The sequence below is a fragment of the Streptomyces sp. NPDC054783 genome, from assembly GCF_053611725.1.
The window spans coordinates 226,160-282,598 of sequence record NZ_JBSHAY010000001.1 but is presented as its reverse complement, the minus strand read 5'-3'; the positions used below and the strand labels follow the sequence as shown (position 1 = coordinate 282,598).

At 72.2% G+C, this 56,439-nt stretch carries 48 protein-coding genes and 3 pseudogenes (1 of these 51 running past the window's edge); 31 read left to right on the top strand and 20 right to left on the bottom strand.

The genetic code is table 11. From position 1 onward, the window contains the following. Window positions 1–215 precede the first annotated feature (215 nt). Window positions 216–857 carry a PAS domain-containing protein gene (locus ACWGJ5_RS01300; protein WP_453307730.1) on the top strand — a complete coding sequence of 214 codons (642 nt, stop codon included), beginning with the start codon at window positions 216–218 and terminating at the stop codon, window positions 855–857. A 162-nt stretch (window positions 858–1,019) separates the two neighbouring features. On the opposite strand, the gene ACWGJ5_RS01295 is transcribed toward ACWGJ5_RS01300, so the two are convergent. Then, complete coding sequence (locus ACWGJ5_RS01295) at window positions 1,020–1,967, bottom strand: DUF3626 domain-containing protein (protein WP_453307729.1); 948 nt, start codon at window positions 1,965–1,967, stop codon at window positions 1,020–1,022. A gap of 102 nt (window positions 1,968–2,069) precedes the next feature. Between ACWGJ5_RS01295 and ACWGJ5_RS01290 the strand changes: the two genes are divergently transcribed. Further along, window positions 2,070–2,564 (top strand): FBP domain-containing protein, encoded by a 495-nt coding sequence (locus ACWGJ5_RS01290; RefSeq protein WP_453307728.1) that lies wholly within the window; start codon window positions 2,070–2,072, stop codon window positions 2,562–2,564. A gap of 454 nt (window positions 2,565–3,018) precedes the next feature. On the opposite strand, the gene ACWGJ5_RS01285 is transcribed toward ACWGJ5_RS01290, so the two are convergent. Continuing rightward, on the bottom strand, window positions 3,019–3,867 hold the full coding sequence (locus tag ACWGJ5_RS01285; protein ID WP_453307727.1) for a TIGR03086 family metal-binding protein: 849 nt from the start codon (window positions 3,865–3,867) through the stop codon (window positions 3,019–3,021). 77 nt (window positions 3,868–3,944) lie between these two features. Between ACWGJ5_RS01285 and ACWGJ5_RS01280 the strand changes: the two genes are divergently transcribed. The 3 genes from ACWGJ5_RS01280 to ACWGJ5_RS01270 all read left to right on the top strand — a co-directional run bounded on the left by ACWGJ5_RS01280 (window position 3,945) and on the right by ACWGJ5_RS01270 (window position 7,691). Further along, a complete protein-coding gene (locus tag ACWGJ5_RS01280) occupies window positions 3,945–5,198 on the top strand; it encodes an FUSC family protein (protein WP_453307726.1) in 1,254 nt (417 codons plus the stop codon). 137 nt (window positions 5,199–5,335) lie between these two features. Beyond that, a complete protein-coding gene (locus ACWGJ5_RS01275) occupies window positions 5,336–6,385 on the top strand; it encodes a hypothetical protein (protein WP_453307725.1) in 1,050 nt (349 codons plus the stop codon). A 106-nt stretch (window positions 6,386–6,491) separates the two neighbouring features. Then, a complete protein-coding gene (locus ACWGJ5_RS01270; RefSeq protein ID WP_453307724.1) occupies window positions 6,492–7,691 on the top strand; it encodes a lactonase family protein in 1,200 nt (399 codons plus the stop codon). An 82-nt stretch (window positions 7,692–7,773) separates the two neighbouring features. Here ACWGJ5_RS01270 and ACWGJ5_RS01265 read toward each other — a convergent pair whose 3' ends face one another. Beyond that, window positions 7,774–8,514: a DUF2470 domain-containing protein gene (locus ACWGJ5_RS01265; RefSeq protein ID WP_453307723.1), complete on the bottom strand. Its 741-nt coding sequence runs from the start codon at window positions 8,512–8,514 to the stop codon at window positions 7,774–7,776. A gap of 115 nt (window positions 8,515–8,629) precedes the next feature. After that, a complete protein-coding gene (locus ACWGJ5_RS01260; protein ID WP_453307722.1) occupies window positions 8,630–9,235 on the bottom strand; it encodes a TetR/AcrR family transcriptional regulator in 606 nt (201 codons plus the stop codon). Between the two features lie 135 nt (window positions 9,236–9,370). Between ACWGJ5_RS01260 and ACWGJ5_RS01255 the strand changes: the two genes are divergently transcribed. Next, on the top strand, window positions 9,371–10,984 hold the full coding sequence (locus ACWGJ5_RS01255) for a cytochrome P450 (protein ID WP_453307721.1): 1,614 nt from the start codon (window positions 9,371–9,373) through the stop codon (window positions 10,982–10,984). A 211-nt stretch (window positions 10,985–11,195) separates the two neighbouring features. Beyond that, window positions 11,196–11,582, top strand: coding sequence for a hypothetical protein (locus tag ACWGJ5_RS01250; protein WP_453307720.1), 387 nt, complete (start codon window positions 11,196–11,198; stop codon window positions 11,580–11,582). Window positions 11,583–11,585: 3 nt separating this feature from the next. Here the strand turns inward: ACWGJ5_RS01250 and ACWGJ5_RS01245 are convergent, their stop codons facing one another. The 9 genes from ACWGJ5_RS01245 to ACWGJ5_RS01205 all read right to left on the bottom strand — a co-directional run bounded on the left by ACWGJ5_RS01245 (window position 11,586) and on the right by ACWGJ5_RS01205 (window position 21,530). After that, window positions 11,586–12,329, bottom strand: a complete 744-nt coding sequence (locus ACWGJ5_RS01245) for a PIG-L deacetylase family protein (RefSeq protein WP_453307719.1) — start codon at window positions 12,327–12,329, stop codon at window positions 11,586–11,588. 50 nt (window positions 12,330–12,379) lie between these two features. Then, a complete protein-coding gene (locus ACWGJ5_RS01240) occupies window positions 12,380–13,681 on the bottom strand; it encodes an alpha/beta fold hydrolase (RefSeq protein ID WP_453307718.1) in 1,302 nt (433 codons plus the stop codon). A 140-nt stretch (window positions 13,682–13,821) separates the two neighbouring features. After that, complete coding sequence (locus ACWGJ5_RS01235; protein WP_453307717.1) at window positions 13,822–14,847, bottom strand: LacI family DNA-binding transcriptional regulator; 1,026 nt, start codon at window positions 14,845–14,847, stop codon at window positions 13,822–13,824. Window positions 14,848–14,927: 80 nt separating this feature from the next. After that, entirely contained in the window at window positions 14,928–16,340 is a 1,413-nt protein-coding gene (locus tag ACWGJ5_RS01230) for a BNR repeat-containing protein (RefSeq protein WP_453307716.1), read from the bottom strand. A 22-nt stretch (window positions 16,341–16,362) separates the two neighbouring features. Beyond that, a complete protein-coding gene (locus ACWGJ5_RS01225; RefSeq protein WP_453307715.1) occupies window positions 16,363–16,683 on the bottom strand; it encodes an L-rhamnose mutarotase in 321 nt (106 codons plus the stop codon). Between the two features lie 17 nt (window positions 16,684–16,700). Continuing rightward, window positions 16,701–17,780: a rhamnose ABC transporter substrate-binding protein gene (gene rhaS, locus ACWGJ5_RS01220; protein WP_453307714.1), complete on the bottom strand. Its 1,080-nt coding sequence runs from the start codon at window positions 17,778–17,780 to the stop codon at window positions 16,701–16,703. A gap of 37 nt (window positions 17,781–17,817) precedes the next feature. Beyond that, window positions 17,818–18,831 carry an ABC transporter permease gene (locus ACWGJ5_RS01215; protein WP_453307713.1) on the bottom strand — a complete coding sequence of 338 codons (1,014 nt, stop codon included), beginning with the start codon at window positions 18,829–18,831 and terminating at the stop codon, window positions 17,818–17,820. Further along, window positions 18,824–19,894 carry an ABC transporter permease gene (locus ACWGJ5_RS01210; protein WP_453307712.1) on the bottom strand — a complete coding sequence of 357 codons (1,071 nt, stop codon included), beginning with the start codon at window positions 19,892–19,894 and terminating at the stop codon, window positions 18,824–18,826. The genes ACWGJ5_RS01215 and ACWGJ5_RS01210 overlap by 8 nt, the downstream gene beginning before the upstream one ends. A 121-nt stretch (window positions 19,895–20,015) precedes the next feature. Next, window positions 20,016–21,530, bottom strand: coding sequence for a sugar ABC transporter ATP-binding protein (locus ACWGJ5_RS01205; RefSeq protein WP_453307711.1), 1,515 nt, complete (start codon window positions 21,528–21,530; stop codon window positions 20,016–20,018). A gap of 275 nt (window positions 21,531–21,805) precedes the next feature. On the opposite strand from ACWGJ5_RS01205, the gene rhaI reads away from it, so the two are divergent. The 7 genes from rhaI to ACWGJ5_RS01170 all read left to right on the top strand — a co-directional run bounded on the left by rhaI (window position 21,806) and on the right by ACWGJ5_RS01170 (window position 30,800). Beyond that, entirely contained in the window at window positions 21,806–22,966 is a 1,161-nt protein-coding gene (gene rhaI / locus ACWGJ5_RS01200) for an L-rhamnose isomerase (protein WP_453307710.1), read from the top strand. Between the two features lie 136 nt (window positions 22,967–23,102). Next, the gene (locus ACWGJ5_RS01195; RefSeq protein ID WP_453307709.1) at window positions 23,103–25,142 is read left to right on the top strand and encodes a bifunctional aldolase/short-chain dehydrogenase; all 2,040 of its coding nucleotides are present in this window, start codon (window positions 23,103–23,105) and stop codon (window positions 25,140–25,142) included. Beyond that, window positions 25,139–26,587 carry a rhamnulokinase gene (locus tag ACWGJ5_RS01190; RefSeq protein ID WP_453307708.1) on the top strand — a complete coding sequence of 483 codons (1,449 nt, stop codon included), beginning with the start codon at window positions 25,139–25,141 and terminating at the stop codon, window positions 26,585–26,587. Before ACWGJ5_RS01195 ends, ACWGJ5_RS01190 begins: the two co-directional genes overlap by 4 nt. Before the next feature lie 72 nt (window positions 26,588–26,659). After that, the gene (locus tag ACWGJ5_RS01185; RefSeq protein ID WP_453307707.1) at window positions 26,660–27,415 is read left to right on the top strand and encodes a (Fe-S)-binding protein; all 756 of its coding nucleotides are present in this window, start codon (window positions 26,660–26,662) and stop codon (window positions 27,413–27,415) included. Continuing rightward, a complete protein-coding gene (locus ACWGJ5_RS01180; protein ID WP_453307706.1) occupies window positions 27,412–28,890 on the top strand; it encodes a LutB/LldF family L-lactate oxidation iron-sulfur protein in 1,479 nt (492 codons plus the stop codon). Before ACWGJ5_RS01185 ends, ACWGJ5_RS01180 begins: the two co-directional genes overlap by 4 nt. Next, a complete protein-coding gene (locus tag ACWGJ5_RS01175; RefSeq protein ID WP_453307705.1) occupies window positions 28,887–29,528 on the top strand; it encodes a LutC/YkgG family protein in 642 nt (213 codons plus the stop codon). The genes ACWGJ5_RS01180 and ACWGJ5_RS01175 overlap by 4 nt, the downstream gene beginning before the upstream one ends. 117 nt (window positions 29,529–29,645) lie before the next feature. Next, entirely contained in the window at window positions 29,646–30,800 is a 1,155-nt protein-coding gene (locus ACWGJ5_RS01170) for a betaine/proline/choline family ABC transporter ATP-binding protein (RefSeq protein ID WP_453307704.1), read from the top strand. A 15-nt stretch (window positions 30,801–30,815) separates the two neighbouring features. On the opposite strand, the gene ACWGJ5_RS01165 is transcribed toward ACWGJ5_RS01170, so the two are convergent. The 3 genes from ACWGJ5_RS01165 to ACWGJ5_RS01155 are packed head-to-tail and all read right to left on the bottom strand — an operon-like array spanning window position 30,816 to window position 33,171. Further along, window positions 30,816–31,751: an ABC transporter substrate-binding protein gene (locus ACWGJ5_RS01165; RefSeq protein WP_453307703.1), complete on the bottom strand. Its 936-nt coding sequence runs from the start codon at window positions 31,749–31,751 to the stop codon at window positions 30,816–30,818. Then, complete coding sequence (locus ACWGJ5_RS01160; RefSeq protein WP_453307702.1) at window positions 31,748–32,419, bottom strand: ABC transporter permease; 672 nt, start codon at window positions 32,417–32,419, stop codon at window positions 31,748–31,750. The genes ACWGJ5_RS01165 and ACWGJ5_RS01160 overlap by 4 nt, the downstream gene beginning before the upstream one ends. Further along, complete coding sequence (locus ACWGJ5_RS01155; protein ID WP_453307701.1) at window positions 32,416–33,171, bottom strand: ABC transporter permease; 756 nt, start codon at window positions 33,169–33,171, stop codon at window positions 32,416–32,418. Before ACWGJ5_RS01155 ends, ACWGJ5_RS01160 begins: the two co-directional genes overlap by 4 nt. Window positions 33,172–33,353: 182 nt before the next feature. Between ACWGJ5_RS01155 and ACWGJ5_RS01150 the strand changes: the two genes are divergently transcribed. The 7 genes from ACWGJ5_RS01150 (at window position 33,354) to ACWGJ5_RS01120 (ending at window position 39,799) form a co-directional block, all read left to right on the top strand. Then, complete coding sequence (locus tag ACWGJ5_RS01150; RefSeq protein ID WP_453307700.1) at window positions 33,354–34,211, top strand: AAA family ATPase; 858 nt, start codon at window positions 33,354–33,356, stop codon at window positions 34,209–34,211. Further along, the gene (locus tag ACWGJ5_RS01145) at window positions 34,208–35,560 is read left to right on the top strand and encodes a vWA domain-containing protein (protein WP_453307699.1); all 1,353 of its coding nucleotides are present in this window, start codon (window positions 34,208–34,210) and stop codon (window positions 35,558–35,560) included. Before ACWGJ5_RS01150 ends, ACWGJ5_RS01145 begins: the two co-directional genes overlap by 4 nt. 46 nt (window positions 35,561–35,606) lie before the next feature. Then, a complete protein-coding gene (locus tag ACWGJ5_RS01140; RefSeq protein ID WP_453307698.1) occupies window positions 35,607–36,581 on the top strand; it encodes a pyridoxal-phosphate dependent enzyme in 975 nt (324 codons plus the stop codon). A gap of 211 nt (window positions 36,582–36,792) precedes the next feature. Next, on the top strand, window positions 36,793–37,377 hold the full coding sequence (locus ACWGJ5_RS01135) for an HD domain-containing protein (protein WP_453307697.1): 585 nt from the start codon (window positions 36,793–36,795) through the stop codon (window positions 37,375–37,377). A gap of 2 nt (window positions 37,378–37,379) precedes the next feature. Continuing rightward, the gene (locus tag ACWGJ5_RS01130; RefSeq protein ID WP_453307696.1) at window positions 37,380–37,946 is read left to right on the top strand and encodes a GNAT family N-acetyltransferase; all 567 of its coding nucleotides are present in this window, start codon (window positions 37,380–37,382) and stop codon (window positions 37,944–37,946) included. A gap of 798 nt (window positions 37,947–38,744) precedes the next feature. Continuing rightward, on the top strand, window positions 38,745–39,461 hold the full coding sequence (locus ACWGJ5_RS01125) for an RNA polymerase sigma factor (protein ID WP_453307695.1): 717 nt from the start codon (window positions 38,745–38,747) through the stop codon (window positions 39,459–39,461). Then, window positions 39,458–39,799 (top strand): hypothetical protein, encoded by a 342-nt coding sequence (locus tag ACWGJ5_RS01120; RefSeq protein WP_453308247.1) that lies wholly within the window; start codon window positions 39,458–39,460, stop codon window positions 39,797–39,799. The genes ACWGJ5_RS01125 and ACWGJ5_RS01120 overlap by 4 nt, the downstream gene beginning before the upstream one ends. Window positions 39,800–39,823: 24 nt before the next feature. Here ACWGJ5_RS01120 and ACWGJ5_RS01115 read toward each other — a convergent pair. Continuing rightward, a pseudogene (locus ACWGJ5_RS01115) lies at window positions 39,824–40,789 on the bottom strand (carboxypeptidase regulatory-like domain-containing protein); the annotation flags it as partial. 186 nt (window positions 40,790–40,975) lie between these two features. Between ACWGJ5_RS01115 and ACWGJ5_RS01110 the strand changes: the two are divergent. Further along, complete coding sequence (locus ACWGJ5_RS01110) at window positions 40,976–41,941, top strand: pirin family protein (protein WP_453307694.1); 966 nt, start codon at window positions 40,976–40,978, stop codon at window positions 41,939–41,941. A gap of 125 nt (window positions 41,942–42,066) precedes the next feature. On the opposite strand, the pseudogene ACWGJ5_RS01105 reads toward ACWGJ5_RS01110, so the two are convergent. Next, a pseudogene (locus ACWGJ5_RS01105) lies at window positions 42,067–42,314 on the bottom strand (arsenic transporter); the annotation flags it as partial. Between the two features lie 901 nt (window positions 42,315–43,215). Here ACWGJ5_RS01105 and ACWGJ5_RS01100 point away from each other — a divergent pair. The 5 genes from ACWGJ5_RS01100 to ACWGJ5_RS01080 all read left to right on the top strand — a co-directional run bounded on the left by ACWGJ5_RS01100 (window position 43,216) and on the right by ACWGJ5_RS01080 (window position 48,154). After that, on the top strand, window positions 43,216–43,323 hold the full coding sequence (locus tag ACWGJ5_RS01100) for a keywimysin-related RiPP (protein WP_116152784.1): 108 nt from the start codon (window positions 43,216–43,218) through the stop codon (window positions 43,321–43,323). 300 nt (window positions 43,324–43,623) lie between these two features. Then, entirely contained in the window at window positions 43,624–45,336 is a 1,713-nt protein-coding gene (locus ACWGJ5_RS01095) for an asparagine synthase-related protein (protein WP_453307693.1), read from the top strand. Window positions 45,337–45,466: 130 nt separating this feature from the next. Then, on the top strand, window positions 45,467–45,727 hold the full coding sequence (locus ACWGJ5_RS01090) for a lasso peptide biosynthesis PqqD family chaperone (RefSeq protein ID WP_453307692.1): 261 nt from the start codon (window positions 45,467–45,469) through the stop codon (window positions 45,725–45,727). 75 nt (window positions 45,728–45,802) lie between these two features. Continuing rightward, entirely contained in the window at window positions 45,803–46,219 is a 417-nt protein-coding gene (locus ACWGJ5_RS01085; protein WP_453307691.1) for a lasso peptide biosynthesis B2 protein, read from the top strand. Window positions 46,220–46,222: 3 nt separating this feature from the next. Beyond that, a complete protein-coding gene (locus ACWGJ5_RS01080) occupies window positions 46,223–48,154 on the top strand; it encodes an ABC transporter ATP-binding protein (RefSeq protein WP_453307690.1) in 1,932 nt (643 codons plus the stop codon). Window positions 48,155–48,394: 240 nt separating this feature from the next. Here the strand turns inward: ACWGJ5_RS01080 and ACWGJ5_RS01075 are convergent, their stop codons facing one another. Then, entirely contained in the window at window positions 48,395–48,955 is a 561-nt protein-coding gene (locus tag ACWGJ5_RS01075) for a hypothetical protein (protein WP_453307689.1), read from the bottom strand. A 143-nt stretch (window positions 48,956–49,098) separates the two neighbouring features. Beyond that, on the bottom strand, window positions 49,099–53,700 hold the full coding sequence (locus tag ACWGJ5_RS01070; protein WP_453307688.1) for an HAD-IC family P-type ATPase: 4,602 nt from the start codon (window positions 53,698–53,700) through the stop codon (window positions 49,099–49,101). Window positions 53,701–53,883: 183 nt separating this feature from the next. On the opposite strand from ACWGJ5_RS01070, the gene ACWGJ5_RS01065 reads away from it, so the two are divergent. From ACWGJ5_RS01065 to asnB, 4 genes and pseudogenes are all read left to right on the top strand, one after another. Next, a complete protein-coding gene (locus tag ACWGJ5_RS01065; protein ID WP_453307687.1) occupies window positions 53,884–54,279 on the top strand; it encodes a hypothetical protein in 396 nt (131 codons plus the stop codon). A gap of 254 nt (window positions 54,280–54,533) precedes the next feature. Beyond that, on the top strand, window positions 54,534–54,893 hold the full coding sequence (locus ACWGJ5_RS01060; RefSeq protein ID WP_453307686.1) for a hypothetical protein: 360 nt from the start codon (window positions 54,534–54,536) through the stop codon (window positions 54,891–54,893). Between the two features lie 30 nt (window positions 54,894–54,923). Beyond that, window positions 54,924–55,535, top strand: a pseudogene (locus ACWGJ5_RS01055) (PP2C family protein-serine/threonine phosphatase); the annotation flags it as partial. A gap of 624 nt (window positions 55,536–56,159) precedes the next feature. Next, window positions 56,160–56,439 carry the 5' portion of an asparagine synthase (glutamine-hydrolyzing) gene (asnB, locus tag ACWGJ5_RS01050; protein ID WP_453307685.1) on the top strand. It continues 1,541 nt past the right edge of the window, so only the first 280 of its 1,821 coding nucleotides appear in the window; its start codon is at window positions 56,160–56,162; its stop codon lies off the right edge, out of view.

Sequence of the window (56,439 nt, the reverse complement as noted above, 5' to 3'; positions counted from 1 at the left end):
ACTCGCGGTAACCGAGTACTGCGTTCCAGGGTGGGCGAGCGGCGGTGCGGGTCCGTTCCCCGGCACTACACGATCGCGCAGTCAAATCTCGGTCGCGGGCCTTGCGCCGACAGCGGCCCAAGGTCTTGGCAACGCGCACCGGGGCCGCACGGTTTGCCGCTGACCTGGATCTTCGTCTTGTATGAGGGGGTGGCTCGGCAGTTCGGGAGGTGGGCATGGACCTGGGGCGGGCCGACGGGGTCGTATGGCGCAACCGGGCCCTGACGCTCTTCGACCGGGTGTCGGTGCCGGTCGCCGTGTGCGATGTGTACGGCATGGTGGTGCTGGCCAATCCCGCGATGGCGGCGGAGTGCGGTACGACGCCGGGGCGGCTGCGCGGACGGGACGTGCTGGAGCTGTTCCGCCCGCAGGAGGCCACGCAGGTGGAGCGGATCGCCGAGGCGCTGCGGCTGCGGCACCGCTCGCGCTACCAGGTGTCGGTGCGCTGGCGGGCACCGGGCGGCGCCGAGCGGTTCGGGGAACTGACGGCGGACCCGGTGAGCGACAGCGTGGACGACACACCGGCCCTGCTGGTGATGCTGCGGGTGCGGGGCGAGAGCGCGGCGCCCGAGCCGGAGCCGGCACGGGTCACTCCGGTGGAGGGCCGCGTGCTGGCCCTGCTGGCGGGCGGCGCCACCACGGCCGGCGCCGCCCGCGAACTGGGCCTCAGCAAGGATGGCGTCACCTATCACCTACGACGCCTGTCGGCCCGCTGGAACGCCGCCAACCGAACCGAACTGATCGCCCGCGCCTATGCGTTGGGCGTCCTGGCGCCGGGGGTGTGGCCGCCGGCGGCAGGGACGTCGGCGGCGGGGTAGGGCGAGCGACAGGCTCGGAGGAGACCGGGCGGGGAGAGGCGCACGCGGAGGGCCGATGCCGGAGTGCGAGGAGCCGCCGCAAGCCGCTCCGGAGTCGGCGGGCCGGAAGAGGAACTACCGGGAACGCCCACGCCGGAACCGGCCGGCCGTCCGTTGGGCCGGCTACGCCGTCCCGGAAGACGCCGCAGCCGACGGCGCCGCGCCCGGCGCGGCCGTACCGCGGCCGGTGCCCTCGGAAGGGGCCACAGCCCGGTACGCCGTACCCGCGCCCTCCGGGGCGCCGAAGCGGGCCAGGGTGTGCCAGACCATCTTCAGATCCTGGAGCTCGTGCTGGCCGGTGCGGGCCGCGTCGCCGATGATGCGCGGCGTCAGCAGGCCGCGCTCGGCGATCAGCGCGCCGAGGTCGGCGTACTCCGGGCCCCGGTAGCCGGCGTGGCGGCGCAGTGCGGTGACGGTGAGCCGGTAGCCGGGGTGCCACTCCAGCGGGAAGGCCAGGTCCCGGGCCGCCGCCTCCACCGGGGTGCCGCGGTGGCTCGCGTCGAGCACGAGGGCCTCCACGTCCCGGGCGAGCAGCACACCGCCGTGCACATGGCTCTCGATGTAGTCGTTGAGGGGGTCCTGCTCGTCCGCGTCCGCGAGCACGATCAGCGGCATCGCCGGGGCCACGCCGAAGTCGCTGGGCTCGGCCGCGCTGTCGGGGTAGCAGAAGGTGGCCCGGTCCAGGACTGCTCCGGCCAGCCTGAGATGCGAGGAGCCGAAGCGCGGGGCCGCGCCGACGACCTGGTGCCGGAAGTTCAGGGCGCCGTACGACGGGCGCTCGAACGGGGGCGCGTCGTCGTAGGCGCCGCCGAAGATCCGGCTCTCCCAGCGTGTCCGGTCGCCTCCCGGGCGGGCGGTGAGACCGCCGTTGCTGGTGCCGGTGACGAACTGCGAGTGGTACGCGCCGTCCCGGGCCAGCGCCTCGAGGATGGGCAGTCCTCCGGAGACCCGGTCGGGGTGAAAATTGAGGGTGATGCGCAGACCGGGGTCGAGCGGTGGGCCGTTCACCCCGGCGGCGACATGGTCCAGCGCCCGTCGGGCGCGCGGCGGCAACCCCTGCCGGAAATCCATTGGCCCACCCTCCCCTTGGCTACTTAGGCTAGCTGTGAACCTAGACCTATTAGGTTTTATGGACCACCAGGTTCACGGCAACGAATCCGGAAGGACTCCCCCATGAGATCTCTCACCGAGCAGGACATCCGCAACTCCTTTGTCAACTGCTCCAAGGGGGAGGCCAAGCGGCTGACGGTGCCGCGGGACCTCGGTGAACGCCCGTGGGACGACCTGGACTTCCTCGGCTGGCGGGATCCGGGGGCGCCCGACCGCAGCTATCTTGTCACCGAACGGGACGACCGGCTGGTCGCCGTCGCCCTCCGCTTCCAGGCCTCGCAGCGCGGGTTTCTGCACCGCAGCATGTGTTCGGTGTGTCTGACCACGCATCCCGGCGGCGGGGTGACGCTGATGGCGGCGCGCAAGGCGGGGGCCGCGGGCCGCGAGGGCAACTCGGTCGGCCTGTACATGTGCACCGACCTGGCGTGTTCGCTGTATGTGCGGGGCAAGAAGGTGCCGGAGTCGGGCACGCGGTTCGAGGAGAGCCTGACGATGGAGGAGCAGATCGCCCGTACGACGGGCAATCTGCGCGCGTTCATCGACAAGCTGTATGCCTGACGGCGCCGTATGCCTGACGGCGCCGTATGCGTGACGGCGCCGTGGGCTGCGGCACTCTCGCGTAGGTCGCAACCACCGGTCGCGCGGCCGGGCGGCCGCCACCCGGTGAGGGCCGCGGTCGTGCGCGGACAGCAGCATCTTGTTGCCGGTGCGCCGCCACCACTCCAGCACGCTCGCGGCCATCGTCTCGTCGCGGTGGCGCATGCTCGCGGCCGACTGGGCCGGGTCGTCGAAGCCGTAGGCGTACTGGGCGGGCCACCCGGTCCACAGCGGTGGCGTGGCAGCGGGTGGGCTGCCTGGTCGAGGGCCCTGACGACCGGGTCTTCGGCGGCCGCCCGGACGGTCGCCGACGGCGCGGCGGGCATGGGCTGCGCGGCGGCGGCCGCCACCGACGCCGGGACGGTGGCGCACAGGCGGCCGGTGAGCAGGGCCAGGACGGTGATCGGATGTCGTGTCACGCGCTCCGGGCTCCTGTCGCGGCGTCGGCGGGAGCCACCCGGTTGCCCACCGCGTCACCACACCGGCCGGCCCCGGACCGGCTACGGCCCACCCGACGGACCGCCCCCAGGACACCGGACGCACCCGCTCCGGGTCCCGGCCGACGCCCCGGCCACCCGCCGGCCCGCCCCGACACGGCACCGGAGCACCCGCCCGGTCCCGACCGGCTGCGCCCTACCCGGCAGAGCACCCCGTCAGGACACCGGGCGCGCCCACTCCGGGTCCCGGCCGAGAGGAAGGCGAGCAGCGCCGCCGTCTCGTCCAGCGGTTCGTCGGACGTCAGGGCGGGGGCGAACACGCCGTACTCGCGAAGCCGTGGGACCAGCTGGTCGGCGGTCGGCCGGAGGGCCGCCGCCAGCGCCGGTGTGAGTGGCCGGTTCCGACCGGTGGCGACGGCGATGTCCCAGGCGTGCACGGCGGCGTCCAGCGCTCCCGCACCGGCGGCCGGCGGCAGGGGCAGCGGGCCCAGCGGCGTAGGCACGGACGCGGCGTCGGCGGGCAGCCCCGCACAGGCCTCTGCCACGGCGTCCAGGACCTTGTCCAGCTCGGCCACCGCATCGCCGTACAGGGCGTCGGCCGGCCGGAACGGGTCCTCGCCCGGCCGGCCGGCGGTGAGCGCGAGGCCGTATGCCTGCTGGTCGATCCGTGCGTGGTTGAGCACCTGCCGTACGGTCCATTCGGAGCACGGCGTCGGCCCGCCCCAGGCCTCCTCCGGCACCGCGGCGACCACCTCGCGCAGACAGGCGTGCGCCAGCCGGAGCAGCTCGACGCCCTCGGGCTCGCCCACACCCTTGTTCTCCCCCATGCCGACCCCTTTGCGGACAGCTCCGGTCCGCAAGGGGGGACGTTCGATGCGGCCGAGGAACGGGAACAGGCCAAGCAATGCACGACGTACGGAAGTGGCCCACGGGACTGTGGCGTCTGCTGGAGCGGCGCCGGGAGCCGGTGGTCGTCCAGACGCTGCGGTCGGCGACGGCTGCGACGATCGCCTACGTCATCGCCCTGCGGCTGAGCCCCGAGCCGGCCCCGCTGACCGCGCCGCTGACCGCGTTGCTGGTCGTCCAGGTGACCTTCTACGCCACCCTCACCAACGGCATCCGCCGGGTGAACTCGGTGGTCGCCGGCGTGCTGGTGGCGATCGCCTTCAGTGTGCTGGTGGGGCTGACCTGGTGGAGCCTCGCCCTGCTGATCGTGGCCTCGCTGGCCGTCGGGCATCTGGTGCGGGTCGACGAGTACGTGGCCGAGGTGGCGATCAGCGCCATGCTGGTCCTCGGCGTCACCACCGTCGGGTTCACCGCCTGGGCGCGCATCGTGGAGACGCTGATCGGCGCGGTCGTCGGCACGGCCTGCAACCTGCTGCTCCCGCCCCCGGTGTGGGTGGACGAGGCGGGCCGCTCGATCGAGGACCAGGCACGCCGGGTACGGCAGTTGATGCTGCGGATGGGTGAGGAGGCCGCCGGCCGTATCCCCTGGGAGCGGGCGGCCGAGCGGCTGCACGAGGCACGCGGGCTGGACCAGCACATCACCCGGGTGGACGCGTCGCTCAGGCAGGCGGAGGACAGCCTGCGGCTCAATCCGCGGGTCAAGGAGGGGCTGCTGCACCGGGTGGTGCTGCGGACCGGTCTGGACGCGCTGGAGATCTGCACGGTGGTGCTGCGGGTGCTGGCCCGTACCTTCACGGACCTGGCCAAGGCCCGCGGGGCCGAGGAGCTGTTCCCGCCCCGGGTGGGGGCGACCGTCGAACAGCTGCTGTCGGAGATCGCCGACGCGGTGGTCAGCTTCGCGGTCCTGGTCACCACCCACCTGAGCGAGAACGCCGAGTCGGCGGAGGCCCGTCTGTCCGCCGAGCTGCACACGGCGGCCGGCACCCGGGACCGGCTGGCCGAGCTGCTCCGGGAGGAGATCGGCAGGGACTGGGCGAACTGGCAGCTGTTCGGGGCCGTGCTGACCGAGACGACGCGGATCATCGACGAGCTGAACACCGAGCACCGCACCCGGCGCCTGTTCGAGGAGCTGGACCGGGTCTCCCGGAGGCAGCGGGCGAAGCTGCCCCGGATGACCCGGGTGCGCGAACGGCTCGGGGTACAGGAGGAGCTGTGGCGGAACCGTGCGGGGTTCGGTGAGCGTTCTTGGTGAGGGGGAGCGCCGGGCGAGGCTCGGCGCGACGGGTGCCGGGCGAGGCTCGGCACGACGGAGTTCGAGAGGTGCCGGGGCGGCCGGCACGGACTGCGTGGGGTGCCGGGCGACCGGCACGGATGCGAGGGGGCGACCGGATGGCCGGTTCCGGAGTGCGGATCGACGGGAACACACTGCGGTTGCCGGGCGGGGTGGCAGTGCGGTTCATCCGCACGCTGCGGCTGCCGGAGTCGGGCACGCATCCGCTGCCGCCCGGGCTGGGCGAGTTCCCCGTCCGGCGGGTCTCGGACCACCCCGACACGGTCCCGGCGGAGTGGCGGGCGCGCGGTGGTGTGCTGCTGCCGGTGTATCTGCGCGAGGCGATGTGGCTGAGCTTCTCCGGCACGAGGGAGCCGGCGGCGCTCCAGGTCGGGGTCGGCAAGGTGTGCGCGGTGTCCGGCCGGCCCTGGAGCGACCGGCTCGCCCGGGATCCGCAGAACTACGTGGTCCTGCCCCGCCAGCCCTGGCTGGACGGCATCAACTCCGGCAGGGGGACGGTCCGCCAGTTCGTCGCCGTACCGCTCGGTCTCGGTGCGACGGTGGAGGGGCAGGTCACCGGCGAGGAGGTGTGGGGCGGCGTGCAGCTGCAGTCGTTCCCGCTGCGGGAGCCGCTGCTGTCCGAGTGGCGGCGCCGTGAGCGGGAGCGGGAGGAGGCGCGGCGCAGGGCCCTGGCGGCCGGGCCGACGGGCGGGTACGGCGCGCCGATGATGGCGTCCGCGCCCGGCGCGATGCCGCCTCCCGCGGCCCCCGGCGGGGCGCCTCGGGGCGCCGCCATGGGTCTGGGTGTCGGCGGCTCGATGCGCCAGGAGGTGTACCGGGACGAGCGGCCGCTGACGGACTGGTCCGAGGAGCCCGCAGGGCGGGTGTTCGTGCATCTGGTCACGCCGCCGGAGTGGCGGCGTATCACCGGCGAGGCGCCCCCGCCGTCCCCGGTCGACCGGGCGGCGTACACCCGGGCGGGGCTGCCCTGGTACGACTACTACGACGCCGATGCCGGGGATCTGGCCCCCACGGACACCCTGGGGGCGTTCAAGCCGGCCGGCGAGTGGCTCGGGGACGACCTGGACCCTTGGCAGGCGCCGTCCGCCGGCCAGGTGACCCCGCTGAAGGACGCGACGGGCAAGCCGGTCGAGGACGGCGACTGGTAGATCGCGTTGCATGGTGCGCAACGCCTGTTGCCGTGCTTGCCCTTTGCCGTCGCCAGGGGCCAAGGTGGCTGTCACGACCGGGGCCACCGACGACCTGAGGTGCTGCATGAACACGGACGACGAGCCGGTGAACGGACGCTGGAGCAGGCGCCGGTTCGTCGGAGCCGTGGCGGGCACGGCGGCCGTGGTGGCGGTCCCGTCCCCGGCGGCCCCGCCGACCGGCACCCGGGCCGCGGCGGACGATCCCAGGCCCGCCGCACCACCCCGTGGGCCCTCCGGTCCGCGTCCGCTGTACGTGGGCACCTACACCTCGGCCGACGGCGGCGGCACCGGCATCGGACTGGCCTCCTACGACCCGGCGACCGGCCGGATCACCGGCTCCGGCACCCTCACCGGCGTCCCGGACCCGTCGTACCTCGCCGTGCACCCTGACGGCCGCACGCTGTACGCGGTCGACGAGCGCCAGGACGGCGGCGTGACGGCCGTACGCCTCGCCGACCGGCGGGTTCTCGGCACCCGCGGCACGGGCGGCGCGGGCCCCTGTCATCTGTCGGTGCATCCCTCCGGACGCTGGCTGCTGAGCGCCAACTACGGTTCGGGCAGTGTCGCCGTGCATCCGGTCGACTCCTCCGGCGCCCCGGGCGAGCGCACCGACCTGGTCACGCACACCACCCCGCCCCCCGCCCCGGGTCAACAGGGGCCGCACGCCCACCAGTTCGTCACCAGCCCCGACGGCGGCCATGTCCTCGCGGTCGACCTCGGCACCGACACCGTCTACAGCTACCGCCTGGATCCGGCGAACGGCACGCTGACGGAGGTGGCGCAGGCGCACACCCGGCCCGGTGCCGGACCGCGCCATCTGACCTTCCATCCCGGCGGCCGGTACGCCTATCTGGCCAACGAGGTGGACGACACGGTCACCGTCTGCGGGTACGACCCGGCCTCCGGTCGGCTGACCATCGGCGAGCCGCAGTCCACGGGGTCGGGCGGCGGCACCAACTACCCGGCGCAGTTCGTCGTGGCGGCGAACGGAAGGTACGCGTTCCTGGCCAACCGGGGCGACAACAGCCTCGCGCGGTACACGATCGAGGCCGACGGCGCCCGGCTGCGGCTGCTCGGCACAGTGCCGGTGGGCGGGGACTTCCCGCGGCAGATCGCTCTCTCGCCGGACGGCGGACTGCTGTTCGCGGCGAACCAGCGCTCGGGGACGGTCACCGCCTTCCACGTCGACGCGGACAGCGGTGAACTCCGGTCGGCCGGCGAGCCGTTCGCCTCACCGGTCGCCGTCTGCGCGCTGCCGCTGTAGGGACCCGTCCGGCGGATCATGCCGCGGACGCGGGGTGCGGCACGCACATCCGCACGCTCCGGACCCCGCTCACGTCGGCCGGTCAGGCACCGCCGCCTCCCTGCGACCTGAGCCACGTGACAGGCCCTCGCGCGCGCGGGCAGGCGGCGGCGGTGGCCTGGGCCAGCAGGGCGTGCATGCGCTCGGTGAGCTGGGCGACGTCGTCGGCGGGCGCGTGGAAGGGCAGCCGTACGTCGCCATGGGCGCGGGTGCGCTCGATGCGCAGGGTCAGTCCGTGCCGGTCGACGGCGAGGGGCAGCACGCGGGTAGCGGCGTGCAGGCTCTCCGGCCGCACCAGGCGGGTCAGCCGCTCGACGGCGTCCGGGTGGGCGTCGGCGAGGTGGGTCAGGAGCCGGGCCTCGGCCTGGGCGAGCGGGTCGGGCCGGGCGGCGGCGTACTCGTCCGGGTCGACCACCACGGCCCCGGAGGACCGCCGCAACACCGCCCGCGTGGGCCGGAAGAGCAAGGTGCCGCGGTCCGGTGCGAACCAGCCGGCGAGGTGGAGCCGGGCCCGGATCCGGCCGCGTACCGGTACGGGGGCCACGTCGGCGAACTCGAGTACGGCGGAGGGTTCCTGGCGTGGGGCGCAGATGGCCGCGGTCAGCAGGGCGCTGTCGTCGGGCACCGTCAGCCGCACGGCGCCGTCGTCGGTCACGGTGTGCGCGCCGACGTACTCCTCGCGGGCGCCGTCCGCGGTCACCGCGCACGACCAGGCGACGGCCAGCACCGACCGTGCCCGTTCCGCGGCGCCGGGTGCGGCCGTCCAGTCCTGCGTGTCACCCATCCGAGACCTCCTTAGGTAAACCTTGCCTAACCTATCGGAGATCGGGGTGCACGCCAACCGCACCCCACCGGCGGAAAAAACCAGTGCGGGCGGTCAGGCCGTGGTCGAGTGATGGTCAGGTGATGACACCCAGCAGCGCCCGCGCGCACAGGTCCCGCACCTGCTCGCGGGTCAACTCGCCGTCGCGCAGCCACTCCAGGCAGACGGCGGTGGTGAAGGCGAGCCAGCCGCGCACGGCCAGGCGGACATGCGGAGCGCTCTCGTAGACGGGGCCGAACTCGGGGTCGGCGGCCAGCGCGGCGAGGATCTGCTGCTCCTGGGCGGCCAGGGCCCGCTGGTAGACCCGGCGGACGGCCTGGTCGCCGGCCGCGTCGGCGCGGTGGAAGGCGCGGAAGCCGTGGGCGTGGGCCTGCACGTAACCGAGGTAGGTGTCGAGGCCGGCGGCGAGCTGCTCGCGCACCGGCACGCCGGGCACGGCCGCCGTCATGCGCAGCATCCGCTCGCTCTCGCGCTCGACGACCGCCGCGAAGAAGTCCCGCTTGGTCGGGAAGTAGTGGTACAGCAGCCCTCGGGAGACCCCGGCGATCTCGGCGACCTGCTCGATCCACACGTCGTCGTAGGGGCTCTCCGAGAACAGCTTCGCGCCGACGGACAACAGCTGCGCACGCCGTTCCACGGTGCTGAGTCTGCGCCGGGCGCGCTCCCCCTGGTTCGCGGGCATGGCGTCACTTTACTTGACGCGGGTTCAACAAGCGGACCAGACTGAAACAGGTTATTGAACCCACGTACAACACGGCGTGCGCCACAGCTTCACTCGCAGGTTCAACGGTCCGCTGGATCAAGGGAGATCGGCGTCATGGCGGAGACGACGCAGAGGACGCAGACGACGGAGACGGAGCTGCCCAAGGGGTTCCGGAGCGCCGAACTGGGCTGGCCCGAGCTGCACCGCATTCCGCATCCGCCGCGCCGGGTGCCGCTGCTCGGCGATGTGCTCGGCGCCGACCGGCGCAGGCCGGTGCAGGACTCCATGCGCTTCGGGCGCGACCTGGGTCCGATCTTCCGGCGGCGGGCCTTCGGCAAGGAGTTCGTGTTCGTGTGGGGCGCGCGGCTCGCCGCGGACCTGGCCGACGAGTCCCGGTTCGCCAAGCACGTCGGTCTCGGCGTGGCCAATCTGCGGCCGGTCGCCGGGGACGGCCTGTTCACCGCCTACAACCACGAGCCCAACTGGCAGCTCGCGCACGACGTCCTGGCGCCCGGCTTCAGCCGGGAGGCCATGGAGGGCTACCACGGGATGATGCTGGCGGTCGCGGAACGCCTGACCGCTCACTGGGACCGTGAGGCGGCGGCCGGGCGCACGGTGGACGTGCCCGGGGACATGACCAAGCTGACCCTGGAGACGATCGCGCGGACCGGGTTCGGGCACGACTTCGGCTCCTTCGAGCGGGACCGCCCGCACCCCTTCGTCACCGCGATGGTCGGCACGCTCACCCACGCCCAGCGCCTCAACAGCGTGCCCGGGCCGCTGGCCCCGCTGCTGCTGCGCACCGCCGCCCGGCGCAACGCGGCCGACATGGCCCACCTCAACAGCACCGTCGACGACCTGGTCGCAGAACGGCGCCGGTCGGGTCGCGGGGACGGTGACCTGCTGGACCGGATGCTGGAGACGGCGCATCCGGAAACGGGCGAGAAGCTGTCGGCGGAGAACGTCCGCAGGCAGGTGATCACGTTCCTGGTCGCGGGCCACGAGACCACCTCGGGCGCGCTCTCCTTCGCCCTGTACTACCTCGCCCGGCACCCCGAGATCGCCGCCCGGGCCCGCGCCGAGGTGGACCGCGTCTGGGGCGAGGACGCACGCCCCGGCTACGACCAGGTGGCCAAGCTGCGCTACGTCCGCCGGGTGCTGGACGAGTCCCTGCGGCTCTGGCCGACCGCCCCTGCCTTCGCCCGGGAGGCCCGGCAGGACACCGTGCTCGCCGAGGAACACCCGATGCGCCGGGGCGCGTGGGCGCTGGTGCTGACACCGATGCTGCACCGCGACCCGGAGGTCTGGGGCGAGGACGCCGAGCGCTTCGACCCGGACCGCTTCGAGGCGGCGGCCGTACGGTCTCGTCCCCCGCACACCTTCAAGCCGTTCGGCACCGGCGCGCGGGCGTGCATCGGCCGCCAGTTCGCCCTGCACGAGGCCACCCTGGTCCTCGGCCTCCTGCTGCGCCGCTACGACCTGCTGCCCGACCCGGCCTACCGGCTGACCGTCACCGAACGGCTGACGGTGATGCCGGAGGGGCTGCGATTGGGCTTGGCGCGGCGCACGTGCCCCGAAGGGGCGCAGGGCGGTGTCGGCCATGCGGCTACCGCCGCGGAGGCGGGAGCGGCCACGACGAGCCCGCAGGCGCACGACGCCCCCTTCCGCCGTTCCCAGGGGATCGCCCGGTCAGCCGCCGGTTGTCCGGTGCACCGGGCGGGTGGCTGAAGCGGGCAGCCGGGTCCCGACGCCACCGCGGGCCGCGTGGCGCATGGTCGCTCACGGACCGCGCCACCACCACCGGTGCACGGTTCAGGACCACCGGACGGGCCCGCATTCACCCGTTCGGCCCACGTGAGATCGCCTCCCCGTACCGGAAGGCCTTCAGTCGTGGGTGGAGACCTTCCGGTACTCGGACGTTCCGGCAAAGGAGTCGCTCATGACCGCCAGGCCCCGGTTCACCCTTGCCGCCGCGATGAGCGGTGCCGCGCTCACCGTCCAGCTCCTGTTCGGCGCCGCCCCGTCCACGGCCGCTGCGAGTCCGTCGCCGTCACCGTCCTTCAAGGTCGGCGAACCCATACCGGCGTCCAGCGCCGGACTCCCGATCTGTCTCACGCGCGTCGACACCACGTTCGTGCTGCTCTACCGGCAACGCGCGATCGTCGTGGCCGGCACCGGCCATGTCGTCCAGCGGATCCTGTCGCCCGGCGGGGCCTACGACGACGGCACGGTGCAGCTGCGCTTCAACACGGACGCCAAGAGCATCACGTACACGCCGCAGGGCGAGCGGTCGCCCAGGACCGAGGTGTGCAGGCCTCGCATGTAGAACTCATCGTCCGAACACCTCGAAGGCCACCGCCGGCATGCCGCCGAAACGTTCACCGGTGGTCCTGGCGTTGGTGGTCAGGAAGGTGCGGACATACGTTTCCGGGTCCTCGTCGGTCAGAGCCTCGATGTAGGAGCGGTGTTCGAGCAGGGAGCGCACCGCGCGCTCCAGACCGGGCCGCGCGTCGACCGCGTGGGTGGGCCGGCTGGAGCCGACGACCGCCACCCAGCGGACGCCGCCCCAGGGTTCGAGTCCCAGCTCGGTGAGTTCCGGGAAGATCCACCGGTTGCCGGCGTCCGCGACGGCGTCCAGGGTGGCCCGGCCCACGGCGACGTGGTCGGGGGTGTTCCAGGCGACGTCGCCCCAGGTGTCGCGGTGGTTGAGGGTGAGGACGAGTTCGGGGCGGTGGCGGCGGATCGCGGCGGCGATGTCGCGGCGCAGCGCGAGCCCGTACTCGATCACCCCGTCGCGGTGGTCGAGGAACTCGACCGAGCCGACACCCACGACGGCCGCACTGGCCCGCTGCTCGCGTTCGCGCAGCGGGCCGCAGACGGCGGGGTCGAGGGTGCCGATGCCCGCCTCGCCGCGGGTCGCGAGGACGTAGGCGACCTCGCGGCCGGTGTCGGTCCAGGCGGCGACCGCCGCGGAGCACCCGTATTCCAGGTCGTCGGGGTGCGCCACCACGGCCAGGCCGCGCTGCCAGTCCTCCGGCATGGGCTGGAGTCGGGCGTTCTTCGGCTCGGTCATGGGCTGCAGACCAGTTGCGGCGCACTCCCGCGTCCCTTCGGGGCGCTGCCTCACACCTCGTCCCGTGCCAGCCCCAACAGCCGGTCCAGGACTCGCGGCGCTCCCGCGCGCAGGCCGTCGTGCTCGAACTCGTTCGTGACCCAGGTGCGCAGGCCGCGGATCGCCCGTGCGGTCTCCAGCGCGTGTGCGGTGTCGACGTACATGTCGTCGTGGTAGACGGCCGCCACGACCGGGACCTCGTTGGCGGCGAGGCGGGCGGGGTCGTAGAGGGGCTGCCAGTCGGTGCGGGCGGCGAGCAGGTCGGCCGTCTCGCGCAGCGGGCGCAGGGCCGGGTCCGCCTCGAACATCCAGGGGTGGACCGTCTCGCCGGTGAACAGCACCGGGGTGTCGCCGGCGAGCGCCTTGGCCGCGTCGAACTGCGGGAACTCGGCGCGGACACGCTCGGCGGACCAGGCCGTGGGGCGGGTGTCCTGGCCGTAGATCGACTCGTGGACGAGCGCGTAGAGGGGGTGGGCGGCGTACGACAGCTGGGACTGGGCCTGTTCCTGGAAGGCGTCGGACAGTTCCAGGCCGCCCGGTGTGCGCACGAAGGCGTCCTCCAGGAGGTGGTGCAGCCGGTGGCTGCCCTCGCTCGTACCGAGCGTCAGGCCGAGGGACTGGAAGGCCTCGACCGTGAAACGGTAGCCGTTCGGGAGGCTCACCTCGTGGGTCAGCAGGTGGTCGGCGATACGGCGGGCCCGCTCGACGTCCTGGGGGTAGCGGGCGTAGTGCGCGGTGACCTTGCGTTCGATGCGCGGGTAGGCCGCGCGGTAGACGTCGTCGGCGTGGGCGTGCAGGGAGGGCAGGCCTCCGGTGATGACGGCGGTGTCCAGGCCCTCGGGGGCGAGGGAGAGGTACGACACCGTGCAGAATCCGCCGAAGCTCTGGCCGAGCACGGTCCAGGGGGCGCCGCCGGTGACCTGCGGGCGGATCGCCTCGCAGTCCCGGACGATGGAGTCGGCGCGGAATCGGGTGAGGTAGTCCGCCTGCTCGGCGGGGCCGCCGCGCAGCGGGAGCGTCTGCCGGGAGGCCGGGGTGGAGCTGCCGGTGCCGCGCTGGTCGAGCAGCAGGACTCGGTAGTCCTTCAGCGCCCGGTCGAGCCAGGCCTGACGTCCGACGAAACGATTTGCCCCGAAGCCTGGACCACCCTGGAGGTACAGCAGCCACGGCAGCTCCTGCCCGGCCTTGTCGCTCGCGACGGCCTCACGGGCGTACAGCTCGATCGTCTCCCCGTCCGGGGTGGCGTGGTCGAGGGGCACGGTGAAGCGGCGGTCGGTGAGGATGACACCGGGCTGGCGGTAGCTGAGGCTCAACGGGTCTCCCGGGACGGACGAGACGGGCGGTACGGACGGGTCCCAGTTCAGCACATGACCGGACCCGCGCCGAGCCCGGGGATCATGGATTGTTACTGAATTTCCGGTCAGCGCCCGGCTCGCCGGGCGGCACGCGGCGCTCAGCGTGCGGCGAGGCTGGAGCGGCGCACCACCAACTCCGGCTGGAGCACCACCCTGCGGTGCTCGTGGGTCCGCTCGCCCTCCCCCTGCTCGGTCTCCTCCAGCAGCAGCTCGGCAGCGAGGGCGCCCATGGTGACGGCGGGCTGCCGTACGGAGGTCAGCGGTACGGCGGCGGCCGCCGCGAACTCGATGTCGTCGTAGCCGACGATGGCGAGGTCGTCGGGGACGCTGACACCGGCCGCGTACATGGCCTGCAGGACGCCCAGGGCGAGCAGGTCGTTGGCGCAGAACGCGGCGGTGGGCCGGTCGGCGAGGCCCAGCAGGCGGGCTCCGGCGTCGCGGCCGGCGGCCACGTCGAGGCGTTCGGTGGGCAGCTCGCGCAGCGCCTCGGGGCCGAGTCCGGCCTCGGCCAGGGCGGTCAGGGCGCCGGTACGGCGGTCGCGGACCTGGTTGAGTCCGGGCGGTCCGCTGACATAGGCGATGGAGCGGTGCCCGGCGTCCACCAGATGACGGACCGCGAGCGCGCCGCCGGCCACGTCGTCCACGGACACCGAGCACTCGGTGGTGCCCTCGGCGACCCGGTCCACCAGCACGAACGGGATGCCGTGCCGGCGGAAGGTCTCGATGTTGCGGCCGGTGGCGTCGGCCGGGGTCAGCAGCACGCCCCGCACCCGCTGCTCGGCGAAGAGCGCCAGGTAATCGGCCTCTTCCGCGGCGTTCTGGGCGCTGTTGCACACCATCACACCGAGCCCCGCCTCGCGGGCCGCCCGCTCGGCGCCACGGGCCACGTCCACGAAGAACGGGTTGCCCATGTCGAGCACGAGCAGCCCCATGATCCGGCTGCGGCCCGCGCGCAGCTGCCGCGCGGACTCGCTGCGGACATAGCCGAGCCGGTCGATCGCGGACAGCACCCGCGCCCGTGTCTCGTCGGCGACCGTGTCCGGGCGGTTGATGACGTTCGACACCGTGCCCACCGACACTCCGGCGGCGCGGGCGACGTCCTTGATACCCACCGACTGGGCCATCGGATTTCAGACCTCCAGGGATGACGAGGGGCGGCGGGCGGATCCTCACATTACCGTCACCGCCCCCTTTGACGGTCCGCTCATGCAGGCAGGGAGAACTCCACGACGTGCAGCGCCGAGGGCGTCGTACCGGTGGACTTCTCCTGGTACATGAACGACAGCACGTTGTCCGACCTGGCGCGCATCTCGTCGATCACGACCTCGCCGAAGGCGTCGAGGCCGCCACCGTCGAAGAGGAGGGTCCAGTCGGTGTGGCCGGAGGACCTGGAGGCGCCGGCGACACGGCCGTGGGGGAAGACCGCATAGGCGTTGTCGTACTTGTCCAGGATCAGCTTGGTGCGCTGGCTGGAGCCCAGGGGGACCGGGATCTCGGTCTTGCTCCAGCTGCCGGAGGAGTTCTTGCGGAGGTGGAACGCGCGGCCGTGCGCGGTGCGGTCGGCGACGTAGTCGGTGGTGCACCGGCCGAAGCGGCCGGGGACATAGCTGATGATCGCGTGCGGGAGGCCGGCGGAGTCGGTCCACTGGCTCTCCTGGTTCATCAGGGAGTGGTCGGGGCCGAGGGGGTCGACGACCAGTCCCGGGTCGGTGACGGAGACGGTGTCCGCGGTGCCCGTGGTGCCGACGAGGGCGCCGGCGTCGTTGCGCCAGGTGCGGCCGCGGTCCGTGGAGCAGACGTAGCCGGTGTCGTGGTTGGTGATGCCACCGCTGCTGCACATCACGGCGGCGTTCTGCTCGCGCCAGGTGAAGAGGGAGTGCAGCCGCCCGCCCGTGTCGTAGTCGATGCCGTGCAGGTACATGTTGCGGGCGGTGCTGGAGCCGTGCGAGCTGGTGTAGGTACCGGTGGAGCCGGACCACTCCCCCAGCGCCGTCCATGACGAACCGTCGTACTCCGCCAGGGCGTTGCGGCCGTTGCCGGAGACACCGGCCCGGTAGCTGAGCTGGAGCCTGCCCTCCGGGGTGGAGACGAACTGCGGATAGGTGAACTGCGAGGTGAGCGCGAGGCCGTCGAGGGAAGTCTGGACGGGGCCGAGGACGGACGGACTCCAAGGCGTGGACGCCGGGTTGTCGAGGAGGCCGGCGCCGGACTTCACGTAGAAGAAGCCGTCGCTGTGGGAGTCCATGGTGAGGTGCAGGCGGCCGTCCACCCGGGAGACGCCCATGGAGATGACGTTGTGGGAGTCGCTGGCCTTGAGGACGTGCGAAAGGGCGGTGGTCGACCAGCTGCCGGCTCCGGCGGCCCGGCGGGCGACGACCGCGTTGCCGGTGGCGGTGTACCACGCGGCGTACTGGTAGCCCCTGTACGTCAGCAGGCCGTTCTTCTGGAACGAGTTGTTGTTGACCAGGCCGTCGTAGGACACGAAATAGACGGCCCGGGAGTCGAGCAGGGTCGTGCTCCTCCTGCTGACGGCAGGTCCGGGATCGGCGGCCCGCGCGATGCCCGGCGTCGCCACGTTGGCCAGGACGGCCGACGCGAGCACGGTGCGTCTTTTCATGAGCGGCTCCAGGAAGGGGACCTCAGGCGAGGTGGAAGACCTCGGTGAGCGGCTTCATCGCCTCGTCGGGGCGGGATCCGTCGAGGGACTCGAAGAAGGGGGCCATCTCGGCCTGCCAGCGGGCGTTGACCTCGGTGGCCGCCATGCCGGCCAGGGCGGCGCCGAAGTCCTCGGTCTCCAGGTAGCCGACGAGCAGGCCGTCGTCGCGCAGGAAGAGGGAGTAGTTCTGCCAGCCGGTGGCGGAGAGCGCCGCGCGCATCTCCGGCCACACGGCGGCGTGGCGTTCGCGGTACTCGGTGATCCGGTCCTTTCGGACCTTGAGCAGGAAACAGACGCGCTGCATGAAGTACCGCTCCCGGGTCAGAAGTCGAAGTCGTCGATGTTCCTGGCGTCGAACACGGTCGGCTTGCCGAGGTTGATCACGCCGTCCTTGCCGATGGTGTACGTCGTGCCGCCGGCCTTGAACGTCTCGCCCTCCTTGCCGGTGATCTGTCCCGACGCCAGCGCGACCGCGGTCCGCGCGGCCAGGTCGCCGAGCTTCGCCGGGTCCCACAGCTCGAAGGCGTCGACGGTGCCGTTCTTGACGTACTTGCGCATGTCGTTGGGGGTGCCGAGGCCGGTCAGCCTGACCTTGCCCTTGTACTTGGAGCCGGAGAGGTACTGGGCGGCCGCCTTGATGCCGACGGTGGTCGGGGAGATGATCCCCTTCAGGTCCGGGTACTGCTGGAGCAGGCCCTGGGTCTGCTGGAAGGACTGCTGGGCGTCGTCGTTGCCGTAGGCGACCTTGACCAGCTTGACGTTCTTGTACTTCGGGTCCGCCAGTTCCTTCTTCATGTAGTCGATCCAGGTGTTCTGGTTGGTCGCGGTCTGCGCGGCCGACAGGATCGCGATCCGGCCCTTGTAGCCGATCTGCTGCGCGAGCAGCTGCACCTCGGTACGGCCCAGGTCCTCGGCACTGGCCTGCGAGACGAAGGCGTTGCGGCAGTCGGCGGTGGTGTCGGAGTCGTAGGTGACGACCTTGATGCCGTTCTTCATGGCCTGCTTCAGCGCGGTGCACAGGGCGCCGGGGTCCTGCGCGGAGACCGCCATCGCGTCGACCTGCTGCTGGGTGAGCGTGTTGACGTAGGAGACCTGGCCGGAGGTGTCGGTGGCGCTGGACGGGCCGACCTCCTTGTACTTCGAGCCGAGGTCGGCGAGGGCCTTCTCGCCGCCCTTGTCGGCGGAGGTGAAGTAGGGGTTGTTGACCTGCTTGGGCAGGAAGCCGACGGTCAGGCCCTTCTTGGTGGCCGCGTTCGGGTCGGCCTGGCCGGCCGCCGCGCCCGAGCCGCTGTCGCTCTTCACGTCGTTCTTGGTGGTGCCGCCGCAGGCGGTGAGGGCGAGCGCGAGGGAGGTGGCGGCGGCGAGGGCCGCACAGGCACGGCGGATCGACGACTTGCGCATGGCGAGGTTTCCTTTACGGGGTGGGCGGAAGAACGGGTCATGCGGCAGGCGTGGGGGGAGCCTTGGGCACCGGCGCCGAGGCGGCTCTGCGGCCGGCCCTCGCGACGGAGATCTGCCGTGCGACCCGGGGGCCGAGCACGGAGACGACGAGCAGGACGCCGGTCACGACGATCTGCGACTGCGCGGAGACGTTCAGCAGGCTCATCACGTTCTGCAGCGCCCCCAGCAGGAACACGCCGGCGATCGCGCCGCCGAGCGTGCCCTTGCCGCCGTCGAAGTCGATGCCGCCGAGCAACACGGCCGCGACGACGGAGAGTTCGAGGCCGGTGGCGTTGTCGTAGCGGGCGCTGGCGTAGTGCAGGGCCCAGAAGACGCCGGTGAGGGAGGCCATGAAGCCGGTGGCGGCGAACAGCAGCAGCTTGGCCCGCTTGACCCGGATCCCGGCGAACCGGGCGGCCTCCTCGCCGGCGCCGATCGCGAACAGCGAGCGTCCGAAGGGGGTGGCGTGCAGCACGACGACGGCGACGGCGAGCAGCGCCAGGAAGGGCAGGAAGGCCTGCGGCAGGAAGGAGTTCCCGATGCGTCCGGCGGCGAAGTCGAGGTACTGGGCGGGGAAGTCGGTGACCGCGTCGGAGCCGAGGACGATCTGGGCGATGCCCCGGTACGCGGCGAGGGTGCCGATGGTGACGGCGAGGGACGGCAGCCCGAGCCGGGTCACCAGCAGGCCGTTGACCAGCCCGCACACCACCCCGAGCAGCAGGCACAGCGGGATGATCGTCTCGATGGCCATGCCCTCGTTCCACAGCTTGCCCATCAGCGCGCCGGACAGGCCGGCCGTGGAGGCCACCGACAGGTCGATCTCGCCGGAGACGACGAGGAGGGTCATCGGCAGCGCGATCAACGCGATGGGCAGGGTGTTGCCGATCAGGAACGACAGGTTGAGGGCGTTGCCGAAGCCGTCGACGAAGGAGAAGGACAGCAGGAACAGGACGATCAGCAGGCCGCCGACGACCGTGTCCCAGCGGACGGCACGGGTCAGGGACTCAGGCACGAGCCTCCCCCTTCTGTACGGCGGACCTCGCGGAAGCCGACTTCTTCTTCAGGGCGGCCGCCACCCGCAGCGCGACGACCCGGTCCACGGCGATGGCGAGCAGGAGCAGCACGCCGTTGATGGCGAGGACCCACACGGAGCTGACGCCGAGCGCGGGCAGCACGCTGTTGATGGAGGTCAGCAGCAGGGCGCCGAGCGCGGCGCCGTACACGCTGCCCGAGCCGCCGGTGAAGACGACACCGCCGACGACGACCGCGCTGACGACGGTGAGTTCGTAGCCGTTTCCGGTGCCGGAGTCGACATTGCCGAACCGGGCGAGGTACATGGCCCCGGCGAGGCCGGCGAGGGCGCCGCAGAAGGTGTAGGCGAGCAGGATGCGCCTGCGGACCGGGATGCCGGCGAGGCGGGCGGCCTCCGGGTTGGAGCCGAGGGCGTACAGCTCGCGGCCGCTGCGGAAGTGCTTGAGGCAGTAGGCGGTGGCGACCAGCACGGCGAGGGCGATGAGCGCCGGGTACGGCACGGCGGAGAGGCCGCCGGAGCCGAAGTCGACGAAGCCCGGGGGGAGGTCGGCCGCGGTGATCTGGCGGGAGCCGACCCAGATGGAGTCGATGCCGCGGATGATGTAGAGGGTGCCCAGGGTGACCACCAGCGCGGGCACCTGGCCGAGGCTGACCAGCAGGCCGTTCACCAGGCCGAAGCCGATGCCGAGCAGCACCGCGAGGACGATCGCGACGACCGGGTTGCCGCCGCCGTGCAGACAGGTGCCGGCGGCGAAGGCGCTGATGCCGAGAGTGGAGCCGACGGACAGGTCGACGTTGCGGGTGATGACCACCAGCGACTGGCCGGTGGCGACGAGGACCAGGATGGTCGCGTTCAGCAGCAGGTCCTTGATGCCCTGCTCGGACAGGAACTGGCTGTTGCCCGCCTGTGTGACCACGATCATCGCCAGGAAGACGACCAGGATGGCGAGTTCGCGCATCTTGAAGACGCGGTCGACCAGGCGGGTGCCGCTGGAGCGGGGCGCCTCGACGACGGGCGCGGGGTTCGGGGTGGTCACCGTCATGCGGCGGCCCTCCCGGGGGCTGCGGCCATGCTCCTCGTCCGCGGCCCGGCGTCCCGCGCGTCTTGCGCCGCCGCCCTCGGGCGACCGCGCTGCGCGCGGGCTGTTGCGATATGTGCGTCGCTCACGCGGCCCTCCCGGTGGCTGCGGCCATCACGGTTTCCTCGGTGGCGTCGGAACTCGGGATCTCGGCGGTGAGCCGTCCCTCGTGCATCACCAGCACCCGGTCGGCCATGCCGAGGATCTCCGGCAGGTCGGAGGAGATCATCAGCACCGCCACCCCGTCGGCGGCGAGCTGGGACAGCAGCCGGTGCACCTCGGCCTTGGTGCCGACGTCGATGCCCCGGGTGGGCTCGTCGACGATCAGCACCTTGGGGTCGGTGGCCAGCCACTTGGCGAGGACCACCTTCTGCTGGTTGCCGCCGGAGAGCGTGGAGACGGCGTCGGCGATCCGGGCGTACTTCACCTGGAGCCTCACCGCCCAGTCCAGCGACCGGCTGCGCTCGGCGCCCCGGTCCACCAGCCCGGCCTTCACGGTCGTCCGGAGCCCGGTCAGGCCGATGTTCCGCTCGATGGACATGTCCATCACCAGGCCCTGGGCGCGCCGGTCCTCGGGGACGAGGGCGAGCCCGGCGGCCATCGCGGTGGACGGCGCGCCATTGGTCAGCTTCCGGCCGTCGACCTCGACCTCCCCGGCGTCCCAGCGGTCGATGCCGAACACCGCGCGGGCCACCTCGGTACGGCCGGCGCCCACCAGCCCCGCGAGGCCGACGATCTCCCCGCGCCGCACCTCGAAGGACACGTCCGTGAAGACGCCCTCGCGGGTCAGCCGGCGCACGCTCAGGGCCACCTCGCCCGGCGCCACCTCCTGCTTGGGGTAGAGCTCGTCGAGGTCGCGGCCGACCATCCGGCGGACGAGGTCGTCCTCGGTCATACCGGCCAGCGGCTCGCCGGCGATCCAGGCGCCGTCGCGCAGGGTGGTCACCTTCTGGCAGATCTCGAAGATCTCCTCCAGCCGGTGGGAGATGAACAGCACCGCCGCGCCCTGTTCGCGCAGGGTGCGCACGACACCGAAGAGCCGGGCGACCTCGCTGCCGGTGAGGGCCGCGGTGGGCTCGTCCATGATGAGGACCCGGGCGTCGAAGGACAGCGCCTTGGCGATCTCGACGATCTGCTGGTCGGCGATGGACAGACCGCGCGCGGGGCGGTCGGGGTCGAGGTCGACGCCGAGGCGCTTCATCAGGGCGGCGGTGGCGTCGCGGGTGGCCTTGTGGTCGATACGGCCGAGCGCGCGCCTCGGCTGGCGGCCCATGAAGATGTTCTCGGCGATCGACAGGTCGGGAAAGAGCGTGGGCTCCTGGTAGATCACGGCGATCCCGGCGTCGCGGGCGTCGCCGGGCCCATGGAACTGGACGGGCTCACCGTCGAGCAGCACCTGGCCGGCATCCGGACGGTGCACCCCGGCAAGCGTCTTGATCAGGGTCGACTTGCCCGCGCCGTTCTCACCGGCGAGGGCGTGGACCTCACCGGCGAACAGCTCGAGGGAGACGCCCCGCAGGGCGCGTACGGCACCGAAGGACTTGGCGACGTCCCTCAGCGCCAGCACCGGGGTCGGTCCCGTGTCGGGCGGGTGGGTCATGGGTGGCTCCTCGACGACGCCGGCGCGGCGGCTATGTCGGAAAGCCGTCGCAGCGTCGTGAAAGGTTTCAACTGGATGGCGGGGACGTTAGGCATGGCACACATGTCACGTCAATGGCTGCCACCCGAAAAAATTTGGATAGCCGAAGGTCACTCCCAGGTCACGGAGAACGCGCCTGGACACAGGGCTTGACACGCCCTCGGAGGGCTCATAGCTTCCCGTCCTGAATCGTTTCACACGAAAGCCTTTCTGGTCCGATGCCACAGGAGCCCGAAGTGACCGACCTCGCCGCGGTGAAGGCCGCGCTGAAGACCCAGGCCGTCGAGACGCCGTCGTGGGCGTACGGGAACTCGGGGACGCGCTTCAAGGTGTTCGCGCAAGCGGGCGTTCCCCGCACACCGCAGGAGAAGGTCGAGGACGCGGCCCAGGTGCACGCGCACACCGGTGTCGCGCCGACCGTGGCCCTGCACATCCCCTGGGACAGCGTCGAGGACTATGCCGCGCTGGCCGAGTTCGCCGGGGAGCGGGGCGTGCAGCTCGGGGCGGTCAACTCCAACACCTTCCAGGACGACGACTACAAGCTGGGCAGCATCTGTCATCCGGACGCGGCGGTGCGGCGCAAGGCCGTCGGCCATCTGCTGGAGTGCGTCGACATCATGGACGCGACGGGCTCCGCCGATCTGAAGCTGTGGTTCGCGGACGGTACGAACTATCCCGGGCAGGATGATGTGCGGGCGCGGCAGGACCGGTTGGCGGAGGGGCTGGCCGAGGTGTACGACCGGCTGGGCGACCGGCAGCGGATGCTGCTGGAGTACAAGTTCTTCGAGCCGGCGTTCTATACGACCGATGTCCCGGACTGGGGGACGGCGTACGCACACTGCTTGAAGCTGGGCCCGAAGGCGCAGGTCGTCGTCGACACGGGGCACCACGCTCCCGGCACCAACATCGAGTTCATCGTGGCCACGCTGCTGCGGGAGGGGAAGCTGGGGGGCTTCGACTTCAACTCCCGGTTCTACGCCGACGACGACCTGATGGTCGGGGCGGCCGATCCGTTCCAGCTGTTCCGGATCATGTACGAGGTCGTGCGCGGGGGCGGGTTCGGGCCGGACGTCGCGTTCATGCTCGATCAGTGCCACAACATCGAGGCGAAGATTCCGGCGATCATCCGGTCGGTGATGAACGTGCAGGAGGCCACGGCGAAGGCGCTGCTCGTCGACCGGTCGGCGTTGGCCGAGGCTCAGGCTGCGGGCGATGTTCTCGGCGCCAACGCCGTGCTGATGGATGCGTACAACACGGATGTGCGGCCGTTGCTTCGTGAGGTGCGGGAGGAGATGGGGTTGGACCCCGATCCCCTTGCCGCGTATGCGCGGTCCGGATGGACAGAGAAGACCGTTGCCGAGCGGGTCGGTGGACAGCAGGCCGGTTGGGGGGCGTGAGCAGCTGCCCAGTTCTGTCGTCTGCGGAGTGCGGGCCGTGTGTGGTTGCTCGCGCCCACGCGGCGGAGCCGCACATCGATACAGCCCCGCGCCCCTGGGTGGGCGCACTCCCCTCTCGCAAAAGGAACCGAAGGTCATGTCCACCCATCGCGAAGCCGCCGCTCTGCTCTCCCGTTCGCATCGACTTGGCTCCGATCCCCGTAATACGAACTACGCCGGCGGCAACGCGTCCGCCAAGGGCACCGACACCGACCCCGTCACCGGCGGAGATGTCCAGCTGATGTGGGTCAAGGGATCAGGCGGGGATCTCGGGACGCTCACCGAATCGCAGCTCGCGGTGTTGCGGCTGGACCGGCTGCGGGCGCTCGTCGGCGTGTACCCCGGTGTGGAGCGCGAGGACGAGATGGTCGCCGCGTTCGACTACTGCCTGCACGGCAAGGGCGGGGCCGCGCCCTCCATCGACACCGCCATGCACGGGCTGGTGGACGCCGCCCACGTCGATCATCTGCACCCGGACTCCGGGATCGCGCTCGCCTGCGCGGCCGACGGGGAGAAGCTGACCGCCGAGTGCTTCGGCGACTCGGTGGCATGGGTGCCATGGCGGCGGCCGGGGTTCCAGCTGGGGCTGGACATCGCGGCGGTCAAGCAGGCCAACCCGCAGGCCATCGGTGTGGTGCTGGGCGGGCACGGGATCACCGCGTGGGGGGACACAGCCGAGGAGTGCGAGCGCAACTCGCTGCACATCATCCATGCCGCCGAGGCGTTTCTCGTCGAGCGCGGGAAGCCGGAGCCCTTCGGGCCCGTGATCGAAGGGTACGGGGCCCTGCCCGAGGCAGAGCGCCGGGAGCGGGCCGCCGCGCTCGCCCCGTATGTGCGGGCGCTCGCCTCGCAGGACAGGGCGCAGGTCGGGCACTTCGACGACTCCGACGCCGTACTGGACTTCCTCGCCCGCGCCGAACATCCCCGGCTGGCCGCGCTGGGTACCTCCTGCCCCGACCACTTCCTGCGCACGAAGGTACGACCGCTGGTGCTGGACCTGCCGCCCACCGCGCCGCTGGAGGAAGCCGTGGCCCGGCTGAAGGAGCTGCATGCCGAGTACCGGGAGGAGTACGCCGCCTACTACCAGCGGCACGCCCTGCCCGACTCCCCCGCCATGCGCGGCGCCGACCCGGCCGTCGTGCTCGTCCCCGGTGTGGGCATGTTCAGCTTCGGCAGGGACAAGCAGACCGCTCGCGTGGCCGGCGAGTTCTACGTCAACGCCATCCATGTGATGCACGGCGCGGAGTCGGTGTCGGCGTATGCACCGATCGAGGAGCCGGAGAAGTTCCGCATCGAGTACTGGGCGCTGGAGGAGGCCAAGCTCCGGCGGACGCCGAAGCCGAAGCCGCTGGCGACCCGGGTGGCGGTGGTGACCGGTGCGGGCAGCGGGATCGGGAAGGCCATCGCGCACCGGCTGGCGGCCGAGGGCGCGTGTGTCGTCGTCGCCGATCTGAACGGTGAGAGCGCCCGGGCCGTGGCCGGGGAACTGGGCGGGCCGGACAAGGCCGTTGCCGTCACCGTCGACGTCACGTCCGAGGAGCGGATCGCGGAGGCCTTCAAGACGGCGGTACTCGCCTTCGGCGGAGTCGACCTCGTCGTCAACAACGCCGGAATCTCCATCTCGAAGCCGCTGCTGGAGACTTCGGCACGCGACTGGGACCTCCAGCACGACATCATGGCCCGCGGTTCCTTCCTCGTCTCGCGGGAGGCGGCGCGGGTGATGATCGCGCAGGGGCTGGGCGGTGACATCGTCTACATCGCCTCCAAGAACGCGGTCTTCGCCGGGCCGAACAACATCGCCTACTCCGCCACCAAGGCGGACCAGGCCCACCAAGTACGGCTGCTGGCAGCCGAGTTGGGCGAACACGGCATCCGGGTCAACGGGGTCAACCCGGACGGTGTGGTGCGCGGTTCCGGGATCTTCGCGGGCGGCTGGGGCGCCCAGCGGGCGGCGGTGTACGGGGTGCGGGAGGAGAAGCTGGGCGAGTTCTACGCCCAGCGGACCATCCTCAAGCGCGAGGTGCTGCCCGAGCACGTGGCGAACGCCGTGTTCGCGCTCACCGGCGGGGACCTGACCCACACCACCGGGCTGCACGTCCCGGTCGACGCGGGTGTGGCGGCCGCGTTCCTGCGATGAGCGCGCGTGTGAAGTCGTACGCCGCGGTCGACCTCGGCGCCTCCAGCGGGCGGGTGATGGTCGGCCGGGTGAGCCCGGACTCGCTGGAGCTGAGCGAGGCGCACCGTTTCCCCAACCGGCCCGTGCGCCTCGCGGAGGGGCTGCGCTGGGACGTCCTCGCGCTGTACGGCGGGGTCCTGGACGGGCTCCGGGCGGCGGGCCGGGTGGATTCCGTCGGCATCGACAGCTGGGCCGTCGACTACGGCCTGCTGGACGCCGACGGGGCCCTGCTGGGCAACCCGGTGCACTATCGCGACGCCCGCACGGAGGGCGTCGCGGAAAAGGTGTGGGCGACCGTGCCGGCCGGGGAGCTGTACGCGGCGACGGGCATCCAGTACGCGCCCTTCAACACCCTGTACCAGCTGACGGCGGCCCGCGGGATGCATCAACGCGCCTACGCCGAACGGCTGTTGCTCATTCCGGATCTGATGTCGTACTGGCTGACCGGCGAGCAGGGCACCGAGCTGACCAACGCCTCCACGACCCAGCTCGTGGATCCCCGGACGCGGACGTGGTCGTACGACATCGCCGAGCGGCTCGGGATTGACCTCGGGCTGTTCGCGCCGCTGCGGCAGCCCGGCGATCCGGCCGGGCTGCTGCGGCCGGAGGTGCTGGAGGAGACCGGGCTGACCGGTCCCGTGCCGGTGACGGCCGTCGGCTCGCACGACACCGCCTCCGCGGTGGCCGCCGTCCCGGCGGCCGGCGAGGCCTTCGCCTACATCTGCACCGGCACCTGGTCCCTGGCGGGTCTGGAGCTGACCGCTCCGGTGCTCACCGAGGAGAGCCGGGCCGCCAACTTCACCAACGAGCTCGGGCTCGACGGCACGGTCCGGTACCTGCGCAACATCATGGGGCTGTGGCTGCTCCAGGAGTGTCAACGGGCCTGGGGCGAGAAGGACTTGGGGCTGCTGTTGCGCGAGGCCGGTACCGTGCGGGCGCTGCGCTCGGTGGTGGACGCCGGGGACGCGAGGTTCCTGGCGCCGGGGCGGATGCCGCAGCGGATCGCCGAGGCGTGCCGGACGTCGGGGCAGCCGGTGCCGGCGACGCGAGGCGAGGTCACCCGGTGCATCCTGGACTCGCTGGCCCTCGCCCACCGCCGGGCCGTCGAGGACGCCCAGCGGCTGGCCGACCGTCCGGTGGACGTGGTGTACGTCGTCGGCGGCGGCACCCGCAACGCGCTGCTGTGCCAGCTGACCGCCGACGCCTGCGGGCTTCCCGTGGTGGCCGGTGCCACGGAGGCGGCGGCCCTCGGCAACGTCCTGGTCCAGGCCCGCGCCCACGGGCTGGTCGGCGACCTGGCCGCGATGCGCCGGCTGCTCACCCGTACCCAGCCGCTCACCCGGTACACGCCGCTCGGCGACAGTGCGCGCTGGCGGGAGGCCGAGGCAAGGCTCGCCACACGGTGAGCGGCGGTCTCCCTTCGACGGTGTTCGCCCACTACCCTGCACTCGTCCGATGACCGATCCCGAGGAGCCGCGATGCGTGTCGCCCTGTTCCTGACCTGTGTCAACGACACGCTCTATCCGGACACCGGCCGTGCTGTGGTGAAACTCCTGACCAGACTGGGTGTCGACGTCGACTTCCCGATGGGCCAGAGCTGCTGCGGGCAGGCGCACTACAACACCGGTTACCGCCACGAGGCCGAGCCGCTGGCCCGGCACTTCTCCGATGTCTTCCGCGAGTACGACGCGATCGTCACTCCCTCCGGATCCTGCGGGGCGATGGTGCGGGAGCTGTATCCGCGGATGGGCGAGCGGGCGCGCGCCGAGGGGCGAGGGGACTCGCTGGCGCGGACGCTGGCGCCGGTGGTACCGAAGACGTACGAGTTGACGGAGTTCGTGGTGGACGTGCTGGGCGTGACGGACGTCGGCGCCTACTACCCGCACAAGGTCACCTACCATCCGACCTGCCACGGACTGCGGAGCCTGGGCCTCGGCGACCGGCCGCGCCGGCTGCTGCAGGCGGTCGAGGGGCTGGAGCTGGTCGAGCTGCCGGGTGCCGAGGAGTGCTGTGGGTTCGGGGGCACGTTCGCGCTGAAGAACGCCGAGGTGTCGGCGGCCATGGGCGCGGACAAGGTGCGCAGCGCCGAGTCCACGGGCGCGGAGGTGCTGTGCGCGGCCGACAACTCGTGTCTGATGCACATCGGCGGCACGATGAGCCGGCTGGGTACGACCGTGCGGCCGGTGCACATCGCGGAGATCCTGGCGAGCACGGAGGAGGAACCGGCGGCATGAGCGGAACGTTCGTCGGTATGCCGGCCTTTCCGAAGGCGGCTCACGACGCCCTGGGCAACACGACCCTGCGGGGCAACCTGCGGCACGCCACGCACACCATCCGCGCCAAACGGGCCCGCGCAGTAGGGGAGTTGGACGACTGGGCGGCGCTGCGCGAGGCGGGCCGCCGGATCAAGGACCACACCCTGCGCCATCTCGACCGCTATCTGGTGCAGTTGGAGGAGTCGGTCACGGCGGCCGGCGGTACGGTCCACTGGGCCGCCGACGCCGACGAGGCCAACCGGATCGTCGCCCAACTCGTCAAGGAGACCGGCGAGTCGGAGGTCGTCAAGGTCAAGTCGATGGCCACACAGGAGATCGGACTCAACGAGGCCCTCCTCGAAGAAGGCATCCACGCCTACGAGACCGATCTCGCCGAGCTCATCGTGCAGTTGGGCAAGGACCGTCCCTCGCACATCCTCGTGCCCGCCATCCACCGCAACCGGGGCGAGATCCGGGACATCTTCCGCTCGCAGATGGGCGAGTGGGGCCGGCCCGCTCCAGAGGATCTGACCGACACCCCCGCCGAGCTCGCCGAGGCCGCCAGGCTGCACCTGCGGGAGAAGTTCCTGCGCGCCAGGGTCGGCATCTCCGGTGCCAACTTCATGGTCGCCGAGACCGGCACCCTCGTCGTCGTCGAGTCCGAGGGCAACGGCCGGATGTGCCTGACGCTCCCCGAGACGCTGATCTCGGTCGTGGGCATCGAGAAGATCGTGCCCACCTGGCGTGACCTGGAGGTCTTCCTGCAGACCCTCCCCCGCTCCTCCACCGCCGAGCGCATGAACCCGTACACGAGCATGTGGACCGGCACCAAGGACGGCGACGGACCCCGGACCTTCCACCTCGTCCTGCTCGACAACGGCCGCACCGACACGCTCGCCGACCAGGTCGGCCGCCAGGCCCTGCGCTGCATCCGCTGCTCGGCCTGCCTGAATGTGTGCCCGGTGTACGAGCGGGCGGGCGGCCACGCCTACGGCTCGGTCTATCCGGGCCCGATCGGCGCCATCCTCAGCCCCCAGCTCCGGGGCACGGCGAGCGAGATCGATGCCTCACTGCCGTACGCGTCGAGTCTGTGCGGCGCCTGCTACGAGGTGTGCCCGGTCGCCATCGACATTCCCGAGGTGCTGGTGCATCTGCGGGAGCGGGTCGTGGAGGGCGGTCCGACGGTGCGGCAGGGCAACAAGGTGATGCTGAGGCCGGCCAAGGGGCACGCGGCCGAGCGGGCGGCCATGCGCGCGGCGCGCTGGGCCTTCACCCACCCCGCCGCCCTGCGCTCGGGCCAGCGGCTCGCCTCCCGCACCCGCCGGCTGCACCCCCGTACCGTGCCGGGCCCGGGCAGGGCCTGGAGCGGCACCCGGGACCTGCCTGCGGTACCGGCGGAACCCTTCCGGGACTGGTGGCAGCGCACTCGCGGTGGAAAGGACGGCACCAAGTGAGCAGCAGGGAACGGATCCTGGGCCGGGTGCGGCGCGCCCTCGCCGATGTGACACCGGACGAGCAGCCGTACGCGGAGGCCGTGCCCCGCGACTACCTGCGCGAGCACGGGGCCCGCACGACGGAGCAGACGGTGGAGCTGCTGGCCGGGAACCTGGCGGACTACCGGGCGATCGTGCACCGCAGCGACGCCGAGGAGCTGCCGTATCTCGTCATGCGGCTGCTGAACCAGCGGGGTTCCCAGGAGGTGCTGGTGCCTCCCGGGCTGCCGCCGGAGTGGCTGTCCGCCGCGGACCCGGTGCGGATCCACGACCGGGCGGTGAGCACGGCGCAGCGGCTGGACCAGGTGGACAGCGTGGTGACGGGGTGTGCCGTGGCGATCGCCGAGACCGGCACGATCGTCCTGGACGGCTCCCCCGACCAGGGCCGGCGCCGTATCTCGCTCATCCCGGACCACCACATCTGTGTCGTCCGGGTCCCGGACCAGGTGGTGTCCTCGGTCCCGCAGGCCCTCGAACGCCTCGACCCGGCCCGCCCGTTGACCTGGATCTCCGGCCCGTCGGCCACCAGCGACATCGAGCTGGACCGGGTGGAGGGGGTGCACGGTCCGCGCAAGCTGGAAGTGATCCTGCTCAGCTGACGGAGCGTTCCGCCCACCGTGGTCCGCTCGGCCGGTCCCCCGAATGGCTCATGGCCTGCGCCACCCGGCGGACGCAACCGCCGCGCGCCGCGTGCGCGGCCCCGTTAGCGTGCGGACATGATCCGGTTCGAGCAGGTCACCAAGCGGTATCCGGATGGTACGACGGCGGTGGACGGCCTCTCCTTCGAGGTGGCCGAGGGAGAGCTGGTCACGCTCGTCGGCCCGTCGGGCTGCGGCAAGACGACGACCATGATGATGGTCAACCGGCTGATCGAGCCGACCTCCGGCCGGATCCTCGTCGACGGCGAGGACATCGCCGGCGTCGACCCGGTGCGGCTGCGCCGCCGCATCGGGTACGTCATCCAGCAGGTCGGCCTGTTTCCGCATCGCACCGTCCTGGACAACACCGCCACCGTGCCCGCGCTGCTCGGCTGGAAGCGGGCGACGGCGCGGGCGCGGGCCGCCGAGCTGCTGGACCTGGTGGGCCTCGACCCGAAGACGTACGGGCCGCGCTATCCGGAACAGCTGTCGGGCGGGCAGCGGCAGCGGGTCGGCGTGGCGCGGGCGCTCGCGGCCGACCCGCCGGTGCTGCTGATGGACGAGCCGTTCGGCGCGGTCGACCCGGTGGTGCGCGAGCAGCTGCAGGACGAGTTCCTGCGGATGCAGGCCGCCGTACGCAAGACCGTGCTGCTGGTCACGCACGACATCGAGGAGGCGGTGCGGCTCGGTGACCGGATCGCCGTGTACGGGCAGGGCCGGATCGAGCAGTTCGACACGCCCGGCGCGGTGCTCGGCGCGCCCGCGACCCCGTACGTCGCCTCCTTCGTGGGCGCCGACCGGGGGCTGAAGCGGCTGTCGGTCACCGCGATCGAGCCGGACGACCTCCAGCAGCCGCCCGTGGCCCGGCCGGACGAGCCCGCCGAAGAGGCCCTGGACCGGTTGCGGGCCGAGGGCGCCCGGTGGGCCGTCGTTCTCGACGCGTACGGTGATCTGCACGGCTGGGTCGGCATCGACGAGCTCGCGAGGGGCGGCACGGTCGAGGACCGCACGCACCGGATGACCGCGTGGGTGCCGGTGGGCGCGCCGCTGAAGCAGGCGTTCGGCATGATGCTGCAGTACGACGCCGGGTGGGTCGCGGTGCTGGACGGCGCGCGCTTCCTCGGCGTGCTCACCCCGGCGAAGCTGCACGAGGCGCTGCGCCGCTCGGTGGACGCCGATGCGCGGGGCGTGACGCGGGGGCAGGTGTCGTTCGACTCGGTCGCGGACGCGTGAGACACCGGCCGCGCCTCACTTCAGCAGGCCCTTGTCCTCCAGATAGGCGCGGGCCACGTCGGCGGGCAGCCTGCGCCAGCTGTCCACCTGCTGGTTCATGTCGGCCAGGTCGCGTGTGGTGAGGACGTCGTTGAGCTTGCCCAGCGCCTTCGCCACCCCGGCGCTGCCGGCCCGGGAGCGGTTGACCACCGGGACCACGTAGTCGGCGTTCTGCAGGTGTCTGTCGTCGGCGAGCAGGACCAGGCCGAAGGAGTCGAGGGTGGCGTCCGTGGTGGTGGTCAGCACCAGCTGGTCGCGGCCTTCCTGAACGGCCCGTTTGGCCTGCGTGGTGCCGACGCCCTTGGGGTCGACGCCGGTGATGTCGATGCCGTACACCTTCTTCAACCCGGGCTCGCAGTACGGTCGTTGGACGCACTCGTCGCCGGCCGCGATGCGCACCTTCAGTTTCGACGCGCCGAGGTCGCCGAGGGTCCTGAGGCCGTGCCGGCGGGCGTAGTCCGCGCGCACCGCGAAGGCGTTCTGGTCGACCGCGCGACCGGGCGGGAGGATGGTGAGGCCGCGGGGTGCGGCGAGTCGGCGCAGGGCGGACATCGTCTCGCCGAGGTCGGGTGAGCCGACGGGCTCGGCGTCCGCGCCGTGGGTCTTGGCGTTCAGCCAGTCGGCGAAGGTGGCCGCGTACTCGGGGACGACGTCGATCTGGCCCGATTCCAGGGCCGGTTCGTACAGCTCCCGGTTGTTGACGGTGAGCAGGGACGTCTTGTAGCCGGCCTGGTTCAGCAGCTGGGCGTACAGCTGGGCGAGCAGATCGCTCTCGGTGAAACCGGCCGAGCCGATGGTGAGGTGGTGGCTGTCGCCGGGTGCCGCGGTGACCTGGCCGCGGTTCTCCAGGGACGGGCCGGTGCCGCAGGCGGTGAGGGAGAGCAGCGTGACGGCGGTGAGGGCTCTTCTCATCGGCCGCCCCGCGCCCACCCCGGTGCCAGCCGCTCGGCGATCTCGAACGCGCCCTCGACGACGAGCGCGAACACGGCGACGAGCAGGGCGCCCGCGACCACCTGGGGCGTACTGGCGAGGTTGAAGCCGGCAGTGATGATCCGGCCGAGGCCGCCGCCGCCCGCCAGCGCGGCGATGGTGGCGGTGGCGACGAGCTGGACGGCGGCGATCCGCACCCCGTTCAGGACCATGGGCAGCGCGAGGGGCAGCTCCACCCGCAGCAGCATCTGCCGCCCGGTCATCCCCATGCCCCGGGCCGCCCGCACGACACCGCGGTCGACCTCGCGCATGCCGACGTAGGCGTTGGTGAGCAGGGGCGGGACGGCGAACAGCACCAGGGCCACCACCGTGGGCCCCTCGCCCCACCTGCCGACCGGCGTGAGCAGCAGCAGGACCAGGACGGCGAACGTGGGCACGGCCCGGCCGACGTTGGAGATGTTGACGGCGAGCGCGCCGCCCTTGCCGAGGTGACCGAGGACCAGGGCGACGGGCAGCGCGATCAGACAGCTCAGGAACAGGCATACGACGGCGAGCACCAGGTGCTGAAGCAGCCGGTGCCAGACGCCGTCGTCGCCCGACCAGTGCGCGGGGTCGGCGAGCCAGTGCCAGGTCGCGGGCAGCGTGCTCATGCGCGGCCCGCCTCGGTCCGGGACGCATCCCTCGCTCGCGAGACCCTTGTCCGCCCTCGCCCGGAGGGCACCCGTGTGCGGCCCGCCCTGGTCCACGGTGTGATCAGCCACTGCACGCCCAGCAGGAGCAGGTCGGCGGCGACGGCGATCAGCACGCAGAGCACGGACGCGGTGAGCACCTGGGCCTTGAAATAGGTGTTCATGCCCGCGTAGATGAGGTTGCCGAGCCCGCCGAAGCCGACGATGGCGCCGACCGTGACCAGGGAGACGGCCGAGACGGTGGCGATGCGCAGGCCGGCCATCGCGGCGGGCAGGGCGAGGGGCAGTTCGACGGTGAGCAGCAGGCGGGCCGGGCCGTAGCCGAGGCCGCGCGCGGCCTGTCGGGTGTCCTCGGGTACGGCGCGCAGGCCCGCGAGGATGTTCCGGACGAGCAGCGTCAGCGAGTACAGCACGAGCCCGGCGACGACGAGGGTGGCCGAGAGGCCGTACAGGGGCAGGAGCAGGGAGAACATGGCCAGCGACGGGATCGTGTAGAGGACCGTCGTCACGGCGAGCACCGGCCCGGCCGTCCAGCCCCAGCGGCGGGCCAGCACCGCGAGCGGCAGGGCGACGGCCAGGCCGATGAGGACCGACAGGACGGTCAGCTGGAGGTGCTGCACGACCGCGTCGAGGAGGATCTGGCGGCGGGTGCCGAGATAGGCGCCGCAGATCCATTCGTTGCGCGCGAGGCAGTCGTCCGGGGGCGCGGTCACCGTTTCATTGGACCGGGCGGGGGAGCCGGTCGGCGCGTTGGGCTGACCCGTACGGGGCGCCCCGCGGGACAGCGGACAACAGCCGGTGTGTCGGCCCTCTCCGCGGATTCCACGTGACAGCAGCGCTGAACAAGCGCTTAGATAGGAGTCCGGACACTACTCCCGACCCGCCGGAGGCCCCGTTGTTCACGTCCGTCGACGACGTCTCCGTCCGCCTCGCCGAGACCGGCTACCTCGCTTCGCCCGCCGTCGCCACGACCGTGTTCCTCGCCGACCGGCTCGGCAAGCCGCTGCTGGTGGAGGGCCCCGCCGGGGTCGGCAAGACCGAGCTGGCCAAGGCCGTCGCCCAGGTGGCCGGGGCCCGGCTGGTCCGGCTGCAGTGCTACGAGGGCGTGGACGAGTCCCGCGCGCTGTACGAGTGGAACCACGCCAAGCAACTGCTGCGGATCAGCGCCGGGCGCGAGGAGAGCTGGGACGAGACCCGCACCGACATCTTCAGCGAGGAGTTCCTGCTGCCCCGCCCGCTGCTGACCGCGATCCGCGGTGACGAGCCGACGGTGCTGCTGATCGACGAGACCGACAAGGCCGACGTCGAGATGGAGGGGCTGCTGCTGGAGGTGCTCAGCGACTTCCAGATCACGGTCCCGGAGCTGGGCACGGTCGCCGCGACCCGGCGCCCGTTCGTCGTCCTCACCTCCAACGCCGGCCGGGAGCTCTCCGAGGCGCTGCGCCGCCGCTGTCTGTTCCTGCACATCGGCTTCCCCGAGGAGGAGCTGGAGCGGCGGATCGTGCGGCTGAAGGTGCCCGGGCTGGGCGCGGCGCTGACCGAATCCCTGGTCCGGGTGGTCGGGGCGCTGCGCGCGATGGACCTGCGCAAGGTGCCGTCCGTCGCGGAGACCATCGACTGGGCGCGCACCCTGCTGGCGCTGGGCGCCGACACCCTGGACGAGACGGTCGTACGCGACAGCCTCGGGGTGATCCTCAAGCATCAGGACGACATCCAGAAGGCGGCGGCGAAGCTCGACCTGGACGCACTGTGACCGCGGTCGCCGAGCGGATCACCGGGCTGGTCGGGGCGCTGCGCGGACACGGCGTGCGGATCGGCACCGGCGAGACGGTGGACGCGGCCCGCGCGGTGGAGGCACTGGGGCTCGCCGACCGCGAGCGGCTGCGCGAGGGGCTGGCCGCGACGCTGCTGCACGGCCCCGCTCAGCGGGCGGTGTTCGACCCGGTCTTCGACCTGTACTTCCCGCGCGGGGTCGGCGGCCCGGACGGAGAATCCGGGGACCGCGAGGCGGTGCGCGACCGGCTGGCCCAGGCCCTGGCAGCCGACGACCGGGCGCTGATGGCCCGGTTGGCGGTGGACGCGGTCGACGCCCTAGGCGGCTACGGCAGTTCACCCGGCTCGGACGGCTGGTCGGCGTACCAGACGCTGGACCGGCTGCGCCCGCAGACCCTGTTGGCCCGGGTGCGGGCGGACGTCCGGGGCCGGGACGGGAGCGGGGCCGGTTTCGCGGACCGGCTGCTGGACGACGAGATCCGGCGCCGGATCGAGGAGTTCCGGCGGATGGTGGGGGCGGAGGCGCGGCGCAGGGTCGCCGAGCGGCGCGGGCGGGACGAGATCGCCCGGCGCGGTGTCGTACCGACCGCGGACCGGGTGGACTTCCTGTTCGCCAACCGGGACCAACTGGCCGAGCTGCGCAGGGCCGTGCAGCCGCTCGCGCGCAAGCTGGCCACCCGGCTGGCCGCGCGCCGCCGCCGGGCCGCGCGCGGCACCGTCGACCTGCGCCGCACCCTGCGCTCCTCGCTGTCCACGGGCGGCGTGCCGATGCGGCCGGTGCTGCGCCGGCGCCGCCCGGTACGCCCCGAACTGGTACTGCTGTGCGACGTGTCCGGCTCGGTGTCCGGCTTCTCCGACTTCACGATGCTGCTGGTGCAGGCGCTGCACGACCAGTTCAGCAAGGTCCGCGTGTTCGCCTTCGTCAACCGGCTCGACGAGGTGACCGGCCTGCTCGACCACGGCCGTGCCGACCCCGACGGGCTCGGCACCCGCATCCACGCCGAGGCCACGCTCACCGGCTGGCACGGCAGCAGCGACTACGGCGTGGCACTGGGCGAGTTCGCCGCGCGGTACGGCGACGCGGTGGGCCCGCGCACGACCGTGTTCGTCCTCGGGGACGCCCGGACGAACATGAGCGATCCGAACCTGGCCGCCGTACGGGAGGTCGCCGGGCGGGCCCGCCGCGTGTACTGGCTGAACCCCGAGCCCCGGGACCGGTGGGGTACCGGGGACTCGGCCGCGCCCGCGTACGCCGAGCTGGTCGAGATGCACGAGTGCCGTACGGCCCGTCAGCTCAGCGCGCTGATCGCCCGGCTGCTGCCGGTGTGATCGACTGGTCCCGAACGACCACGACCGGCATCGAAGGACGTACGCGATGAGCCACTCCCCCGTGCCGCTCGGCACCTTCCCCACCCCCGTCGAACGGGCGCCCCGGCTCGCCACGGCGCTCGGACTCGAACCCGAGGACCTGTGGATCAAGCGGGACGACCTGACCGGTCTGGGCGGCGGCGGCAACAAGATCCGCAAACTGGAGTGGACCGTGGGCGCGGCCCTCGCCGAGGGCGCGGACACGCTCGTGACCACGGGCGCCCCGCAGAGCAACCACGCCCGGCTGACCGCCGCCGCGGCCGCCCGGCTCGGCCTGTCCGCCGTCCTCGTCCTGCGCGGCGCACCGGGCGCCTCCCGGTCCGGGAACCTGGCGCTGGACGGGCTGTTCGGGGCGCGGATCGCATGGGCGGGCGAGGTGGACCAGGCCGGGCTGGACGGCGCGGCGGCCGAGGTGTGCGCACGGCTGCGGGCGGGCGGTGCCCGGCCCGCGCTGATCCCGTTCGGCGGGTCGGGGGTGCCGGGCGCCCGAGGCTATGTGCGCTGCGGCGAGGAGCTGGACGAGCAGGTGCCCCAGCTGCGCACGGTGGTGGTCGCACTCGGCTCGGGCGGCACCATGGCCGGCCTGGTCGCGGCCCTGGGCACCGGCTCGGTGCTCGGCGTCGACGTGGGCGCGCTGGCCGACCCGGCCGCCGCCGTCGCCGAGTTCGCGGCACCCCTGTCGACCGAGGAGATCACTCCCGAGGGGCTGCGGGTGCGCCGGGACCAGGTGGGCAGCGGGTACGCGGCGCTGACCGAGCCGGTGACACAGGCGCTCCGGCTCGCCGCCCGCACCGAGGGCCTGGTCCTCGACCCCGTCTACACGGGCCGCGCCCTGGCCGGACTCCGGGCGGCCGTCCGCGACGGTGACGTCCGCCCGGGCGAGAAGACGGTCTTCGTCCACACCGGCGGCCTGCCCGGCCTGTTCGGCCACCCGGACGCGATCGCGTTCGCGGAGGAGGGGGCGGCGGTGTTCGGCGGGTGACGGCGGGGCCGGTGACCACGCTGGGTGGGGTGACGGCGCGGGGCCGGTGGCAGCGCTTCGACGGCCGACGGGCCGCTGTGGCTGACGGACCGAATGCGGCTCCGGCTGCTGACACGCCGGCCTTCGCGTACTCCTTGGCCAGGGTCCCGGCGAAGTCCAGCCCGGTCAGGTACAGGCCTTTGACCACTCCGACACAGTGAGAGCCACCGACATGTCGACGATCGCGACGGACGACACCGGCGATCCACCCCTCCGGCCGCTTCCCGACCGCGCCGCCGCGCTGCTGGCAGCGGTCGACGCCCCGCCCCGCCTGGTCGCGCACCTGAGGGCGGTGCACGACGTGGCGGCGGATCTGGTCACCTGGGTCCAACAGCATGGCCCGAAGCTGGAGTTCGACGCCGACGCGGTGCTGTTCGGTGCCGCCACGCACGACATCGGCAAGGCGGTGCACACGGCGGAGCTGTCCGGCCCCGGGGCCGAACACGAGGAAGCGGGACGGAAGTTGCTGCTCGCGCGCGGCGTCCCGGACCGACTCGCCCGCTTCGCCGGCACCCATGCGTCCTGGACGGCTCCCGGGATCGGCGTGGAGGATCTGCTGGTGAGCCTGGCCGACAAGATCTGGAAGAACAAACGCGTGCCGGAGCTGGAGGATCTGGTCGTGGCGCGGCTGGCCGGCATCGACGGGCGGGCGGCCTGGCAGTGGTTCATGGAGCTGGACGAGGCCCTCACGGCGCTCGGGGAGGGTGCCGACCGTAGGCTGGCGTACCAGATGTCCCACCCGATCACCCGAAGGTGACCATGTACGCGACCTCCCTCGGTGCCGACGGCGCCGAGCTGTGTCCCCTCCAGCCCTGGCGGGCCGAGGAGTTCCTCGCCCATGTGGACCGTGGCCGGGAGTTCATCGGGCGGTTCAACGGTCTCCCGGACGTGGTCACGGACCTGGCGGCGGCCCGGGAGTTCCTGACGGCGTACGCCGGGAAGGAGGCGGCCGACGCCGGCCTGATCCGGGGGATCCGGCTCGACGGAACGCTGGTCGGAGCGGTGATCCTGCGCCGGATGGGCGTCCCGCAGGGCACGGCGGAGGCGGGCTGCTGGCTGGAACCGGCGGCGGTGGGCCGGGGCCTGGTGACCCGGGCCGGGCGCCTGCTCATCGACTGGGCCGTCCGGGAGCGGGGCATCCACCGGGTGGAGTGGTGGGTGTCGGCGGGGAACGCGCCCAGCATCGCGGTCGCCCGGCGGCTGGGCATGCGCAAGGAGGCCGTCCTGCGGGAGAGTCACCTGTACCGGGGCGAGCGACACGACGAGGAGATCTGGTCGGTGCTGGCGTCGGAATGGACGGAGGGTACGCGGGTCGACGGCGTGTGACGGGCTGCCGTTGTCCTCCAGGGGGCGACGAGGGGCCCGGCCTCTCCAGGGCCACGGGCGGCTCATCCAGGGCGACGGCGGGTGCGGAAAATTGGTCGTTGGTCACCTGCAACCTCGGCCGGGGTCGGACGTCTGTCGGGGTGGAGGCCTCCACTTCGACCAGATGTCCGACCCCGAACGACCGAAGGAACCCATGTCCGCACACCGTGCATCCAGCCCCAGCCGTGCCCGCAGGCTGAGGGCCGCCCTGGGGGTTTCCGCCGTAGGCGCGGCCCTGGCCGTCGCCGGCACCATGACCGCCCAGGCGGCCCAGGACGGCAGCCACACGACCCCGTCGACCGTGCCGTCACCAGCCCGCACCGCCACTCCGTCCCCGGTACCGTCACCGGTCCGCACCGCCACTCCGTCCCCGGTACCGTCACCGGTCCGCACCGCCACTCCGTCCCCCCTGCCCTCGCCGGCCCGCACCGCCACTCCGACGCCGGCACCGGCCCCTCCGAAGCCCGTGCCGGGGACCCCGAGGCCCGTGCCCGCCACCCCCACCCCGGTGCCCGCGCCAACGGACGCCACCCCCACCCCGGTGCCCGCGCCAACGGACGCCATCCCCAGCCCCGTACCCTCGCCTCCCAGCCACGCCACCCCCAGCCCCGTGCCCGCTCCGGTGCGGACCGGGCACGGTCCGCACCACGGTGTTGCCGCACCGGCGCCGGTTCCGCAGCACCGCTGAGCAGCAGCACCTAGGCAGGTGCCGGAAGGGGGCGTCGCTCGGTGGCGCCCGCTTCCGGCTCCAGGAGATCCATGACGACAGCCACACCACCGGCGGCGGCCCTGCCCCGGGACCGAGTGCCCGGCGTCCCGCGACGCCCCGCGCCCTGGCGGCGGTTCACGCAGGCACTGCGCACCCACGTATGCGCCGGCGTCCTCGCCCGCGCCCGCGCCCGTACGGACACACCCGCCGAACCGGCTCCCGGTACCGGCGCCACCAGCACCGGCGCGCTCCGGGCGGTCCCCCTCTCCGGTACCGAACGGCCGCCCGGGATCGAGGAGTTGTATCACCACCGCCGGCTCGCCCTGGTCCGGCTCGCGGTGCTGCTGGTGGACGACCTGCCCACCGCCGAGGACGTCGTGCAGGACGCCTTCACCGCGCTCTTGCGCCGGCACGGTCACCGGCTCGCCTCGCTGGACGACCCGGAGGCGTATCTGAGGACCAGCGTGGTCAACGCGGCCCGCTCGGTGCTGCGCCGGCGCAGGACCGTACGGGCGCACACCCCCGCCCCCGAGCAGCACGCCCCCGCCCCGGAGGAGGACGTGCTGCTGCACGAGGACCACCGGGAGGTGCTGGCGGCGCTGGGCACGCTCACCCGGCGGCAGCGGGAGGTGCTGGTGCTGCGCTACTGGTCGCACCTGAGCGAGGCCGAGATCGCGGCGACGCTCGGCCTGTCGCGGGGCGCCGTCAAGTCCACGGCCAGCCGGGCCCTGGACGCCCTCGGCCGACGTCTGGAGGGGCTGCGATGACCGAGTCCGGTACCGGGACCGTGCCGGCGCCGGTCGAGGAGCGGCTGCGGGCCGCGCTGGCCGCGCGGGCACATTCCGTCGGCCCCTGCGACCTGCGGCCGTTGCGCCCGCCGACGGCGGTGGTGCGGCCCCGCCGGGTGCTGCTGCGCCGGACGGTGGTGGGCGCGCTGGCGCTGGCCGCCGTGGCCGCGCTGGTGTTCTTCGCGGTGCGCGGCGGACAGTCCCGCCCGACCGAACCGGCCCGCCTTCCCCGCCCGGCGACCGGCACACCGTCCCCGGTCCCGAGTGCGGTCACCCCGTCCACGGCCGAGCCGTCTCCGAGCGCGCCGCACCCGTGAGCCGACGGACCCCGACTGCGCCTCGGGGTGTACGAGTTCGATGTCGTGGTTCTCGTCGTCGGCCCCGACGACGGTCACTCCGGCAGCCCGGGGCGGGTAGCCGGCCGCGATGAGCGTGTACGGGCCGCCGTCCAGGTCGGAGAAGGCGTACGCCCCGTCGTCTCCGGCGGTGGTCGTCGCGACGACCACCACCCGCGCCGTCCAGCAGGGTCACCCGGGCGTCACCGAGCGGCCGGCCCGCCCCGCGCACGGTGCCGCGCACCTGGGCGCCGGGCCGCAGTTCCACCTCGACACCGGTGACGTCGGTGCCGTCGATCTCCACGGGCAGAGCGAGCGGCCGGTGCCTGGGGGAGCTGACGGCGAGGGTGACGGTGCCCGGGACGAGACCGCTGACGGTGAACTCGTTCAGCTCGTCCGTCCGTACGGTCGCCCGCACCTCCCCGCGCACATCGGTGACGACCACCACGGCTGCGGCGACCGGCGCCCCGCCGCCCGCGGCCCGCACCACGCCGGCCGGCCCGCCGGTGCCGCCGGGCAACACGTCGTACGAGACCGGGTGTGCGCCGACGACGGCGGTGGTGGCCTGCGGACTGTGGCCGTGGCGGAGGCGACGAGGACGTACGTTCCCTCCCCCGGCGCGTCGACGGCGTAGCGCAGTCGTCCCGGACGACGGCCCGGCCGAGCTGTCGTCCGCCGAGCGAGACAAGGGTGACCGCGGCCCGTCCGGCACCGGCACCGTCGCCCCCGCGCACCCGCACATGCACCCGGGTCCCGCCCGACCCCACGGCGTCGGCCGTCCGGTCCGGCGCGGCACCGACGACAACCAGTTCCCTTCCCCTTCCGCTGCCCCTTCCACCGCCGTCGGCACCGCCCTCCCACCGCCCGGCGCGGGATGAACGCGGCGTGGAGCAGGGCGAGGACTGCAGCGCCGGAGCCGACGGCCATGACCACCTGGAAGCCGTTCTCGGAGGGCAGCGGTGTCATGCCGAAGGTGTCGGCATCGGCGGCGCGCTCGGCCTGCCGGCCGCCGCGACGCACTGGGGACATGGTCGGGCCTCCATCGGGACGACAGGGTCTGCACGCGCCACCGGATGTTAGTCAGTTGATTGACTTAACCAGCAAAATGCGTGTTTCCGCACTCACCGGTACGACGCCCGCCCCGCTAAGTTGGGCGCCATGAGCAATCTTGACCGCGCGCCGGTACCCAGCGTCTGCGGCGGCCGCGGATTCGTCGTGGCCGAGCCCGTCCGCGAGCTGCTGAGCCCCCGTCATGTCAGGCTGGGCGAGTCGACCGAGGTGCGCCGACTGCTGCCGAACCTCGGCCGGCGCATGATCGGCGCGTGGGCCTTCGTCGACCACTACGGGCCGGACGACATCGCCGACGAACCCGGCATGCAGGTCCCGCCACACCCGCACATCGGGCTGCAGACGGTCAGCTGGCTGCACGAGGGCGAGGTGCTGCACCGTGACTCGACGGGCAGCCTGCAGACGATCCGGCCCGGACAGCTGGGCCTGATGACCTCGGGCCGCGGGATCAGCCACTCCGAGGAGAGCCCACGCCCGCACGCCCGTTTCCTGCACGGCGCCCAGCTCTGGGTCGCGCTGCCCGACCAACACCGCCACGCCGAGCCGAAGTTCGAGCACCACCCGGACCTGCCCACGGTCACCGCAGCGGGCCTGACCGCCACGGTGATCCTCGGCGACCTCGACGGCTCCGCCTCGCCCGGCACGACGTACACCCCGATCATCGGCGCCGACCTCGCCCTCACCCGGGGCGCCGACGTCCGCCTGCCCCTGGAGCCCGACTTCGAGTACGGCGTCCTGGCCATGTCCGGCGAGGTCCACGTGGACGGCGTACCGGTGCTCCCCGGTTCGATGCTCTACCTCGGCTGCGGCCGCTCCGAACTCCCGCTGCGCGCCGAGTCGGACGCCGGAATCATGCTGCTGGGCGGCGAGCCGTTCGCGGAGGAGCTGATCATGTGGTGGAACTTTGTGGGGCGCACACAGGAAGAGATCGAGCTGGCCCGGGAGGAGTGGATGAGTGGGACGCGTTTTGCGGGAGTGAAGGGGTACGACGGGGATCCGCTCCTTGCGCCGGAGTTGCCGCCAGTCCCGCTGAAGGCGCGGGGTCGGGTGCGCTGAACCGGAACTTTTCAGCCCGGCACACAGACCACCAGTTCCACTCCGCTGTGGAGTGCAAGCTTCGCCGGCCGTAGTCAGCTTGGCCGGACTGATGCTGACCCGATGCCGACTTTGCCGACAGGCAGTCAGGTCTCTGCGGGGATCCAGGCGATGACTTTCACGACGAGTCCGACGTTCCTGTCGTGTTCGTGCACGATGCGCCGCCACAGCAGCGCGGCCAGGGAGCCGGCGTAGGTGAGGTTCGGGCCGATGTTCCCCCCAGCGGGACTGCCAGGGCCGCGCCCGGCCCGGACAGGCCGGTCGGCGGCAGCAGCACCAGCACGGCGGGCAGGTTGTTGACGACATTGGCCGGCACCGCGGCCAGGGCCGCGATGTCCTGCACCTCGCGCTGCACCGGCTGGGCCCGGTGGCCCCGCGTGGACGGCGTGCGGCGCACATGCGCGCTCATGAGGCGGGTCTCGGTCCCGTCCCGGGCTCCGGCCCGCGCTCGGGCTCCGTTGCCGGCTCGGGCCCCGCGGCCGGCGAAAGCAGACCAACCCGTTCCCCTGCCGGTCGGCGAAGGCGTCGCGCCACTCCCGTGAACGGTAGGCCGCGTATCCGCCAACAGATGCCGGCACGAAACCCGTCCTAAATGGCCAGGGCCATTTCCAGTCCAGACCCAAACATGCCGGGCCACGGATGCGCGGCCCGGGTGCCGTCAGGCGGTCCGGAGATGAAATTTATGTGACGGCTATCGCCAGTTCCCCTTGGAGAGTTGCAGGTTTCCTGGAGAACTGACCGAAAACGTAGGCCAGTGCTTGCAACTTCTATAGTTGAAGGTCGTGGCAATTACCGTTCTGGTGTGCGGTTCCCGGCTTACGACGTCCACGGCGAACGACAGGGATCACGATGACTTGACAGCCGTTGACCTGCGTAGATCAGTCGGCGGCGAGTCGGTTTGTGTGTGTCGGACTCGCCTGATCCCGCTCGGGGACAGCAGGAAAACCCACCCCTGTACCCGAAAACCTCGTCTCCATGTCCCGCGCCCTGGCACTTTCGGCGGCATCCACCTCCTAAGAGATGCAGAGTTCGCTTCTCGTGTGGTGCGGCGCTCCGACCATGCACTGTTGTGATGATCTGATTGCTGCCCCTAGGGTGACTTCCGAATTGGCCGTCCGCGGGTCCGGAACCGCGGTGAAAGCAGGCTGATTCGAGCAGGTACCTGTGCCGACGTTCCCTTCAATCGACGGAAACGGCGATAGCTGATGTCGTCGTAGACGAAAGGATGTGTGGCCATGACGTACGAGCGTCCGACCCTCACCAAGGCCGGCGGTTTCCGCAAGACGACGGGCCTGGCCGGCGGTACCGCCAAGGACCTCACCGGCGGTCACCAGCTCATCTGACCGCGAGGCGACCGGGCCCTCCTCTCGTCCCTTCGGCGTGAGATGACCGGGGCCCGTGCATGGCGGCGGAGGGTGGTCACCGACTGTCCTCCGCCGCTCCCACCCGGCCTGTCCTTCCCGCACCGGCGGGCGCGCCCTCGACCGGAGGTACGTGAGTCCATGAACTGCCCTGCGTTGCTCGCCGAGGTGCCCGCTTGGTTCGTGGTGCTGCCTGATACCGACGAAGCGGCAGCCGTGGCGGCCCCGGCTCTTCCGCACGCCGCTGAAAGCCTCCCGCATGCGTCCGGCCGGCCTTGGTTGGTGGGACGCTGGAATCCGGGGGAGTTGACTGTCGGCGAGTGCGGCGGAGTGCGTCTCGCGGTGTTGGGTGAGCACGCCGTCACCTCCGAGGAAGCAGCCCGCGCGGCGGCCGCGGCCACCGACCTGGCCTCCGTCGACCGCTTCGCCCGTTCCTGGCACGGCAGTTACCACCTGCTGGTCAGTCTGCGCGGCCAGGTACGTGCTCAGGGCACGGTGACCGGTGTCCGGTCCGTGTTCCATGGCGGGGCGTACCCGGCCCACCTGGCAGCCGACCGGGCAGATGTCCTGGCCGACCTGATCGGGGCACCCCTCGACGAGGGTCGGCTCGCCCTCCAGATGCTCAGTCTGGGCGTGCTCCACCCACTGTCCGCGCGACCCGTGTGGCGCGGAGTGGAAGCCCTGCCCGGCCACGACTACCTGGTTCTGGAACGCAACGGCCGGGCGCACCGGAAGCGCTGGTGGTGGTTGCCGCGTCGTGACGTGCCGTTGGCCGAGGGCGCGGCGACGCTGCGGAACGAGCTGCGCCGAGCCGTCGAGATCCGTGTCCGGGACCGGGATGTGGTCACAGCCGATCTGGGCGGTCTGGACTCCACCGCCGTGGTGTGCACCGCGGTGGGTGCCGGCGCCAAGGTCGTCGCCTACACCGCGGCGACCCACGACCCTCGCGGCGATGATGTCCACTGGGCTCGTCGCACGGTCGAAGAGCTGTCGTCGGCGGGCGGCGAGGGGCGCATCGAGCACCACATCGTTGCAGCCGACGAGTTTCCACTCACCTTCGACGGTGTGAACGCGCTGACCGACGTACTGGACGCTCCGTCGCTGTACGCCGTGGACCGCAACCGACGGATGAGTCTGCTTCACCTTGCCGCAGATCGGGGATCCACCGTTCACCTGAGCGGTTTCGGCGGTGACGAGCTGCTTGCGGGCGCCTCCGCCCGCGTTCACGACCTGCTGCTGCGCCACCCGCGCACCGCTGTCCACCACGCCCGCGGTTACCTGGCCAAGTATCGATGGTCCCGGCGGCGAGCCGCACGACAGCTGCTGGACCGGCGTCCGTACGGGGCGTGGCTGGAGCAGATCGCAACCGACCTGACCGGCCCGCTGCCTTCGCTGGAGGAGCCGTTGTTCCAGTGGTGCTCGCCCGCCAGGATGCCTCCGTGGGCCACCGCGGACGCCGTCGACGCGGTGCGCACACTCATCCGGCAGGAGGCTGTCGTGGCGAGCCCCCTGGGTCCCGGGCACGGAGAACACCGCGAACTGACCACCATGCAAACGGTCTCCCGGTTCGCCAGGCACCTCAACCAGATGACACGTCAGCGCGGCATCCTCTTCGCCTCCCCCTTCTACGACGACCGTGTGGTGGAAACCGGCCTGGCGGTGCGCCCGGCGGAACGAGTGACTCCGTGGCGGTACAAGCCACTCGTCGTGGAGGCCATGCGCGGCGTCGTCCCCGAGGCCAGCCGCACCCGCGCCACCAAGGCCAACGCCACACTGGAGGAGGAGATCGGGCTGCGGCGGCACCGTGAAGCGCTGCTGGCGCTGTGCGAGGACTCGCGGCTGGCCAGGCTGGGCCTGATCGACGCGGACGTGTGGCGCGCCTGGTGCTCCGGTCCGGTGTCGGCGGAGCTGGAGAACGTGCTCCTTCACCCGACCGTCGGCTGCGAGGTGTGGCTGCGCACCCGGGAGGCGCTGCACCACAACTCGGATGGCTGAAGCATCGGCTGCCACGTGCCACCGGTCATGGGCCCTACGACGGCCCGGACGCCACCGGCCGACACCCCTGTGGCACGCCCGTCACCCCGTGCCACCACCAACAAACGTCCCTCTCTACGGAGGTCTTCCGATGAACCTGGAGTTGCGCGGCGGCATCCTGATGGCCGAGACCGAGTACGGCCTTGCCCTGCTGGACGAGAACAGTGGCGAGTACTGGACCCTCAACCCCACCGCCGCCGTGGTCCTGGAAACGATGCTGACGGGCCGGGGCACGGAGGAGGCGGTGCATGCCCTGACCGAGCGATACGACGTCAGCGACAGCCTCGCCGAGCAGGACGTCGACCGTATCCTCACGGAACTGCGATCAGCGGGGCTCATCAACGAGAACTGACAGGCAGAGCGGCCGGCGGCCCGAGAAGCCGGAGCACTCCCCTCACGACGTCCGAACGTGCAGAGAGGAAAGGCCATGTCGACGCCCGAAGCCGTCCCTTACCGGCCTCGTTCCGTACCGCTGCCCACCCGGCTGGCGGCCCGGCTCGCCGTGGGGTGCGCCCACCTGCTGGCGACTTTGCCGCCCGCCCGGATACGCACCCTGCTGCGCCAGGTACGCCGTGGAGCACGGCCGGCGTCGGTGGCACAGACCGCGACCGCCTTGGACACCGTCCTGGCCGTGAGCCTGACCGCGGGTGGCCGCAAGGGGTGCCTGCCCAGGTCACTGGCGACTGTCCTGCTGTGCCGGATGCGCGGCCAGTGGCCCACCTGGTGCGTGGGCGTGCGCAGGCAGCCGCCGTTCGCCGCGCACGCCTGGGTGGAGGCGGATTCCCAACCGGTCGGCGAGGACTGCCCCGCCGATTACTTCCAGCGCTTCTTCGCGGTCGACTGACCCATGGCCGGATTGCCGCCCGCCACCAGGCGCCCGGTCACCGGGACGACAGCCCAGGCCGCGTCGGCCGTCTCAAGAAGCGGTGCCCGGTCCGGCGTGCCGGCCACGATCGCCGGGGCCGAAGGCGCTGCCTCCCGCACGGGCGCCGTCAGGGCCCCATCCGGCTACCGGGCCCTGGCGGCCTCGCTACGGCCCCACCGCCGCACCGGCCTCGCCGGGGCGCTGCTCGGGCTGATGGGCAGCACCCTCAGCCTGGCCCAACCCCTGGCCGCCAAGCGGTTGATCGACAACCTGGGCACGGGACACACGACCATCGGTCCCGTACTGGTCCTGGCCGTGCTCCTGCTCGGGGCTGCCGCGTTCTCCTCCCTGGGCCAGTACGTTCTGGATCGCACCGCCGAGTCCGTCGTGTGTTCCGCCCGGCGGCGGATCACCAGGCGCCTGCTCCGGTTGACTGTGCCCGAGCTGGACAGGCACGAACCGGGTGATCTGATCAGCCGCGCCACCTCCGACACCCTGCTGCTGCGTCACGCCGCCACCCAGTCCGCGGCGCCCGCCGTCACAGGCGTTGTCATGCTGATCATGACGCTGGTACTGATGGGCCTCGTCGACGTGGTCCTACTCTGTGTCACGCTCACCGTCATGGCGTTGCTGGGGGCGGTCGTAGGGGCTGCGACGCCTGCCATCGGGCGTGCCACCCGGCAGGCGCAGGAGTCGGTCGGCGAGATCGGCACGGCTCTGGAGCGGGCCCTTGGGGCGGTGCGCGCGGTCAAGGCTGCCGGGGCTGAGCAGCAGCAGACAGCCGCGCTGGACCACATGGCGGAGGACGCCCGTCGCACCGGCGTACGCGCCGCCGGCTGGCAGGCCCTGTCGGCGGCCGCCTCCGCCGTGGCCGGGCAGGCGTCCTTCCTGGCGGTGCTCGGTGTGGGCGGTGCCCGGGTCGCCTCCGGGACGATCGGTGTGTCCACGCTGGTCGCCTTCCTGCTGTATCTGTTCGCGCTTGCCCCGAGGATCAGCCAGCTCGTCGAGGCCGTGGGGCAGCTCCAGGCCGGCGCGGCCGCCGCCCTGCGTATCGAGGCGGTTCAGCACCTGGACATGGAGACGGCCGAACCGGCTGTCCCCGGCACGTCGCCGACAAGCTCTGCAAAGACCGCGAGGCGGCCTCAGCCGTCGGCAGCCTCGGTACGCTTCGAGCAGGTGGGCTTCCGCTATCGGCCCGGGCTGCCCGCCGTCCATCGCAGCGTCTCCTTCACCGTACCTGCCCAAGGGGTGACCGCCCTCGTGGGCCCTTCAGGTGCGGGCAAGACCACCACCTTTTCCCTGCTCGAACGTTTCTATGACCCCGACACCGGCCGCATCCTCCTGGACGAGCGTGACCTGAAACAGTGGCCGCTGGCCGAACTGCGCGCAGCGATCGGTTACGTCGAACAGGACGCGCCCGTCCTGTCCGGCACCCTGCGCCAGAATCTGACCCTGGGCACACCGCACACCCCGGGCGACGACCTTCACGAGACACTGCGCCGCACCCGACTGGAACCTGTCGTCGCCCGTCTTCCGCAGGGGCTGGATACCTTGGTCGGCCACCGGGGCAGCCGGCTCTCCGGAGGTGAACGCCAGCGCGTGGCCATCGCCCGGGCCCTCCTGCGCCGCCCTCGGCTACTCCTCCTGGACGAGGCCACGTCGCAGTTGGACGCCGACAACGAAGCGGCGCTGCGGGAGACCGTGGCGGAGGCGGCGCGGAACATCACCGTGCTCGTGGTGGCGCACCGGCTTTCCACCGTCACCACCGCTGACCGCATCATCGTCATGGAGGCGGGCCGGGTCCGGGCCGTGGGCACCCACGCGGAACTACTCGAGACCGATTCCCTCTATACGGACCTGGCCACGACTCAGATGCTCACCGTCAGGCCGGCGCCCGCCGAAGGGGGGCTCTGAGCCGCGGGCTGTGCCACCTGGCGGCTCACCACCCGGACACCCGCTTCGTGCAGGAACCGGAAGCAAGACGGCTTGCACCACCGCTTGAGGACAGGTCCGGCTGCTGATGGGGTGCGCGACACATCGAAGCCGACGGCCCGCAGGTGTTCCGCGGTGCTGCGAACGGCCGTGACCGCGTGCGCAGTTGTCGCTGCGTTGCAGTGGCGCGCGGTGGCGTGCGTGCTGCCGGGCGCCGGGGTGTCACGCGGCGGCCGGTGCGAAGGCCCTGCGCAGAGTGGGCGCGTAAGCGGACCACAGCTGCCACACGAGGCGCAGGATGATCGCCTCAGCGAGCGCAACGACTATCTTCATTGCCACGGTTGCCAGTATCTCGGCCATGTTGGCTGACTTTCTGTTCTGGATACGGATGTCCGGAACCAGACAATGCAGCCTTTTCCTGCGCCATAGGTGCCCCCGAGACGCACTTTGGACAGACCCCAGGTAAACATGTGGCGACAGCGGAAGATCCGCACGCCTGTCATCGCCGCGACTGCCGTTCCTCTTGTCGGCGCCGATGCGCTGCGTACGGGCACGCTGCCGCCGCCTGTCGGCGTGCTGTTGGGCGGTGCGGCGTTGGTCCCGTACAGCACACCTCCAGCTCCGCCGGTCCGTGGAGCGGCCGTCGTCGAGCGCGGACCGTTCGGCGGCGGCCTGCCGGAAGACCGGCTGGGCGTGGTGGGGGATCTCGTACTCCGGCGGGGCCGGCCGCGTGAGGGTTGCGCGGGGGTCCGGCCGGTAGTAGACGTCGTCGAACCGCGCCATGCCGCCCTCCGGGCCCTCGCCCGAACCCGCACCCGGCCACGCCCACTCCTTGTCCCAGAACGCAGCTGCACATCCCTCGTGTCCCGCAGATGCACTCGATCGCTCACCCATCGCAGCGCGGCGCGGTTCCCGAAGTGGTGCCGTCACGGTCCAGGCAGCACGCCGGGACCGGGTGCAAGCCGGCTGAGGCGGGACAGCGCGCCGCTCAGCCAAGCGACGACCGGAACCGCGCTGAGTGCGGCGGTGCCCGACGGCAGTGGCGCCGACTCCTGGTTCTCATCCGCCCCATCGGCCACAGAGGGCAGCCAGCCCGCGGCGGCCAGGCGGCACGAGAACGTCTTCAGCGCCGGATGGAGGAGAGTGGCGGTCGTGATGGCCGCCAGGACGATGCCCCAGCCGACGGGGCCGAGGGGTGTGGAGCCGAAGAACCGGCTGATGCCCGGTGTCTGGATGATGCCGACGAGCACGGCGGCCGATCCGATCGTGGCGGCGAGCACCTGGCGGTCCGCGCCACCGCTGGTGAGGGTCTGGGCGAGCTGGGTTCCGACCACGGCGGCCAGCGCGGCGGTGGCGGCACGGCGCTGGGTGCCGGTGAAGCGTGCGGCCGTCCAGGCCAGCCCCGCGCCGAGAGCGGTGGTGAGCCCGCGTTGCAGCATCTCCTCGGTGAGTGCGGTGCCCAGCGACTGGTGGGGGCCCTCCTGGAGCAGTTGTGCCCCGGTGCTCTCGGCCGGAGTGCGTACGGCGATGGAGAGCGCGGGGGCGAGGTCGGTGAGGAGGTTGACCAACATGATCTGGCGGGCGCTCAGCGGTGAACTGCCGGCCAGCGCGGAGGCGAGGACGCTGAAGGTGACCTCGCCGAGGTTGCCGCCGATCAGAATGGCCAGCGCGGTCCGCACGGAGGTCCACATCGCCCGGCCCTCGGTCAGGGCGGCGACGATCGTCTCCAGACGGTCGTCGCCGATGACCAGATCGGCGGCGGCCGTGGCCGCGGGGGTGCCACGCCGCCCCAGGGCGATGCCGACGTCGGCTAGGCGGATGGCGGGGGCGTCGTTGGCACCGTCGCCGGTCATCGCCACGACGCGGCCCAGACGCTGGAACGCCTCGACGATGCGGACCTTGTGGCGCGGAGTGCACCGGGCGACCACGCTCACCGTCGGCAGCAGCGCGTCGAGCGCGTCGTCGTCGAGCTCGTCCAACTCCGGCCCGGTGCACACGGTCTGGTCCGGATCGCCTGTGACCGAGGCCGCGACGGCCTCGGCGGTGGCGGCATGGTCACCGGTGAGCAGGATCGTGTGCACACCGGCCGCGCGCAGCCGGGCGGTGGCCGGTGCCGCCCCGGGGCGCACCGGGTCGGCCAGCACGAGGAAACCGATGAAGACCAGGTCGTGCACCGCATCGTCGGTGAGTTCTTCGTCCGGCCGCAGGGTTCGTTCGGCGACGGCGAGGACGCGGCGGCCGGCAGCGGCGAGCTCGTCGGTCGCCCGGGTGAGCGCCTTGTGCCCGACGTCGTCCAGCACGGTCTCCGCCCCCTCCAGGCGTCTGCTGCGGCAGCGGGCCAGCACCGTCTCCGGTGCGCCCTTGATGCTGAGCAGGGTGGAGCCGGCGGTACGGCCTGCCGTGGCGTGGTAGGCGCGGGACGGGTCGAAGGGCAGGGTGCCGGTGCGCCGCCAGCGGGGTGCGCCGCGGCCGGGCGATACCCCTGCCCGGCGGGCCCCCTCGTCCACCGCCCGGTCGGTCTGGTGGGCCAGGGGTTCGGACTGCCGGGCGGCGGGGGTGGCACGGAACGCGGCGGCCAGGACCGCCTTGTGCCGCGGGCCGAGCCGGTCGAGAGGGAGGGCCCGCTCCCCGTCGCCGACGGCGACGGCGACGAGCTGGAGACGACCTTCGGTGAGGGTGCCGGTCTTGTCGAAGCACAGCACATCTGCCCGGCCCAGCGCCTCGATCGTGCGCGGGTTGCGCACCAGCGCGCCGTGCTCGGCCAGGCGTCGCGCGGAGGCCAGCTGTGCCGCGTTGACCAGAAAGGGCAGCCCCTCGGGGACCGAGGCGACGGCCAGGTTGACCGCCGAGGTCAGGCTCTGCGCCAGCGGGCGCCCGTGCAGCAGCCCGGCCCCGGCCACCGCCGCCGCGGAGGCCGCCGCCACGGGCAGACTGGCCCTTGTCAGCGACGACAGCCGTGCCTCGACCCCGGTCACCGGAGCCGCCTCCCGCGCACTGGCCATGGTGCGCCCGACCTCGGTGGCCGCCCCGGTGGCCACGACCACGACGACCGCCCGCCCGGCCGAGACGGTGGTGCCCTCGTAGAGCATCGAGGAGCGGTCGGTGAGCTGCGCGGCGACCACCGGAGCCGGATCCTTGGGGACGGGCAGGGACTCGCCGGTCAGCGACGACTCGTCCACCTCGAGCCCTTCGGTCTCCAGCAGTCGGCAGTCGGCGGGCACCACGTCCTCGGGCCCGAGGAGGACGACGTCCCCCGGCACCAGGTCCTCCGCGGTGACCAGCCGCACGCGTCCCCCGCGTCGCACCCGTGCCCCGACCGCGGAGCGGGCGGTCAACTCGGCGAGAGCGCGCTCGGTCCGCACCCGCTGCACCCCGCCGACCAGCGCGGACGCCGTGGTGATCAAGGCGACCAGCGCCGCGTCCGCGCTCGATCCGACGGCGGCCGCCAGAGCCGCCCCGCCGGCGAGCACCGGTGTCAGCGGGTTGGCCAGCTCTTCGATGAACGCCGACGGCAGGGTGGTCTGCGGCGTGCCGGTTCGCCACGACCCCTTGGCCCGCAAGGCCGCTTCCTCCTCCGACAGCCCGTCGCTGCTCGAGCCCAGTCGGTCCAGGACCCGCGCGGACGGCATCAGATGCCAGGGCACGGTCTCCACGGAGGGAGTGACGGGGCGTGAGCACAGCTGCCGGGCGCGCCAGGCGCCCAGGCAGAAGGCGATTCCCCCGGCGGTGTTGCACGCCGCCTGGCCCCGCGAGCATGCCTCTGCGGCCGCCGCCCGCATCGCCGCTACCGCGCCGATGCCGCTGCCGCTCGCGGCCAGCAGCACACTGTCCCGGTCGACCTGGCGGGCCACGCCGACTCCGGTCAGGATCAGGGCGACCGTGTCCAGGTCGGTGCCCACGAGCAGGTGCGCGCCCCAGGCCGGCGGCTCCTGCTCCCGGTGGACCCCGATGCCGCAGTCGGACGCCCCGAGGGCACGGCGGTTCCCCGATACCAGCAGCACCACGGCACCGTCCGCCTGCAACGCGCGCACCGACGCCACCAGGTGGCCCCCTGCGGGCACCATCGCATCGGCGAATCCCAGCTCCGGGCAGGGCTGGTCGCCGGCGAGGACGACGCGGAGACCCGACCGGCGCGCCGCCGCCACCAGAGCCTGCGCACCCGGAAGCGTCTGCATCGCCACCCCCGCCACGGCGACCAGGCGGCGCCGGAGGGCCAGGCCCAGCACGCGTTCACTGCCCCGGTGCCGCAGCCGGTCCGCGGCCCGGCGCCCGGTAAGGCCGGTCAGATCCAGGTCCTCCAGCGGGCCGAGCGCCCAGCCCTCGCCGTCACAGTGGACCTGCGCAGGCGCGGCCGGGTCGAACAGGGCAAAGAGCCGGTCGGAGACCTGCTCGGGTCCGGCGCCGTCGAACAGCACCAGTTCGGTCAGTTCGTAGCGGCGGCTGCGCAGCACGTCCGCGTCCAGGAGCACGGTGTCCACCTGCCCCAGGCGGCGCAGCGCGCTGCGGTCCATGGCCACGACGCCACGCAGGGCGAGGAACCTGCCCAGGGTGGTGGCAAAGCCCTCCCGTCCGGCGTGCGGCGCCTTCGGCATGCTGGACAGGGCGACCGCGAGCGCACGCCGTGGCCCGGCGTACGGCGTGGTCAGGGCGCCTACGGCCGCGCCGGCCCCCATGGCGTGTCGGGCGTAGCGCAGCGTCACGTCCTCGTGAGCCTGCGGCCGTTCCACCACGATCGGCTCGGCCCGTGCATGCTCCGGCCCCGGCACCAGCCGCGGTTCCGCCAGGGACCACGCCTCCAGGGCAGCGTTCGCCTCCCGCCACTGCGCCACGCGCTGCACGACGTCGAGCACCAGCCCTCCGCCGCGCGTGGCCACGCCCTGGACCATCGCGTTCAGCACCGGCAGTACCGACTCCGTGCGCTCATGCCCGGTGAGGGCCGGCGTCGCCAGCCTGCGCAGCCACGGGTGGCACAGCGCGGCACTGGCCAGCGCCCCCACCTCCGCCGGCAGCGGAGTCCACGGCGACACGCGCGTGGCAGCCGTGAGCAGGAGCCCCGCGATGTCCGCCGCCAGGACCGGAACCGCCGATCGCCAGCGTGGGCCTTCGCACGGATGGAGCGGTTGGGGGCACCATTCGTCGAACGCTCCCGGCTCAGCGGGGGCGGCGGCCTCATGGGCCTCCGCATGGACGACGATCTCGATCAGCTCCTGCTGCGGCGGGGGCGGCGAGGCCAGCTCCACGACGACCCGCTCCGCCGCGGCATTCACTCGCGCCCACAGCACACCGGGATGCTCCTCGAGTGCACGCTCCACGCTCCGGCCCACCGACATCCCGCGGGGACCCCGTACCCCCCGCACCTCGATGTGGCAGCGCCCCGAACGGGACCACACATCCCTCCGCTCCAGCCCGAGCAGCATCGCGGCCACATGCGCGGCCGCGCGCACACCGGCGGTCACCCCACAACCCAAACTGCCGGTGAGCGGTGCCGGCAGCGGCAGCGGCAGACGCACCTCTGACAGCAGCGACATCCGCGTGCCACCTCCGGAGCAGGCCGATCCCTCGTCCCCTTGCGATCATCCTCACCCGCCCCGGACACACCCGCCCGGCATGCTGATCCGAATGGCTTCCCGTGACTCGCAGGGCCATGTGCCCGCCAGTAGCGTGTGCCGCGTTGGGGGACAAAGTCCCGGACCCACGAACGGATGTGAACCGTGACCACTCCGAAGACCGCTGGGAAACGCCCGAGCACACGGGGCACAGAGTCGTCGCGCCCCGCCTCCAGTACGAAGACGACGCAGCGGTCGGAGGCCAAGCCGACGACGAAACCACCGACGCAGGTACCCGCCGCGGCCTCCGGCGGACGTACGATCACCATCACCCTGCCGGCGCTCGGCGAGGCAGCCACCAGGGTTGTGACCGCTGCGACGGTCCCCGTGGCCACCGTCCGCCGCCTGCTGCCCGCCAAAGGCGGCCTGCCCCTGTACGCCGGCCTCGGTGTTCTGGCGGTCGCAGGTGCCCTCGAATGGCCGGTTGCGGCGGGTGCCGGCATCGGCTATGCCGTCCTCCGGTCAAACGGCCTGCTCACACGGCCCGGCTCCCCCGGGTGAGGCGTCGCGCGGCACCTCACCCGGCGCATCCGGTGTCCCGCCGAGCTGCTCACGTCAGCGCTGACAGCAGGTGAGCGGTCAGGCGTCCGGCGTGCCCCGGAACATCGGCCCGGCAAAAGCCTGAGCCCGCCCGTCCCGTCGTGTCTGCGGCCTCCCGCCGACTACGTGCCGACCGATGCCCGGGTGGATCCAGGTGTACGCGCCTCCAGCGTCGCGGAGGTGTCAGCGGGTCACCGCAGACGAACCGGGGCCTCGTGGCCATCCCGATCGCGCTGATCCTGGCCATCACGATCGCCGACATCCTTTCGCCGCAGTACATCCTCGGGCCGTTGCTCGTGGTCGGACCGGCACTCACCGCCTCGTTCGGCGGCTCGAGGCTCACGGCGCTCATCGGAGCCCCCGCCGTGTCGGCGCTCGTCGTGATCTCCGCCCTCACCGTGCTCTTCTGCCGTCTGCGGGAACGGCACAGCGCTGAGCCGAGGCAGGTACGGTCAGTGGCGGAAGCCGCACAGCAGGTCGTGCTGCAACCCCTGCCCGAGCGGATCGGCACGCTCCGCGTCGCCGGCGTCCACCGGGCCGCGACGGACCAGGCACACATCGGCGGCGGCCTGTAAGGAGCCGTACGCACCCGTCGCGGCACCCGGTTCCTCATCCGAGACGTACGCGGCAAGGGCCTACCCGCCCTCGAGAACGCGGCACTTGCGCTGGGCGCGTTCCGGAGGGCGGCTCACCGCGAGCCGACGCTTCCGGCGCTGCGGACCGAGCTGGAGGCGACCGTGTGCTGGAGCCTGGCCCAGCCGCGCAGAGACGACACCCACCCGGACGAGTCCTTCCCGGCCGCGCTGGCCGACATCCCGGACGACAAACCCGAGATCCGGGTCCTCAACCGCGGACACCCAGCCCCCGTGCGGCTGCACGACGGGCAGGCCACCGCCCTCGCCCCGCAGCAGTACACGACTCCGCTCGGCATGTGGCTGCCCCAGGCCGCAGGTGGAACCGTGGACACCTTCCCCTTCGAGCCCGGCGACACCCTGGTGCTCTACACCGACGGTTTCTCCGAGGCCCGGAACTCGGCCGGCCGTTTCCACGGCCAGGAGGACATCGTCACGTTCTGCGACGGCGGCTTCGGGGACGATGCCGCGCTGGTCGCTCGGGCAACGCGGCCGTATCCGGACAGTTGTGGGCTCGCACGAGCGACTGCTGCTGGTCGAACTCCGCCGGACGATCACCGCCGCCCGTCGTATTCGCAATCCTGAGTCACCTGGCACCGAGGAAATCGCTGCGGGCATCCGCGCATGGGAAGCAGCCTCCGTGCACACGGCACAGAATTACCCGCCCCCATAACCACCACGTCCATCAACAAAGCAACAAATGACCGTCGAACACTATGAACGCTTTTGGTGAATAATTCAGAATTCAAATGTCCATGTTTCACTATTGGTTGAAGCGCGCCTTCCACGCCAAGTCTGCGTCGATCACAGCCCACCCCAGGCAAGATCCCATGCCCGTTTGCACACCTCCGGTTCCCGCACTGCGTGGCGGACGCTGGGGATTGCCCGAAGCATCACGTCGAGATGCCCGTATCCCACCGTCGCAGTGTCCGTTTCTCCTCCGGCTCGATGCCTGTGGATCCTGGCCAGAGCCACACCGTGAGAAAGGTCGATCTCCAAACCCTTGATACGGTCTGCGGTGCATCCACGGGGGCGGATACTGGCGCACACTGCCAGTTCCCGATGTAGGTCCTGATCCTGGGCGGACCTGCCATTCGAGTTTCCGCGCTCTGCGGACGCGAATGTCCGAAGACAGGCGGCATACGAGCGTGCTCCCGCCGCAAGACGGTGAGACACGCTGTACGCGGGACACCATGAATGGACAGCCGAATGTGCGGTATCGCAGGCTGGGTCGACTTCGAACGAAACCTCCTTACAGAGCGGGCCGTCGTGTCCGCCATGACCGAAACGCTCGCCCCTCGCGGCCCCGACGACACGGGAACATGGCTGAGCCCCCACGCGGCGCTGGGCCATCGGAGACTGGCCGTCATCGACCCTGACGGAGGCCGCCAGCCCATGGCCGCGGAGGCCACGGCCGCCGTCCTGACCTACAGCGGGGAGGTCTACAACTTCCCCGAGCTGCGCGCCCAGCTGGAAGACAAGGGGCACC

Coding starts and splice junctions, on each gene's coding strand:
- ACWGJ5_RS01135 (WP_453307697.1), top strand. CDS start 36,793: ATGTCGACGATCGCGACGGACGACACCGGCGATCCACCCCTCCGGCCG.
- ACWGJ5_RS01085 (WP_453307691.1), top strand. CDS start 45,803: ATGTCGACGCCCGAAGCCGTCCCTTACCGGCCTCGTTCCGTACCGCTG.
- ACWGJ5_RS01285 (WP_453307727.1), bottom strand. CDS start 3,867: ATGGGGGAGAACAAGGGTGTGGGCGAGCCCGAGGGCGTCGAGCTGCTC.
- ACWGJ5_RS01280 (WP_453307726.1), top strand. CDS start 3,945: ATGCACGACGTACGGAAGTGGCCCACGGGACTGTGGCGTCTGCTGGAG.
- ACWGJ5_RS01140 (WP_453307698.1), top strand. CDS start 35,607: ATGAGCCACTCCCCCGTGCCGCTCGGCACCTTCCCCACCCCCGTCGAA.
- ACWGJ5_RS01165 (WP_453307703.1), bottom strand. CDS start 31,751: ATGAGAAGAGCCCTCACCGCCGTCACGCTGCTCTCCCTCACCGCCTGC.
- ACWGJ5_RS01100 (WP_116152784.1), top strand. CDS start 43,216: ATGACGTACGAGCGTCCGACCCTCACCAAGGCCGGCGGTTTCCGCAAG.
- ACWGJ5_RS01185 (WP_453307707.1), top strand. CDS start 26,660: ATGCGTGTCGCCCTGTTCCTGACCTGTGTCAACGACACGCTCTATCCG.
- ACWGJ5_RS01245 (WP_453307719.1), bottom strand. CDS start 12,329: ATGACCGAGCCGAAGAACGCCCGACTCCAGCCCATGCCGGAGGACTGG.
- ACWGJ5_RS01180 (WP_453307706.1), top strand. CDS start 27,412: ATGAGCGGAACGTTCGTCGGTATGCCGGCCTTTCCGAAGGCGGCTCAC.
- ACWGJ5_RS01125 (WP_453307695.1), top strand. CDS start 38,745: ATGACGACAGCCACACCACCGGCGGCGGCCCTGCCCCGGGACCGAGTG.
- ACWGJ5_RS01260 (WP_453307722.1), bottom strand. CDS start 9,235: ATGCCCGCGAACCAGGGGGAGCGCGCCCGGCGCAGACTCAGCACCGTG.
- ACWGJ5_RS01210 (WP_453307712.1), bottom strand. CDS start 19,894: ATGACGGTGACCACCCCGAACCCCGCGCCCGTCGTCGAGGCGCCCCGC.
- ACWGJ5_RS01235 (WP_453307717.1), bottom strand. CDS start 14,847: ATGGCCCAGTCGGTGGGTATCAAGGACGTCGCCCGCGCCGCCGGAGTG.
- ACWGJ5_RS01230 (WP_453307716.1), bottom strand. CDS start 16,340: ATGAAAAGACGCACCGTGCTCGCGTCGGCCGTCCTGGCCAACGTGGCG.
- rhaS (WP_453307714.1), bottom strand. CDS start 17,780: ATGCGCAAGTCGTCGATCCGCCGTGCCTGTGCGGCCCTCGCCGCCGCC.
- ACWGJ5_RS01160 (WP_453307702.1), bottom strand. CDS start 32,419: ATGAGCACGCTGCCCGCGACCTGGCACTGGCTCGCCGACCCCGCGCAC.
- ACWGJ5_RS01255 (WP_453307721.1), top strand. CDS start 9,371: ATGGCGGAGACGACGCAGAGGACGCAGACGACGGAGACGGAGCTGCCC.
- ACWGJ5_RS01295 (WP_453307729.1), bottom strand. CDS start 1,967: ATGGATTTCCGGCAGGGGTTGCCGCCGCGCGCCCGACGGGCGCTGGAC.
- ACWGJ5_RS01110 (WP_453307694.1), top strand. CDS start 40,976: ATGAGCAATCTTGACCGCGCGCCGGTACCCAGCGTCTGCGGCGGCCGC.
- ACWGJ5_RS01070 (WP_453307688.1), bottom strand. CDS start 53,700: ATGTCGCTGCTGTCAGAGGTGCGTCTGCCGCTGCCGCTGCCGGCACCG.
- ACWGJ5_RS01300 (WP_453307730.1), top strand. CDS start 216: ATGGACCTGGGGCGGGCCGACGGGGTCGTATGGCGCAACCGGGCCCTG.
- ACWGJ5_RS01130 (WP_453307696.1), top strand. CDS start 37,380: ATGTACGCGACCTCCCTCGGTGCCGACGGCGCCGAGCTGTGTCCCCTC.
- ACWGJ5_RS01205 (WP_453307711.1), bottom strand. CDS start 21,530: ATGACCCACCCGCCCGACACGGGACCGACCCCGGTGCTGGCGCTGAGG.
- ACWGJ5_RS01290 (WP_453307728.1), top strand. CDS start 2,070: ATGAGATCTCTCACCGAGCAGGACATCCGCAACTCCTTTGTCAACTGC.
- ACWGJ5_RS01275 (WP_453307725.1), top strand. CDS start 5,336: ATGGCCGGTTCCGGAGTGCGGATCGACGGGAACACACTGCGGTTGCCG.
- ACWGJ5_RS01170 (WP_453307704.1), top strand. CDS start 29,646: ATGATCCGGTTCGAGCAGGTCACCAAGCGGTATCCGGATGGTACGACG.
- ACWGJ5_RS01195 (WP_453307709.1), top strand. CDS start 23,103: ATGTCCACCCATCGCGAAGCCGCCGCTCTGCTCTCCCGTTCGCATCGA.
- ACWGJ5_RS01265 (WP_453307723.1), bottom strand. CDS start 8,514: ATGGGTGACACGCAGGACTGGACGGCCGCACCCGGCGCCGCGGAACGG.
- ACWGJ5_RS01250 (WP_453307720.1), top strand. CDS start 11,196: ATGACCGCCAGGCCCCGGTTCACCCTTGCCGCCGCGATGAGCGGTGCC.
- ACWGJ5_RS01270 (WP_453307724.1), top strand. CDS start 6,492: ATGAACACGGACGACGAGCCGGTGAACGGACGCTGGAGCAGGCGCCGG.
- ACWGJ5_RS01190 (WP_453307708.1), top strand. CDS start 25,139: ATGAGCGCGCGTGTGAAGTCGTACGCCGCGGTCGACCTCGGCGCCTCC.
- ACWGJ5_RS01225 (WP_453307715.1), bottom strand. CDS start 16,683: ATGCAGCGCGTCTGTTTCCTGCTCAAGGTCCGAAAGGACCGGATCACC.
- ACWGJ5_RS01075 (WP_453307689.1), bottom strand. CDS start 48,955: ATGGCGCGGTTCGACGACGTCTACTACCGGCCGGACCCCCGCGCAACC.
- ACWGJ5_RS01090 (WP_453307692.1), top strand. CDS start 45,467: ATGAACCTGGAGTTGCGCGGCGGCATCCTGATGGCCGAGACCGAGTAC.
- ACWGJ5_RS01120 (WP_453308247.1), top strand. CDS start 39,458: ATGACCGAGTCCGGTACCGGGACCGTGCCGGCGCCGGTCGAGGAGCGG.
- ACWGJ5_RS01080 (WP_453307690.1), top strand. CDS start 46,223: ATGGCCGGATTGCCGCCCGCCACCAGGCGCCCGGTCACCGGGACGACA.